This window comes from Henriciella barbarensis (assembly GCF_003576345.1).
Lineage (GTDB): Bacteria > Pseudomonadota > Alphaproteobacteria > Caulobacterales > Hyphomonadaceae > Henriciella > Henriciella barbarensis.
This window is the reverse complement of record NZ_QWGB01000007.1, coordinates 222,542-278,025: the sequence shown is the minus strand read 5'-3', so window position 1 is coordinate 278,025 and position 55,484 is coordinate 222,542. Positions and strand designations below refer to the sequence as shown.

The 55,484-nt window shown below is 60.1% G+C and carries 56 protein-coding genes (2 of these 56 running past the window's edge); 34 read left to right on the top strand and 22 right to left on the bottom strand.

Annotation, left to right across the window (positions count from 1 at the left end; translation table 11 throughout):
- On the top strand, window positions 1–341 hold the 3' end of the coding sequence (locus tag D1224_RS12275; RefSeq protein ID WP_119380244.1) for a cystathionine gamma-synthase family protein. 949 nt of this gene lie to the left of the window's left edge; 341 of the gene's 1,290 nt are visible here — the last part of the coding sequence; its start codon lies beyond the left edge, outside the window; it ends in the stop codon at window positions 339–341.
- Between the two features lie 6 nt (window positions 342–347).
- Here the strand turns inward: D1224_RS12275 and D1224_RS12270 are convergent, their stop codons facing one another.
- Window positions 348–1,097: a DUF481 domain-containing protein gene (locus D1224_RS12270; RefSeq protein WP_119380243.1), complete on the bottom strand. Its 750-nt coding sequence runs from the start codon at window positions 1,095–1,097 to the stop codon at window positions 348–350.
- A 144-nt stretch (window positions 1,098–1,241) separates the two neighbouring features.
- Between D1224_RS12270 and D1224_RS12265 the strand changes: the two genes are divergently transcribed.
- From D1224_RS12265 to astD, 3 genes are read left to right on the top strand one after another with little or no spacing between them, the layout of a single operon-like run.
- On the top strand, window positions 1,242–2,498 hold the full coding sequence (locus D1224_RS12265; protein ID WP_119380242.1) for a hydrolase: 1,257 nt from the start codon (window positions 1,242–1,244) through the stop codon (window positions 2,496–2,498).
- Complete coding sequence (locus D1224_RS12260) at window positions 2,495–3,517, top strand: arginine N-succinyltransferase (protein ID WP_119380241.1); 1,023 nt, start codon at window positions 2,495–2,497, stop codon at window positions 3,515–3,517. Before D1224_RS12265 ends, D1224_RS12260 begins: the two co-directional genes overlap by 4 nt.
- 9 nt (window positions 3,518–3,526) lie before the next feature.
- A complete protein-coding gene (gene astD, locus D1224_RS12255; protein ID WP_119380240.1) occupies window positions 3,527–4,981 on the top strand; it encodes a succinylglutamate-semialdehyde dehydrogenase in 1,455 nt (484 codons plus the stop codon).
- Window positions 4,982–4,984: 3 nt separating this feature from the next.
- Here the strand turns inward: astD and D1224_RS12250 are convergent, their stop codons facing one another.
- Window positions 4,985–5,521 (bottom strand): DsrE family protein, encoded by a 537-nt coding sequence (locus D1224_RS12250; protein WP_182482279.1) that lies wholly within the window; start codon window positions 5,519–5,521, stop codon window positions 4,985–4,987.
- A gap of 107 nt (window positions 5,522–5,628) precedes the next feature.
- On the opposite strand from D1224_RS12250, the gene astB reads away from it, so the two are divergent.
- Entirely contained in the window at window positions 5,629–6,951 is a 1,323-nt protein-coding gene (astB, locus tag D1224_RS12245; RefSeq protein ID WP_119380238.1) for an N-succinylarginine dihydrolase, read from the top strand.
- Here the strand turns inward: astB and D1224_RS12240 are convergent.
- Both D1224_RS12240 and phhA read right to left on the bottom strand, forming a co-directional pair.
- On the bottom strand, window positions 6,948–7,214 hold the full coding sequence (locus D1224_RS12240) for a hypothetical protein (protein ID WP_407647464.1): 267 nt from the start codon (window positions 7,212–7,214) through the stop codon (window positions 6,948–6,950). The two genes, astB and D1224_RS12240, sit on opposite strands and share 4 nt — an antisense overlap.
- Window positions 7,215–7,264: 50 nt before the next feature.
- Window positions 7,265–8,146: a phenylalanine 4-monooxygenase gene (phhA, locus tag D1224_RS12235; protein ID WP_119380236.1), complete on the bottom strand. Its 882-nt coding sequence runs from the start codon at window positions 8,144–8,146 to the stop codon at window positions 7,265–7,267.
- 89 nt (window positions 8,147–8,235) lie between these two features.
- Here phhA and D1224_RS12230 point away from each other — a divergent pair, with 89 nt between their 5' ends.
- Window positions 8,236–9,243: a fumarylacetoacetate hydrolase family protein gene (locus D1224_RS12230; protein ID WP_119380235.1), complete on the top strand. Its 1,008-nt coding sequence runs from the start codon at window positions 8,236–8,238 to the stop codon at window positions 9,241–9,243.
- Window positions 9,240–9,887: a maleylacetoacetate isomerase gene (maiA, locus tag D1224_RS12225; protein ID WP_119380234.1), complete on the top strand. Its 648-nt coding sequence runs from the start codon at window positions 9,240–9,242 to the stop codon at window positions 9,885–9,887. The genes D1224_RS12230 and maiA overlap by 4 nt, the downstream gene beginning before the upstream one ends.
- A gap of 12 nt (window positions 9,888–9,899) precedes the next feature.
- On the opposite strand, the gene hspQ is transcribed toward maiA, so the two are convergent.
- The gene (gene hspQ / locus D1224_RS12220) at window positions 9,900–10,286 is read right to left on the bottom strand and encodes a heat shock protein HspQ (protein ID WP_119380233.1); all 387 of its coding nucleotides are present in this window, start codon (window positions 10,284–10,286) and stop codon (window positions 9,900–9,902) included.
- 153 nt (window positions 10,287–10,439) lie between these two features.
- On the opposite strand from hspQ, the gene D1224_RS12215 reads away from it, so the two are divergent.
- The 5 genes from D1224_RS12215 to D1224_RS12195 are packed head-to-tail and all read left to right on the top strand — an operon-like array spanning window position 10,440 to window position 13,965.
- Window positions 10,440–11,564, top strand: a complete 1,125-nt coding sequence (locus tag D1224_RS12215) for a Ppx/GppA phosphatase family protein (RefSeq protein WP_119380232.1) — start codon at window positions 10,440–10,442, stop codon at window positions 11,562–11,564.
- Window positions 11,561–12,274 carry an RlmE family RNA methyltransferase gene (locus tag D1224_RS12210; protein ID WP_119380231.1) on the top strand — a complete coding sequence of 238 codons (714 nt, stop codon included), beginning with the start codon at window positions 11,561–11,563 and terminating at the stop codon, window positions 12,272–12,274. Before D1224_RS12215 ends, D1224_RS12210 begins: the two co-directional genes overlap by 4 nt.
- Window positions 12,271–13,326 (top strand): ribonuclease E/G, encoded by a 1,056-nt coding sequence (locus D1224_RS12205; protein ID WP_119380230.1) that lies wholly within the window; start codon window positions 12,271–12,273, stop codon window positions 13,324–13,326. Before D1224_RS12210 ends, D1224_RS12205 begins: the two co-directional genes overlap by 4 nt.
- The gene (locus D1224_RS12200; RefSeq protein ID WP_119380229.1) at window positions 13,323–13,508 is read left to right on the top strand and encodes a DNA gyrase inhibitor YacG; all 186 of its coding nucleotides are present in this window, start codon (window positions 13,323–13,325) and stop codon (window positions 13,506–13,508) included. Before D1224_RS12205 ends, D1224_RS12200 begins: the two co-directional genes overlap by 4 nt.
- A gap of 58 nt (window positions 13,509–13,566) precedes the next feature.
- Window positions 13,567–13,965 carry a hypothetical protein gene (locus D1224_RS12195; protein WP_119380228.1) on the top strand — a complete coding sequence of 133 codons (399 nt, stop codon included), beginning with the start codon at window positions 13,567–13,569 and terminating at the stop codon, window positions 13,963–13,965.
- Between the two features lie 5 nt (window positions 13,966–13,970).
- On the opposite strand, the gene D1224_RS12190 is transcribed toward D1224_RS12195, so the two are convergent.
- The 5 genes from D1224_RS12190 to D1224_RS12170 form a co-directional block, all read right to left on the bottom strand.
- Window positions 13,971–15,647 carry a diguanylate cyclase domain-containing protein gene (locus tag D1224_RS12190; RefSeq protein ID WP_119380227.1) on the bottom strand — a complete coding sequence of 559 codons (1,677 nt, stop codon included), beginning with the start codon at window positions 15,645–15,647 and terminating at the stop codon, window positions 13,971–13,973.
- Window positions 15,648–15,846: 199 nt separating this feature from the next.
- Window positions 15,847–17,706, bottom strand: a complete 1,860-nt coding sequence (locus D1224_RS12185) for a putative bifunctional diguanylate cyclase/phosphodiesterase (RefSeq protein WP_119380226.1) — start codon at window positions 17,704–17,706, stop codon at window positions 15,847–15,849.
- 97 nt (window positions 17,707–17,803) lie between these two features.
- Entirely contained in the window at window positions 17,804–18,463 is a 660-nt protein-coding gene (locus D1224_RS12180) for a hypothetical protein (protein WP_182482277.1), read from the bottom strand.
- 109 nt (window positions 18,464–18,572) lie between these two features.
- Window positions 18,573–18,776, bottom strand: coding sequence for a hypothetical protein (locus tag D1224_RS16505; protein ID WP_119380224.1), 204 nt, complete (start codon window positions 18,774–18,776; stop codon window positions 18,573–18,575).
- A 120-nt stretch (window positions 18,777–18,896) separates the two neighbouring features.
- Complete coding sequence (locus tag D1224_RS12170; RefSeq protein WP_119380223.1) at window positions 18,897–21,764, bottom strand: class I SAM-dependent DNA methyltransferase; 2,868 nt, start codon at window positions 21,762–21,764, stop codon at window positions 18,897–18,899.
- A 609-nt stretch (window positions 21,765–22,373) separates the two neighbouring features.
- Between D1224_RS12170 and D1224_RS12165 the strand changes: the two genes are divergently transcribed.
- The 7 genes from D1224_RS12165 to D1224_RS12135 all read left to right on the top strand — a co-directional run bounded on the left by D1224_RS12165 (window position 22,374) and on the right by D1224_RS12135 (window position 28,325).
- On the top strand, window positions 22,374–22,874 hold the full coding sequence (locus tag D1224_RS12165) for a DUF892 family protein (RefSeq protein ID WP_119380222.1): 501 nt from the start codon (window positions 22,374–22,376) through the stop codon (window positions 22,872–22,874).
- Entirely contained in the window at window positions 22,871–23,908 is a 1,038-nt protein-coding gene (locus D1224_RS12160; protein ID WP_119380221.1) for a glycosyltransferase, read from the top strand. The genes D1224_RS12165 and D1224_RS12160 overlap by 4 nt, the downstream gene beginning before the upstream one ends.
- Entirely contained in the window at window positions 23,905–24,933 is a 1,029-nt protein-coding gene (locus tag D1224_RS12155) for an acyl-CoA dehydrogenase (protein ID WP_119380220.1), read from the top strand. Before D1224_RS12160 ends, D1224_RS12155 begins: the two co-directional genes overlap by 4 nt.
- 5 nt (window positions 24,934–24,938) lie before the next feature.
- Window positions 24,939–25,580, top strand: a complete 642-nt coding sequence (locus D1224_RS12150) for a PIG-L deacetylase family protein (RefSeq protein WP_182482276.1) — start codon at window positions 24,939–24,941, stop codon at window positions 25,578–25,580.
- Window positions 25,577–26,164 carry a class I SAM-dependent methyltransferase gene (locus tag D1224_RS12145; RefSeq protein ID WP_119380218.1) on the top strand — a complete coding sequence of 196 codons (588 nt, stop codon included), beginning with the start codon at window positions 25,577–25,579 and terminating at the stop codon, window positions 26,162–26,164. The genes D1224_RS12150 and D1224_RS12145 overlap by 4 nt, the downstream gene beginning before the upstream one ends.
- A gap of 161 nt (window positions 26,165–26,325) precedes the next feature.
- Window positions 26,326–27,759, top strand: coding sequence for an amidase (locus D1224_RS12140; protein ID WP_119380278.1), 1,434 nt, complete (start codon window positions 26,326–26,328; stop codon window positions 27,757–27,759).
- A 107-nt stretch (window positions 27,760–27,866) separates the two neighbouring features.
- Window positions 27,867–28,325, top strand: a complete 459-nt coding sequence (locus tag D1224_RS12135) for a response regulator (protein WP_119380217.1) — start codon at window positions 27,867–27,869, stop codon at window positions 28,323–28,325.
- On the opposite strand, the gene D1224_RS12130 is transcribed toward D1224_RS12135, so the two are convergent.
- Entirely contained in the window at window positions 28,318–28,734 is a 417-nt protein-coding gene (locus D1224_RS12130) for a response regulator (protein ID WP_119380216.1), read from the bottom strand. The two genes, D1224_RS12135 and D1224_RS12130, sit on opposite strands and share 8 nt — an antisense overlap.
- On the bottom strand, window positions 28,724–30,310 hold the full coding sequence (locus D1224_RS12125; RefSeq protein ID WP_119380215.1) for a PAS domain-containing sensor histidine kinase: 1,587 nt from the start codon (window positions 30,308–30,310) through the stop codon (window positions 28,724–28,726). Before D1224_RS12125 ends, D1224_RS12130 begins: the two co-directional genes overlap by 11 nt.
- A 147-nt stretch (window positions 30,311–30,457) precedes the next feature.
- Here D1224_RS12125 and D1224_RS12120 point away from each other — a divergent pair, with 147 nt between their 5' ends.
- Complete coding sequence (locus D1224_RS12120) at window positions 30,458–30,745, top strand: hypothetical protein (protein WP_119380214.1); 288 nt, start codon at window positions 30,458–30,460, stop codon at window positions 30,743–30,745.
- Between the two features lie 126 nt (window positions 30,746–30,871).
- Entirely contained in the window at window positions 30,872–32,974 is a 2,103-nt protein-coding gene (locus D1224_RS12115; RefSeq protein WP_119380213.1) for an ATP-binding protein, read from the top strand.
- A gap of 25 nt (window positions 32,975–32,999) precedes the next feature.
- Here D1224_RS12115 and D1224_RS12110 read toward each other — a convergent pair whose 3' ends face one another.
- Both D1224_RS12110 and D1224_RS12105 read right to left on the bottom strand, forming a co-directional pair.
- Complete coding sequence (locus D1224_RS12110) at window positions 33,000–34,196, bottom strand: PrnB family protein (RefSeq protein WP_119380212.1); 1,197 nt, start codon at window positions 34,194–34,196, stop codon at window positions 33,000–33,002.
- A gap of 102 nt (window positions 34,197–34,298) precedes the next feature.
- Window positions 34,299–36,005 (bottom strand): M20/M25/M40 family metallo-hydrolase, encoded by a 1,707-nt coding sequence (locus tag D1224_RS12105; protein WP_233350531.1) that lies wholly within the window; start codon window positions 36,003–36,005, stop codon window positions 34,299–34,301.
- Between the two features lie 202 nt (window positions 36,006–36,207).
- Here D1224_RS12105 and guaB point away from each other — a divergent pair, with 202 nt between their 5' ends.
- Entirely contained in the window at window positions 36,208–37,662 is a 1,455-nt protein-coding gene (gene guaB / locus D1224_RS12100) for an IMP dehydrogenase (RefSeq protein WP_119380210.1), read from the top strand.
- Window positions 37,663–37,665: 3 nt separating this feature from the next.
- On the opposite strand, the gene D1224_RS12095 is transcribed toward guaB, so the two are convergent.
- A complete protein-coding gene (locus D1224_RS12095) occupies window positions 37,666–38,091 on the bottom strand; it encodes an ABA4-like family protein (protein ID WP_119380209.1) in 426 nt (141 codons plus the stop codon).
- A 91-nt stretch (window positions 38,092–38,182) separates the two neighbouring features.
- Between D1224_RS12095 and D1224_RS12090 the strand changes: the two genes are divergently transcribed.
- The gene (locus tag D1224_RS12090) at window positions 38,183–38,629 is read left to right on the top strand and encodes a MarR family winged helix-turn-helix transcriptional regulator (protein WP_119380208.1); all 447 of its coding nucleotides are present in this window, start codon (window positions 38,183–38,185) and stop codon (window positions 38,627–38,629) included.
- A gap of 89 nt (window positions 38,630–38,718) precedes the next feature.
- Here D1224_RS12090 and D1224_RS12085 read toward each other — a convergent pair whose 3' ends face one another.
- Together D1224_RS12085 and D1224_RS12080 are read right to left on the bottom strand one after the other, a co-directional pair.
- On the bottom strand, window positions 38,719–39,327 hold the full coding sequence (locus D1224_RS12085) for a GNAT family N-acetyltransferase (RefSeq protein WP_119380207.1): 609 nt from the start codon (window positions 39,325–39,327) through the stop codon (window positions 38,719–38,721).
- A 141-nt stretch (window positions 39,328–39,468) separates the two neighbouring features.
- Entirely contained in the window at window positions 39,469–39,690 is a 222-nt protein-coding gene (locus tag D1224_RS12080) for a DUF1330 domain-containing protein (RefSeq protein ID WP_119380206.1), read from the bottom strand.
- A gap of 118 nt (window positions 39,691–39,808) precedes the next feature.
- Between D1224_RS12080 and D1224_RS12075 the strand changes: the two genes are divergently transcribed.
- From D1224_RS12075 to D1224_RS12065, 3 genes are read left to right on the top strand one after another with little or no spacing between them, the layout of a single operon-like run.
- On the top strand, window positions 39,809–41,116 hold the full coding sequence (locus tag D1224_RS12075; protein WP_119380205.1) for an RsmB/NOP family class I SAM-dependent RNA methyltransferase: 1,308 nt from the start codon (window positions 39,809–39,811) through the stop codon (window positions 41,114–41,116).
- Window positions 41,117–41,151: 35 nt separating this feature from the next.
- Window positions 41,152–41,670, top strand: a complete 519-nt coding sequence (locus tag D1224_RS12070; RefSeq protein WP_119380204.1) for a hypothetical protein — start codon at window positions 41,152–41,154, stop codon at window positions 41,668–41,670.
- Window positions 41,670–42,107: a hypothetical protein gene (locus D1224_RS12065; protein WP_119380203.1), complete on the top strand. Its 438-nt coding sequence runs from the start codon at window positions 41,670–41,672 to the stop codon at window positions 42,105–42,107. Before D1224_RS12070 ends, D1224_RS12065 begins: the two co-directional genes overlap by 1 nt.
- Here the strand turns inward: D1224_RS12065 and D1224_RS12060 are convergent.
- Both D1224_RS12060 and D1224_RS12055 read right to left on the bottom strand, forming a co-directional pair.
- Window positions 42,104–43,102, bottom strand: coding sequence for a hypothetical protein (locus D1224_RS12060; protein ID WP_119380202.1), 999 nt, complete (start codon window positions 43,100–43,102; stop codon window positions 42,104–42,106). The two genes, D1224_RS12065 and D1224_RS12060, sit on opposite strands and share 4 nt — an antisense overlap.
- A gap of 135 nt (window positions 43,103–43,237) precedes the next feature.
- Window positions 43,238–44,428: an aspartyl/asparaginyl beta-hydroxylase domain-containing protein gene (locus tag D1224_RS12055; RefSeq protein ID WP_119380201.1), complete on the bottom strand. Its 1,191-nt coding sequence runs from the start codon at window positions 44,426–44,428 to the stop codon at window positions 43,238–43,240.
- Between the two features lie 77 nt (window positions 44,429–44,505).
- Here D1224_RS12055 and guaA point away from each other — a divergent pair, with 77 nt between their 5' ends.
- The gene (gene guaA / locus D1224_RS12050; RefSeq protein ID WP_119380200.1) at window positions 44,506–46,089 is read left to right on the top strand and encodes a glutamine-hydrolyzing GMP synthase; all 1,584 of its coding nucleotides are present in this window, start codon (window positions 44,506–44,508) and stop codon (window positions 46,087–46,089) included.
- A gap of 52 nt (window positions 46,090–46,141) precedes the next feature.
- Window positions 46,142–47,032 carry a formyltransferase family protein gene (locus D1224_RS12045; RefSeq protein WP_119380199.1) on the top strand — a complete coding sequence of 297 codons (891 nt, stop codon included), beginning with the start codon at window positions 46,142–46,144 and terminating at the stop codon, window positions 47,030–47,032.
- Window positions 47,033–47,110: 78 nt separating this feature from the next.
- Here D1224_RS12045 and D1224_RS12040 read toward each other — a convergent pair whose 3' ends face one another.
- Window positions 47,111–47,350 carry a hypothetical protein gene (locus D1224_RS12040; RefSeq protein WP_119380198.1) on the bottom strand — a complete coding sequence of 80 codons (240 nt, stop codon included), beginning with the start codon at window positions 47,348–47,350 and terminating at the stop codon, window positions 47,111–47,113.
- A gap of 217 nt (window positions 47,351–47,567) precedes the next feature.
- Between D1224_RS12040 and D1224_RS12035 the strand changes: the two genes are divergently transcribed.
- Entirely contained in the window at window positions 47,568–49,628 is a 2,061-nt protein-coding gene (locus D1224_RS12035) for a catalase (RefSeq protein ID WP_119380197.1), read from the top strand.
- A gap of 60 nt (window positions 49,629–49,688) precedes the next feature.
- On the opposite strand, the gene D1224_RS12030 is transcribed toward D1224_RS12035, so the two are convergent.
- Window positions 49,689–50,255 (bottom strand): prepilin peptidase, encoded by a 567-nt coding sequence (locus D1224_RS12030; protein ID WP_182482275.1) that lies wholly within the window; start codon window positions 50,253–50,255, stop codon window positions 49,689–49,691.
- A gap of 123 nt (window positions 50,256–50,378) precedes the next feature.
- Between D1224_RS12030 and D1224_RS12025 the strand changes: the two genes are divergently transcribed.
- The gene (locus tag D1224_RS12025; protein ID WP_119380195.1) at window positions 50,379–51,377 is read left to right on the top strand and encodes an NADPH:quinone oxidoreductase family protein; all 999 of its coding nucleotides are present in this window, start codon (window positions 50,379–50,381) and stop codon (window positions 51,375–51,377) included.
- On the opposite strand, the gene D1224_RS12020 is transcribed toward D1224_RS12025, so the two are convergent.
- Window positions 51,358–52,560: an FAD-dependent monooxygenase gene (locus D1224_RS12020; protein WP_119380194.1), complete on the bottom strand. Its 1,203-nt coding sequence runs from the start codon at window positions 52,558–52,560 to the stop codon at window positions 51,358–51,360. The two genes, D1224_RS12025 and D1224_RS12020, sit on opposite strands and share 20 nt — an antisense overlap.
- 132 nt (window positions 52,561–52,692) lie before the next feature.
- Between D1224_RS12020 and D1224_RS12015 the strand changes: the two genes are divergently transcribed.
- The 4 genes from D1224_RS12015 to D1224_RS12000 form a co-directional block, all read left to right on the top strand.
- The gene (locus tag D1224_RS12015; RefSeq protein WP_119380277.1) at window positions 52,693–53,280 is read left to right on the top strand and encodes an NnrU family protein; all 588 of its coding nucleotides are present in this window, start codon (window positions 52,693–52,695) and stop codon (window positions 53,278–53,280) included.
- Between the two features lie 109 nt (window positions 53,281–53,389).
- Window positions 53,390–54,235 carry a 3-methyl-2-oxobutanoate hydroxymethyltransferase gene (panB, locus tag D1224_RS12010; RefSeq protein WP_119380193.1) on the top strand — a complete coding sequence of 282 codons (846 nt, stop codon included), beginning with the start codon at window positions 53,390–53,392 and terminating at the stop codon, window positions 54,233–54,235.
- An 89-nt stretch (window positions 54,236–54,324) separates the two neighbouring features.
- Window positions 54,325–55,080 (top strand): tetratricopeptide repeat protein, encoded by a 756-nt coding sequence (locus tag D1224_RS12005; protein ID WP_119380192.1) that lies wholly within the window; start codon window positions 54,325–54,327, stop codon window positions 55,078–55,080.
- Window positions 55,077–55,484 carry the 5' portion of an outer membrane protein assembly factor BamB family protein gene (locus D1224_RS12000; protein ID WP_119380191.1) on the top strand. Its footprint extends 936 nt past the window's final position, so only the first 408 of its 1,344 coding nucleotides appear in the window; it begins with the start codon at window positions 55,077–55,079; its stop codon lies beyond the right edge, outside the window. The genes D1224_RS12005 and D1224_RS12000 overlap by 4 nt, the downstream gene beginning before the upstream one ends.

The window sequence follows — 55,484 nt, the reverse complement described above, 5'->3', positions numbered from 1 at the left end:
GCAAGGTCATGTACCCGGCTTTTCTTGAAGAAGGCGACCCGCAACGCAAGGTTTTTGACGAACAGTGCGAGGCCGCGGGTTCAACCTTTTCGTTTGATGTTAAAGGCGGCAAGGAAGCGGCGTTCCGGCTGCTCGACAATCTCCAGCTGGTTAAGTTGGCTGTCAGCCTTGGGGGTACCGAAAGCCTGATGTGTCATCCAGGTTCGACGACCCACTCAGGTGTGGATGAAGAGATCCGTAAACGGATTGGCTTCACCGATGGCCTTGTGCGTTTCTCGGTGGGCGTCGAGGCGCCAGAAGATCTTCTGGTCGACCTCGAACAGGCCCTGGAAAAGGTCTAGGCGACCCTATCCACCGAAAGCGTAAACCAGCGATGCGCGCGTGACCGTATCCGTCGCCTCAAAACCGGGCGGCGGGTTCGTGTCATGTCGCACATCGAAGGAAAAGCGCGCCGAGAACGTATCAGTCAGCGCCGCTGTCAGCGCAGTGACATTCACGAACTGCGTCGACTCGCTCGCATAAATGACATCGGTGTTGTTCGAGAGGCTCACCGCATCGTTGAACTTCTGAGAGAACTCCGAACGTCCGACGACGGAGGCTGATTGTTCAGTCGAAGCCGGGACGACGACAGGCACGCCGTTGCGGATCGTTGTGGTCGCCTGGACTTCGTCAATCTTTATGCCGGGGCCGCCCTGAACGTCCCAGTTCGTCGAGTCGGTCTCGATGAGCTGATAGCCAAGACCGCCGCCCACGAAGAGACGGGAGTCAAAGCCGGAGAACTCGTCCTTCTCATAGGACGTTCGGCCGAAGGCAAAGAGCTTGTCGCCGAGTTGCCGGTCGACCTGCCCGGAAAGGAAGATGCGGTTACGCGTTTCCACAGCGTCGGTCTCGCCATATTCGACGTTCGCTTCGCCGCTATAGGTCCAGAGGCCAATCTCGCGGTTCAATTTTACGCCGAGACCGAGATCGGCCGTTTCCGTGTTGCCGGTGGTGTAGCCCGCCGAAAAGGAACCTTCTCCTGTCCAACCTTCGTCTGCCGCAGCCGCTGGGGTAAAACCAAGTCCCGCAAGGGCGGCGAATACAAAAAATCGTCTCACAGTCTAGCCTCCTGAGCTTCGCAAGCGGTCCTCCTAGAGCGTGCGGCCCTCATTGTTAACCGTCAGCACCACCTCGCGCCGAATAGCCGCAAAAGCTGCCAGAGACGGGCTTGCAGTTCGTCACGTCCCATGAAACCAAGAAGCATGACTGATCTAGGCAAGAAAAATTCAGAAGACGAAGCCGTCTGCGAACGAATTGCGGCGGCCGAAGATAAAATGGCGTCTCGCATGCTCGACTGGGCTTCGATCAATACCGGGAGCTGGAATGCTAACGGGTTGAAAACGCTGGCGCCCAAGCTGGCAGACGCGTTCTCAGCGCTCGAAGCTGATGTGAGGCTGGATACATCCCAGCCCTTTGAAAAGATCGACGAAAAGGGAGAAGCCGTCGATTTCGAGACCGGCCCAATCCTCCGCATCAAATCTCGCCCCGACGCACCCGTGCAGGTGGTGATGAGCGGTCACTATGACACCGTCTTCCCGCCGGGCACTTTCACCGAAATCAAGGACCTTGGCGAAGGGCGCAAGAACGGCCCCGGTCTCGCCGATATGAAGGGCGGGCTCTCTGTCATGCTGGGCGCACTGCAAGCGTTTGAGGCAGGCCCGCTTAAAGAGAAGCTGGGCTATCAGATCGTGATCTCTCCGGATGAGGAAATCGGCAATTTCGCAAGCGCAGGCGCGCTGAAAGAAGCCGCGTCTTCAGGCGCACTTGTCGGCATGACCTATGAACCATGCATGGAGACAGGCGCCATGTCGGGCGGTCGCAAGGGGTCTGCCGTATTCGACATTGTTCTGCACGGGCGCTCGGCGCATGCTGGCCGGTCCAAGGAAGACGGACGCAGCGCGCTCGAAGCGGCGGCGCATGCCGTGGTCGATCTCGAAGCGCTCAATGGGCGACGTGAAGGCGTGTCGTTCAATGTCGGCGCGATCGATGGCGGCGGCGCCGTCAATATCGTGCCAGACCTTGCCATCATCCGCTTTGGCGCGCGTGCGCCGGATGCTGATGCCGCTCAGTGGGCGACCTGGGAAGTCGAGCGTATCTTCCGCGAAGCGACAGCACGTGACGGCATTACCGGGCACCTGCATGGCGGTTTCTACCGACCTCCAAAGCCGCGTAATGATGCCCAGCAGGCCCTGTTCGACGCTGTGGCGCAAACCGGCTCTGCGCTTGGGCTGGAGCTGACCTTTGAGGACACTGGCGGTGTCTGTGAAGGAAACAACATCTTCGCGGCGGGCGTGCCAAATGTCGATACGCTCGGTGTCATGGGCGGGCGTATCCATTCCAGCGAGGAATATGTCGTTATGTCTAGCCTGGTCGAGCGGGCGCAACTCTCGGCGCTTCTCCTCAACAGGTTTGCTGACGGCCGCATCGATGCGGCGAAGATAAAGGCGCTGATGGAATGACGGCCCCCTATGTCATGCGGCCAGCGCGGCGGGATGATTTTGACGCGCTGATGACGCTGGCGGAAGAATCAGGCCCCGGCTTTACCAGCCTGCCTGTGCATGAAGGCATCATCCGCGAACGGCTGGAAAAGTCCGAAAAGTCTTTCGCGGGCGATCTCGATCAGCCGCAATATGGCAAATACCTCATGATGATGGTCAATCATGAGACGGGCGAGATCGGCGGCTGCAGCGCGGTTAAGGCGGGCACCGGTATCGACCAGCCTTTCTTCAACTATCGCGTCATCACGCTCGCTCAGGCGAGCCAGGCGGCTGACCGTCGTCACAATATGGATGCGCTGATCCTGACCAATGAGTTTGTTGGCTTTACCGAAGTCGGCACGCTCTTCCTTCGGTCTGCCCATCGCGGCGGTGGGGCGGGGCGTCTTGCGGCGCAGTCCCGTTACCTCCTCATGGCCTCTTATCCCGAACGGTTTGGCGACATGGTTCTCGCAGAACTTCGCGGCGTGGTCGACGCTGAAGGGGAGACCCCGTTCTGGGATGCGATCGGCCAGCACTTCTTCCGGATGAGTTTCAAGGAGGCGGACATCCTGTCTGCCGTCTCCGACAACCAGTTCATTCTCGATTTGATGCCGAAATACCCGATCTATGTGGATCTGCTGCCGCCGGAAGCACGCGAAGTGATCGGTCGCTGCCATGCTGACGGTGTGGGCGCGCTAAAGCTGCTTGAATGGGAAGGATTCCGGTTTGAGCGAACGGTCGACATTTTCGACGGCGGGCCGCTGGTCGCCGCGCCGCGTAAACTGATCCGCACGATCCGCGAGAGCCGCACCGTGACGCTCATCGAAGGTGAAGCTAGCGGTGAGACCGGTATTGTATCCAACGATCACTTCAACGATATCCGGATCAGCCTCATCGAAGGGGAAAGTCGCGGCGAGAACGAGTTCGTGACATCTAAGGCGGTTCTGGACCGCCTGAAGCTGCAATCAGGCAGCACAGCAAGACTTTGGCTAAGGAGCTAGGCAAGCGCTATGGCGAAAGGCACTTATATTAACGGCAAGTGGCACACTGGCGAAGGTGACTGGTTCGAAAAGACCTCTCCGGCGACAGGTCAAACAAGCTGGGACGGCCAAGCGGCCAGTGCGGCGCAGGTCAATGACGCGGTAGAGGCTGCGCATGCCGCAGGACGCGAATGGCGTCATGTGCCGCAGGACACGCGCACGCGCATCCTTGAAGCCTATGCGGCTGAAATCGAGAAGCGTACAGAAGATATCTCCAAAGCCATCAGCGAAGATATGGGCAAGGCGCGCTGGGAATCAGTTGCAGAAGCCGGCGCCATGAAGGGCAAGATAGCTGTTTCGATCCAAGCGCAGGTTGAGCGCGCCGGTGGACGCAGCCAGGACACCGCCTTTGGCGGCGCGCATCTGACCCACCGTCCTCATGGCGTGATGGCGGTGTTCGGACCGTTCAATTTCCCGGGTCACCTGCCGAACGGCCACATTGTCCCTGCGCTGCTCGCAGGAAATACCTGCGTGTTCAAACCATCTGAACTTGCCCCTTCCGTTGCGAAGATCATGATCGACTGCTTCGAAGCAGCAGGCCTGCCCAAAGGTGTGGTGAATGTCGTGAATGGTGGCCGGGACACCGGCGCCGCGCTTCTGGATGCTGACATCAACGGCGTGCTTTTCACCGGCTCTGCCAGGACCGGCACCGCCTTTCATCGCCACTTCGCTGGCCGGCCAGATATCATTCTGGCGCTGGAAATGGGCGGCAATAATCCGCTCATCGTCTGGGATCCCGCAGATGCAGAAGCGGCTGGCGACATTGCGGCCCAGTCCGCTTTCCTGACCACAGGCCAGCGCTGCACTTGCGCGCGCCGAGTCTATGTGCCGGACAATGCGTTCGGCAAATCGGTGATCGATGCCATCGTTGAGCGCGCGCGCGGTCTCAAGATCGGAGCATGGGACGAAGACGACATCTTCATGGGGCCGCTGGTTTCCGAAGACGCTGCGCAGGCTGCAGTCGACTTCCAGACCATGCTGTCCAAGGCGGGTGGCAAGCCACTGCGCCGTCTGAAGCGAATGGACCGCGGCGGCGGTTTCGTGACAGCTGGCGTGATCGACGTGACCGATGCCAGCAATGTGCCCGATGAAGAGCTTTTCGGCCCTCTCATTCAGATCCACCGTGTGAAGGACTTTGACGCTGCCATCGCTCATGCGAACGATACGCGCTTTGGCCTCTCTGGTGGCCTCGTCAGCAACGACGACGCGCTCTGGCTGCGTGCCCATAATGAGATGCGCGCAGGCATTCTGAACCGTAACCGGCCGACCGCGGGCGCGTCAGGCAATATGCCATTCGGTGGCCCCGGCCTGTCGGGCAACTTCCGCCCTGGTGCCTATTACGCGGCTGACTATTGCGCGTGGCCGCAGGCAAGCCAGACTGCCGACCAGGCCGCCCGCCTCAAGGCGCAGGGTTTTCCGGGTTAAGCCTCAAAAGGGATTGAGCGAATAGCCATCCAGCGCGAGCTGCGCATGTGCGGTCATAGCCGATAGCGAAAGTTCGACACCGGGGATGAGGTCATCCTTGGTGAGGCCCCGCGCGGCCGCCGTCTGTCCGCACAGATAGATTGGCACGTCAGCCTGAAGCAGGGCGAAGACAAGGCGGAAGGTGTCGGTCGCGTCTTCGGTTGGGCCTGGCTGAACGAGGTACTGCGCTGCGCCGCCATGAACCACGATGGCGGGCTTGATCGCGTCTCTGTCTACGCCGGCGCGCGCATGCATGTTGAGAAAGCGGGCGACTGTCTCGAACTGGCGGTTCACCCCGCCGCGCTCTTCGGTATCGGCAATATCGAAAGCGACCTTCAGTTCGATGTCTTCGGCAAGCGGGATCATGCCCTCTACCTGTGCGGAGGGTCCAAACTCCTCGATCACCGGACCGGGTGTGAAAGCTTCAGGCAGCGTTTGCGCATGGGCGATCACGCCAGGAGCAAATAGGGCAGCGGCGGCGAGCATCGGGTTGAGTTTCATGATGGCGGTTCCTCTTGAGGGATAGAAGTCCGCGATAATGAGCTTGGCAGGGACGGTGTGTCCATGAGCGGCTTCCATCATACCGCCGGGCAGTGTATCCGGCCCTTATGAGCACAGCATACGAAGTCAATTTCGACGGTCTGATCGGGCCGAGCCACAATTATGGCGGCATGTCGGAGGGCAATCTCGCAAGCGCGCGCAATGAAGGCGATGTCTCTAACCCACGCGAAGCGGCGATCCAGGGGCTGGAGAAGATGCGCCTTCTGGTGCAGGCAGGCCTCAAGCAGGGTGTGCTGCCTCCGCTGCCGCGTCCGAACTTCGACCTGCTTGTCTCGGCTGGCTTCACAGGAAGCGACGCCGACATCATTGAGGCAGCAGCCCGTAGCCACCCAAAGCTCCTCAAGGCTGCATACAGCGCGTCGTCCATGTGGGCGGCGAATGCGGCGACTGTGTCGCCTTCAGCAGACGCCAGCGACGGACGCCTTCATCTTACCAGCGCGAACCTGTCCACGATGCTCCACCGCTCGATCGAGCATCCCGATACGACGGCGACGCTGATCTCCATCTTCGGTGACACGGACAGGTTTGGCATTCACGCTGCGCTACCGGCCCATGCAGACTTTGCCGACGAAGGCGCGGCCAATCATATCCGCCTTTGCGCTGACCATGGCGCACCGGGCGTCGAGGTGTTCGTCTATGGCCGCAAGGCAGGCGAGAGTACGATTGGTTTCCCTGCGCGTCAGACAAGGCTCGCCAGCGAAAGCATCGCCCGCGCCCACACGATGCCGCCAGAACGCAGCATCTTCGCCCGCCAGGCCCGCGCCGCCATCGATGCAGGCGCTTTCCACAATGACGTTGTGTGTGTCGGCTCGCTCGATACGCTGTTCTATCATGAACATGCCTTTGAAGAGACGGACGCCGTCCTCCAGGCCGTCCGTAAAGCAGGCGAGGGCCTGTTCGAGTTGAAGACCGTCATGGTGCCCGAGGCCGAAGTCCCCATCAGCGACGCCATCACCTCCTATCTCTTCAACTCGCAGCTTCTGAAATGGCCGGGCGAAGACCGTCTTGTCCTCCTTGCCCCGCTCGAGACGCAGGAGACCGAATCCACGCGCGCCTTCTGCGAGAAGATGGTTGAGGGGAACGGCCCGATCGGACGGGTCCAGTATGTCGATGTGCGCCAGTCCATGCGCAATGGTGGCGGGCCCGCATGCCTGCGGCTGCGTGTTGTGATGACCGACGAGGAACTTTCGGCTTGCAATCAGGGTGTGCTGTTAGACGAGGAAAAGATCGACCAGCTGCAGGACATCGTTGCCAAGACGTACCGCGATAAACTGGTTGCGGCAGACCTTGCTGACCCTGCATTCGCTGTAGAGTGTCAGACGGCGCGCGAAGCGCTGCTCGACTGTCTTGGGCTGTCAGAGCTCGCCTAGGGGACGCCCGGAAACGAGGTCACCATTTCAATCTCGATGTCGGGAAAGCTCTCGACATACTGGATGGTGAAGTCGGGAAAACTGTCGACCATCTGCCACTCGCCGCAATCGTCTGGAAAGCTCTCGACGAGCTTGACTTTCAGGTCCGGGAAGCTGTCGACAATCTTGACCTTGATGTCCGGAAAGCTGGTCACGACCTGAACCTTGCCCTTCAGTCGTGTGCCCTCGAAATGGCAGTCGGCGCCAACGGTAACGTCGGCCACAGCAGCAAAGGCGCCAAAGGCCGCAAGGACCAAAAGCGCCAGTACGCGCTTCACTTGCCGCCATCCACCGAGGCGAGTCGCCCGCTGGCCTTTGCATAGGCCTGGCTGCCACGCGTAATCACAGCGTCATCGGCGACCACGTCTTCAGGCTTCAGCGCGAATTTTCCCTGCATCCGGTCATAGATGGGCGCGAAATCTGTCTTCACCGTGGCATCGAAAAGCTGCTCATAGCTGTCGATGACGAAATAGGTCTGCTGGAAGTCGTCGATCCGGTAGTCGGTCTTCATCAGGCGCTCGAGGTCAAACCCGATCCGGTTAGGCGAGGGGTCTTCCAGGGCGAAGATGCTCTCAGTCTTCGATGACACGATACCCGCGCCATAGATGCGCAGGCCTTCATCAGTCTGGATCAGACCGAACTCCACAGTGTACCAGTAGAGCGCTGCGAGGTTCTTCAGGGCCGCAAAATCGAGACTGCGCAGGCCGCCCTTGCCATAGGCTTCCATATAGTCGGCGAAGACGGGATTGGTCAGCATCGGAACGTGGCCAAACACATCGTGGAAGACATCCGGCTCCTGAAGGTAATCAAGCTCATTGCGTTTGCGGATGAACTGGCCTGCCGGAAAACGGCGGTTGGCGAGATGGTCGAAGAAAACCTCATCCGGCACGAGACCTGGCACAGCCACCACGCGCCACCCTGTCAGGGCTTCTAGCTCATCTGACATGGCTTCGAATTCAGGGATACCGCCTTTGCCAAGGTCCAGCGCCTTCAACCCGTCCAGAAATTCAGGCGCCGCCCGGCCTGGCAGCACATCCATCTGCCTCTTGTAGAGGAGATCCCAGACGGCATGTTCGTCGGCTGTATAATCCGACCAGCCCTGATCGATGGTCCAGTCGTCTCTTGCGTTCGCGGGTTTCTCGGAATGGTTGCTCATGCAACTATTATAGCGCACTAAACGCTGAATGAAATGGAAAGCTGGTCTTCGCACTGGCACAACGACCGCAGAGGAAAGGAACGCCGCATATGAAACTTGCCAGCCTCAAACAGGGACGCGACGGCCAGCTGGTCGTCGTTTCAAAAGATCTCACTCGCTATGCCGAGGCCACCCATATTGCGCCAACCATGCAGGCCGCGCTCGACGATTGGGATGTTGTAGCGCCGAAACTGGCTGCCCTTGCGAACGATGTAGAAGTCGGCTCTGTCCCGACCAAGCGCTTCCATGAGCATGATTGCGATTCGCCGCTGCCACGCGCCTATCAGTGGGCTGACGGCTCGGCCTATATCAACCATGTGGAGCTGGTTAGGAAAGCGCGCGGCGCAGAAGTGCCGGAAAGCTTTTATTCCGACCCACTCATGTATCAGGGCGGTTCCGACAGCTTCCTCGGACCACGCGAGAATATTCCGCTCGGCGACATGGCCTGGGGTCTCGATTTTGAGGCGGAGGTTTGCGTCGTGACAGGCGACGTGCCCATGGGCATTGATGCGAAGTCTGCGCTCGATCAGGTCAAACTTATCATGATCTGCAATGATGTCAGCCTGCGTGGCCTTATCCCCAATGAGCTTGGCAAGGGTTTCGGCTTCTTTCAGTCGAAACCGTCGAGCGCGTTCTCTCCGGTTGCCGTCACGCCTGATGAGCTTGGTGACGCCTGGAAAGGTGGCAAGCTACACCTGCCCATGCTGTCGACCTATAATGGCAAGCCTTTCGGCAAGCCTGAATGCGATGTCGACATGACGTTTGACTTCGGCACGCTGGTTGCGCACGCAGCGAAGACGCGGCCGCTCTGCGCCGGCACGATCATTGGGTCGGGCACGATCTCCAACCGTGACCCGGATGGCGGCGCTGGCAAGCCCGTCGCCGATGGCGGCCTTGGCTATTCGTGTATCGCCGAGATCCGCATGATTGAGACGATCCGTGACGGTAAGCCTTCGACAAGCTTCATGGATGTTGGCGACAACATCCGGATCGAAGTGAAGGACACGGCCGGCCACACCGTTTTCGGCGCGATCGAACAGGATGTGGTGAAGGCATGAGTGAGCTGAAACTCTATGACTACTGGCGCTCATCCGCAGCGTATCGGCTGCGGATCGCGCTGAACCTTAAAGGGCTCGATTACACGTCCGAGGCGGTGAACATCGCGCCGGGGGCGGATGAGCATTTGCAGGAGGGCTACCGCGCACTCAATCCTCAAATGCGCGTGCCGACGCTGGAAGTCGATGGCCGTCGCTCGGGCCAGTCCATGGCGATTCTGGAGTGGCTTGACGAGACCTATCCCGACCCACCTTTCTTCCCGGCTGATAGCTGGGCCCGCCTTCAGGTGCGGGCCTTTGCGGACATCATCGCCTGCGACATCCACCCGATCAATAATCTGTCAGTGCTGATAAAGCTCCGCAAAGAGCTGGGACAGGACGATGCGGGCGTTGGTGAGTGGTACCGCGACTGGATCATCCGGGGCTTCACAGCGCTGGAGGAAATGGCTGAACCCCATAAGGGCTATGCATTCCTCTTCAGCAATGAGCCGTCGCTCGCCGATATCTGTCTTGTGCCACAAATGGCGAATGCGCGCCGGTACGATACCGACCTCAGTCAGTTTCCGCGCCTCGTCGAAGTCGACGCAGCCTGTCAGAAGGTCGAGGCCTTCGCGAAAGCGGCCCCTGATATGGTGAAGCCGAAGTAGGGGGCAGAAGTCCTAGTTCGCCTGCTCACGCTTCAGGGCATAACCGTCAGCCGTGCGGTCCAGAACGAATGGAATATCTGGGTGGCTGACTGGTGTGTCGCTGTCATCGATAAGCAGATTACCCTCTGAGACATAGGCGACGTAGTGCGTCTTATCGTTCTCTGCGAAGAGGTGGTAATAGGGCTGGTCCTTTGACGGGCGCAGATGCTCCGGAATGGCTTCATACCATTCGTCGGAATTGGCGAAGACCGGATCGACGTCAAAGATCACGCCGCGAAACTCGAACAGGCGATGTTTAACGACCTGTCCGATCTGGAATTTGGCGTGCCTGCGGTCGATAGCGAAATGCGGGTATCCGTCTTCGCCATAGGTTTCATCTGGCTGTGATGTTTCAGTCATTGGATCCACATGTGCGACCTGCGCTTCGTATTCCGCCTCAACTGGCTTACGAGCGCTAAACAATGCGGCAAGGCGCGAGAATATGCTGGGTCGTTGGCTCATTGTTGTTCAATGTGATATTGCCGCTCTTAACCGACAAGATTTGGGCCTCACATGGCTGATAAAAAATCGCGCGGCGGGCAGAGGCGAAACCGCCGGCCCGCGCGCACTGACCGGCGACCACCGCTTTATGCGGCGGTGGACCTCGGCACGAACAATTGCAGGCTGCTCGTCGCTGCGCCAACGCGCAAAGGCTTCAACGTGGTCGATTCCCACTCACAGATCGCTCGTCTTGGCGAGGGGTTGGAGCAATCAGGCCGTCTATCTGACGTTGCGATGGACCGCGCCTTTGATGCCCTCAGCGCCATCTCGAAAAAGCTGAAGGCAAAGCGTGTCGGTCATGTTCGGTGCATCGCCACCGAGGCCTGCCGAAAAGCAGAGAATGGCGCGGAGTTCATCACGCAGATCCGAGAACGTACGGGCCTGACCTTCAAGATCATCGGCCCGCAGGAGGAAGCGCGCCTTGCTCTGATCGGGTGTCACAACCTCATAGATGATGACGCGAAATCAGTCCTTGTTCTCGATATCGGGGGCGGGTCGACTGAGCTATCGCTGGTAGACGCCGCCGTTGCGCGCGATAGCGGGCTCGACGGCATGCTCAAGAAACCACCGATCAAGGCCTGGACCAGCGTACCGCTTGGCGTGGTGACGCTGACGGAAGCCTTCGATCATCTCGGCTCGGAAGAGGAGGCCTATCCCGCCATGCTGGAACGGGCAAAGTCCTATGTCGAGAAATGGGCCGAAAAACACGACATCCGCCGTATGCTCGCCGATGAGACGTCGCATATCATCGGCACGTCGGGTACCGTCACCTGTGTGGCGGGGGTTCATTTCGGGCTGGAGAAATACCGCCGTGATCTCGTCGATGGGCAATGGATGGATCATGATGGCTGCTATTCCACCATGGATGCACTCATCACAGCCGGTCCTGAAGGCCGGGCGAAGTTTCCGACCATCGGTCATGATCGGGCCGGGCTCATGCTGGCTGGCTGCGCGCTGATGGACGCTGTCTGGTCGCTGGCTCCTCATGCGCGTATGCGGGTCGCTGACAGAGGGCTTCGCGAAGGGCTTTTGCTGTCCATGATGAAGGGGCCGAAACGCAAACGTTCCCGGGGTGGACGCAAACGGAAATTGCAACAGAATGGCAGCGACAAAGCTGCTGCGGAGGCGAAGTCATGAGCGATGACGAAAAGCGGCGCTGGAAAGGCCCGCCAAAGGAAAAGCAACAGACATCTGGCCGCCGCATGGGTGAGCGCAAGATCATCGCTCACAACGCCAAGGATGAAAGTTCAAAGCGCTGGATCGAGCGTCAGCTCTCTGACCCCTACGTGCAACGGGCGAAGAAGGACAATTACCGTGCCCGCGCGGCCTACAAGCTGCTCGAGATCGACGAGAAGGCAAACCTCCTCAAGGGTGCCAAACGTGTCGTTGATCTTGGCTGCGCACCGGGTGGGTGGATACAGGTCTGCCTTCGCAGCGGTGTCAAAGAGATCGTCGGCATCGACCTTCTTGCCGTCGACCCAATCCCGGGCGCCCATATTGTCCAGGGCGATATCAATGAGCCTGAAGACATCGAGAACATGATGGAGGGGCTATCTGGCCCGCCGGATCTCATCCTGTCCGACATGGCAGCCAACACAACCGGTCACAAACAGACAGACAGTCTGCGCACAGCTGCCCTCGCCGAGATGGCATTGTGGTTTGCTGGCGAGCACCTCACACTCGGCGGCAACTTCTGCAGCAAGGTCTTCCAGGGCGGTGCGACCCCCGACATGCTGAATGACCTCAAGCGCATGTTCAAAACCGTGAAGCACATCAAGCCGCCCGCCAGCCGCGCTGGTTCGCCGGAACTGTTCGTCGTCGCACTCGGGTTTCGCGGACGATCATGAGCCAGCCGCCGCGGATCCTCGTGCACCGCACGCCGGGAGAGGTCCGCGCTGCGGCGTTCGATAGCGAAGGCAAGCCGTTCCGTCTCTTTGTTGAGCGCTGGGGCGGCGGGGCAGGCGGCCTGCGGCTTGGCGATGTCGCCGAGGCCCGCCTTCGCCGCCGCGCACCCGAGCAGGGCGGGGCGTTCTTCGAAGCTGCCTCTGGCGAAGAAATCTTCGTGCGCACGAACGATACCGGCAAGCTGACCGAAGGCGCGAGCGCACCCATTGAGATCGTCATGGAAGCCCGGCGCGACAAGCTCGCCCGCGGCAAGCTCAGAAAGTCGCTCCCCGCCGAAACCGTCCCTGCGATCGATCGCTGGCGGAAATCCATCTCGGAAGCGGTGACGCTCGAAGACGCTGAGACCGCCACCGAATATGATCAGATTGACAGTGCCTTCGATGAAGCGCTTGCCAGCTGGTGTCCTCTGCCGGGCGGTGGCAATCTCGGAATAGAGCGCACGCGCGCGCTGACCGCCATCGACATCGACACCGCAGGTCGCATCTCAAAAGGCAGCGCAGGCGCCCGGGCTTTCAGCGTCAACCGCGAGGCCGTGCAAATAGCGGCGCGCCAGCTTTCCCTGCGCAATCTTGGCGGCCTCGTCGTTTTGGACTGTGTGGGCCCCGTCACCGCCTCTACGTCGGACAAGCTGCGCGCTGGATTGCAGGAAAGCTTTGCATCCTGCTCGACCCGCCAGATCGAAGTGCTGAGGCCGTCGCCATTCGGCCTGCTGCAGGCGCAGCTCGCCTGGGCGCACGCCCCGGTGGAGGACCGCTTGCTGGATGCCCAGGGTCGGCAGACGCCTGAGACAGAGCTGCTCGCCCTCTTCAGGGCAGCCGCGCGCGAAACGGCGGCCAATCGCACTGGCTTCTACAGGCTCACCCTGTCGGCGCACGCCCTTCAGGCCTATATAGCGCGTCGAAAGCAATGCGATGACTTGCTGCGAGAGGCCTTTTCAGGCCGCGTGAAGATCGCTAGCGGCAAGGGCGAAAAATCGGTGGTGAGAAAAGAATGAGCAAATCGATCTGTCCGATCTGTGAAAGCCGGTCAGCCGATCCGAAATTCCGGCCCTTCTGTTCCAAACGTTGCGCCGATGTGGACCTGTCGCGCTGGCTGAAGGGTGGTTATGCCATTCCGGGCCGCCCCTCCGATCAGGCCGAGGAAACACCCAGCTATAAGGAAGAGCGCGACGAGTAGCGGGCGAACGCTTTTGATGGCAGGATAGCGCCTGCCTCAAAACGAAAGTGGCCAAGCCATGCGCTCATATCTTCTTTCCGCCAGCTTCATCCTCCTTGCAGCCTGTGCTGTTCCGGGCGAGACCGCGCCCGGTGACGGAAATCCTGCCGCCCCTTATGAGCGCATCACCTTCAAAGGTGAGATCGCCACACCCGCCGAACGCGCACGCTGCGAGGCGGCGGGTGGCACGGTTCAGCGCGCCGGTATGCTCGGCTGGGAGAATTGCATCCAGACCTTCGCAGATGGCGGAAAAACCTGCTCCGACAGTTCCGATTGTACGGGCGAATGCCGCAGCGCGGGTGAGTTTGTCGACGCCGGCGCCGCGGCAACGGGGCAGTGCACGGCGAATGACAATATCTTCGGATGCTACCAGACGATTGAAAATGGGCGTGCCGGCGGCGCGCTTTGTGTTGACTGAGGCGCTTAGGTTGGCCGCGTCCGCACTGCGCCTGGCCTTTTCTCGTGAACGAGAGTCTCTGCACTCGACCATGGTTCGATCAGAATATCGGGCGCATCAGGAAGCTTGGCCATGTACGCCAGCTTGTCTGCCGCCGCCATCAAGCTTGAAAAGCTGACATCGTCCGGCATCGGTCCTGCGATAGCGCCGATATTGGCCTCCACAGAAAAGCTTTTACCTGCATAGCTGACCGGCTGGCTCACGATCTTGCTGATGGCTGAAAGCAGCTTGTCGACCTCGCCCCGGCTGATGCCAGCGCGGACAAGGATGATAAATTCATCTCCGCCAATCCGAAAGAAATCGGACTGCTTTGGCAGGACGGCAGAGATACGGCGGCTGATCTCGATCAGAAGATGGTCGCCTGCTGCATGTCCGTAAGTGTCATTTACAACCTTGAACTTGCGAAGGTCCATCAGGGCGAGCGCGCTCAGAACAAGATGCCCACTATCAAAGCGCTTCGCGCTTTCGGTCATCGCTCGCCGGTTGGGCAGGCCAGTCAGAATATCGGTTCGGGCCGCGCGAGCCTCCCCGCGATATTTGAAGGCGAGTACGGCATTGAATCTGAGCGCGGTCAGGAAGCGGCCGATGGCAACCAGGTGATGGTTAATTGATAGGTAGGGGGTAAGGCCGATGAGGCGGCCATAGATCCAGACGGTAGCGAGGATCGTCGGACACCAGCCAATCAGGAGCCCTGTCGCTTGCCCCTGGCGTTGATAGGCAAGAGCGGCCAGCAAGCCAAGAATGATGAGCGGGGCAGCAATAAACGCAAAGAGGAAAGCCAGCGAAGCGAAAGCATCGCCTAGGAACGGCGCTAACAGTGTTGGCAGAGCGGCATATTGTAGAATGCGAAATGTGCTACTGATCCTTGGCGTTGCAACCGGCTTTATATTCGCACGCAGGAAAACGACGGCATTCCAGAGCAGGACCGCTTGCGACGTGAGGAGTAGATGCCGGGTATCGAATACGACGTCGCGGAAGAGACTCCCAAGCAATCCGCTGGAAATTAGAACATAGAAAGCCGCGCTGAGTGCAAAGCCTATGAAAGCGGCTGTGTCTGATCGGTCCAGTACTCTGCCGAGCGCGGCTGTCTGGAATGCAAGCGCGAGAAACAGTACGATCAGGGAAACGCTGATGACGCCGAACACTGCCGCTTCACCGACGATCTGCCCGGGACTCCCGATTTCATACGGAAGGATCAGGAAGTCTGGATGGGAAATACGGATATAGTAGTCACTGACTGGCGCATCGCGAGACGGCGGTAGCGCCCAGACTGGATACTGCAGGGGTAGGGGCGCGATAGTCGTGACGGCAGCGCGCCCAGCTGAATTTTGCGCAACTGCGTGTAGTTCTACGTCCTTGAGATATGGATATTTGAGCTGGAGCCATTGCGGCGTCTCGCAAATAGTGCGGGCCGAATGGTGCAATCGCAGCCACATAACCCCTGTCGAGCTTCGGCCTTCGAACAGGCCGCTTTCCGGGGCTTTGAGCGGTACAAAGCTGTTGGCTCGTTCTGCAATATCTGAAATGTTAAGAGCAGGCTGCGCGTCGTTGAACACGGTCGCCTCGTAGTCACAACTTTGCGCGCTAGCCGCAGCGAAGTTTGCAGACACGATCAGCATAAGAATGAAAATAACTGAGCGCATCACACCGTTCCTCAGCCATAGAAGTATCAATTCTACGTTGCGGCACCGTTAAGAGAACACGGGAATTGCGAAGCTCAGTTCTGATTCCAAGTTTTGGCGGCGAAGGCCGACCGCAATCTTGTTGTCGCGGCTGCGGGACCGGGGTTCTAACGTCTGCGGTGGTCATCTTCCGCAAATGCCGAAAATCGGGCTCTAGTCTCTAAGAAGCGAGCTTTACTTTCGCAGGGCGCGGCGTGACGAGTGTTGGGCGACCGACCCAGAACCCTTGTATCTGGTCAGCGCCGAAAACCTTCATCTGGAGTGCCATCTCCTCCGAGCTTACGCCTTCGACGCAGGATATCAGCCCAAGCTCATGTGAGAGCCTCAGCGCGCCGCGCAGAATGGCCGTTTGCGTTGACGCGCCGTCGCGGCTCGCGGCATGGACAAGGCTCTGGTCGATCTTGATCATGTCGAGCGGCAAGCGGCTCAACAGCGAAAGGGATGAATAGCCTGTCCCGAAATCGTCCAGCGCGATCTTCATGCCAGCGCGCCTTGCCTGCTCAAGGGCTTCGGCATTCGCCGAAACGTTTCGAAGCGCAACGTTCTCAGTGATTTCCAGCGTCAGATCGCCCGGCGCAAAACCATGCCTATCAATGATACGCCGAAGCTTTGGGACGAAGTTCCGCGTTTGCAGCTGGCCCGGTGAGATATTGACGGAAACCGCGCGGGTATCAGATGGCCAATGCTTTAACGCTTGGTCCAGCGTGTTCCAGAGCAGCTCATTCATCAGGCCAAGGTTTTCGGCGACAGGAATGAACTCACGAGGCGTAGGTTGGCGGCCGCCGGATGATGAGGTCCAGCGGGCCAGAAGCTCATGGCAGACGATCTCCCTGAAGCGCGCATCAGCGATCGGCTGAAGGGCGGGGCGGATCTGACCGGCCGCCAGTGCAGGGGGAAACGACACCGCGAGCCGGGAGGTTGAGATACCTTCCGCGTCGGTGGCCGCTGTATAGCGACCGAAACCGCCGCCCGCCGCCTTGACCCGCCGCATCGCCGTATCGGCGCGGCTGAGGCAGGCCTGCGTGTCGCTGTCCGTCCCGCTCGTCGTTGCGTAGCCGAGGGAAACGCCGACATGGATGAGGCGGTCCTGCCAGCTTACATCGTGGATCAGCGAGGCGTGGATGGCGGCAATCGCCTTGTCGGTCTCAGCGGTAGAAAGGCCGGGATCGATAATTGCGGCGAATTCATCGCCGCCGGGCCGGGCCGCTGAAATGACGGCGTCGTGATGTTCGAGCCGGGCAGCGATCGCTTTCAGGACCGCATCGCCGGCGGCATGGCCAAACTGATCGTTGAGAGGTTTGAAGCCGTTGAGGTCTATAAAGGCGAGGGTGAGGTCAGGATACTGGCCAGCAGAACGATCCAGCGCCTCCAGGAAAGCCCGCCGGTTGAGGAGCCCGGTCAGCGGATCGGTTGTCGCGAGCCGGTTTTTCTCAATGATAACAGCGACCAGCCGCTCATCAGTCTTCTGACGGGAGATCTGAACGAGAGCCAGAAGCACGATAAGAAGCGCACAGAAACAGGCCATCGTGGCCGTCAGTATCTGCTGCTGAAGCAGTGTTTCCGCGCCGAAGGGGACGACTTCGATATAGAGCGGCGTCACCAGCCAGATCATCACGCCGTGCAGGGGCGCGAGGGAAAACTGGAGGCGGTAGTCGAGGCCGATGGCGATGAAGACCGGAATGAAGATCGGATAGAGCAGCGTATCGACCGCGATATCGCCCATCCGAAACTCGGTATAGGTAAAGGCCCAATAGGCGAGGAAGAGGAAGGTCAGCCCGACATTCAGGACGAGGCGTGTCTTGTAATCGCGGTGCGCCGAGAGCGCAATCGCCGACAGGATGACGGCATAAACCCCTGCTTCCATGTAGGATTCTGCATTGACGCCGCCCGTAATCACCGACACGAAAAACGCCGCGCCGACGAGGATCAGGCCCACCAGACCCACGCGCAGCGCGATCCGGCGGAAGCGCTCATGCAGCTCCGCCAGGCCCGGCACGTGTTCGGGGCGTTTCCTTTCCATCCGCCATTCATGGCATGAAGCGGTAAACTATCTGTAATCAGAGAGGATATTCTGGCGGCGCGCCAATGGGGGTTCGTTACGCGGGCCGCCTTCGCTGTTAACCCGTATCGTACCAGGTCGAGAGCGCGCGGGAGACGCGTTCAGGCAGCGTCGCCGCGATAAGAGAGATTTCTTCGCCCACCCGTTTCAGATTGACCGGCGTCAGGCAGAGCGGGCGGGCCGCCCCCTCGGCCCGCAGGCGGGCGAGCCGGTACGCCATGCGCCGGGCGGCGCGTTCGGGGTGCCGGAGTACACCCATGATGGTGCAGTAGCGGTGTACCAGCGGTGTTTTTGAGCGGAAGGCGGCCTGCGGCCCCGAATGCTCGGTCTTGAGGAGGGCAATCACGTCCGGGTCTGCCGGGATGCGCTCTCTCAAGCGGGGGAGGAGGGGGAAGCCTCGCCTGCGGGGGGCTTCGGATTGTGAGGTCGTGGCGGTGGGCTGAAAGGGAGCGGTTTCGTTGCACGAGGACCCGGATAGCGGCGTCGCCGCTTCCGGGATGACGGGCATTTTGATTGAAACCTCAATCGACGCCGCCATCAGGACGAGGAGGCGGCGCAGCAATGTCTCGATCAGGATGAGGCGGGCGCGCAGCTGCGCATAGAGCCGCCGGCCCAGCCCGCCCTCACCAGAGGAGAGACCGGCCATAAAGTCGAGATCAGCCATCTCTTCTCGCAAAGCCCGAAGGCCCGCCGCCACAAAGCTGGATGTATCCTGCATGGCAGGGAGAATAGGGCGGGGCAATATACGGTGGGAAAGTGCACGCAAGCGCTCGGCTTCGGCACAGGCGAGTAAACAAGGGCAACCAATATCCACGTCACTGACTTCGTCATTTTGGAATTATCAGACAGCCCTGCTCGTTGAAGCGGAGGGTCACACCTTTCGCCCGCAATTTATCGGCAAATTCCTTGCGATCGGGGAAAGACATAACAATACCATCGGGGCGATTGCCGCCGAAGCAGTATTGGCAAAGATAGACTTCCCAGATGGGAATCCACTCTGCGTAGTAACGTCCATGTCCGAAGTGTTCCATTCGGCCACAGAGCGCGCATTGTTCTTTGTGTTCGCAAGTTTCCATAGCCGAGGCTTACACTGAGTCCTATCGAAACGCCGATGCTGGATGCGCTGCGAGGACCGTCCGGAAACACCTATGCTACTGGCCGACGGCGCGGGCTTGGTTGAGTTCGAATAGGCGTTTCAGGATTTCCTCGTCGCTGAGCGTGCCCGCGCGGAAATCATCGCCCCAACCGTAGGCTTCCGCAACCGCCTCATCAAGGGCGCGGTGGGCATGACCCAGCCAGGCCGGGCGCTCATTGTAAAGATTGGTGAGGGTGCGCTTTTTGAGGATTTTCTCCGCCGCCTCATCGACCGGCAGGATGCGGTCTGGATAGCCCTCGACTACTTCCGGCACGCGTTTGATGAGATCGGGTGGGTTCAGCCAGTTCTCGCGCAAATCGTTGAGGCGCGCAGCGGCCGCCGCAATGGTCTTTGCGCGAGGATCGTCGGCATAGACTTCGGCTGGAATGTCAGGGGTGAGTCCTTTGGGGAACGGGAAGGTTTCGAAACAAGTGGTAGGTGTGTAGCGGGGATCGTTGCCCTTTCCGAGAAAGGTACACGTGCGGAGCGACCAGAGTTCATGAAACTTGCTGTGCAGGATACCGAAGCTGGTGTCGTCATGGCGGGCGATCGCGAAATTCGGAGCAGCTAGAGCCACCTGAGTGGGGAGCCAGCAGAAGATTCTAAATTTAGAGACTTGGGGAGTCACAATAAGACGCTCGAGACCAAACATTGCTGATCGAAGGTTTTCACCGGTTCGCCCAAATTGCCACCAGCGCTCTCGGCGATTTGCATCGCGGACTCCGTCACGATATGGCTTCACGTGCTTTAAGGCGTGGGAAAACGGTTGTTCAAAGTACGCGGCTTCCCCCATTTCGAACCCATGGAAATCGATTATCCAAGTGTCACTTGGGCGCCTTACAATATCCTGTCCGTTAACTGTCGGCTTCAGTACGAGTTGGTTCGACAAGCCGTTCACATTTAAAGGCGCTCGCAGCCATTCTCTGGCAACATGACCGCTTATGTCCAAAGGCCCGTACTTTCGAAACCCTTCAAAACACGCCCCAACATTCTCGACGATCTTTCGAGCTAGGGTCAAATCAACGGTCGACCCTCCACTGGAAAGGTCAGAGTAAATCGAAGGAACCGAAATGCCGTCCAAACGAACCAATTCTGGATTATGATTTTGACCGTCAAAACAAACTAAAGAAACCCTTACGCTTGTACCCTCCACGACCCAAGGCTCGTCTCTCCAAGCATCTACAACGCGTCCAGAATGCACTATTCGACGGAGAATTTCTCTGTTCGCCCCTCCAGTGATCGAGTTTGTAGCAACAAACCCAACCCTTTTTGTTGTTCCTGCCTGTATTTGCTCCCAGGCTTTACCAAACCAGTAGCAAACGAGATCTATCTTGTCGGGTAGATCGGTCCAAGACGTTCTGAGAGCCTCGCTGTAAGATTCTCCGAGTGCTTCAATCATCATGCGGGACCCCAGAAACGGCGGGTTCCCAACAACTACATCCGCATCCGGCCACTCCGCCCGCGTGCCGTCAGCGTTTAGGATCGCATCCCGGCACTCGATTGTGTTGAGCGGCTTCAGGATCGGATTGTCCGCGACTGAAAAGCCGTTCTCTCGCATCCACTGGATTTCACCGATCCAGATGGAAACCCGGGCAAGTTCGGCGGCATATGGATTGAGCTCAATGCCTTTCACCGCTTCTGGGCCGACACGCGGGAAGCCGCGCGGCAGGCCGAGGGCTTCAGCCTCCACATTGGCCTTGTGCTCAATATCCTTCAGCGCCTTGAGCGAGAGATAGAGGAAGTTCCCGGAGCCGCAGGCCGGGTCCAGCACGCGGAAATTGGCGAGTTTTTCGATAAAGTCGGAATGGGCTTTCACGGCGCGATTATAGGCCTGAGTCTGCGCCCCTGAAGATTTTGCTGTGCGGGATTTTTCCATCTCTTCAAAGATTTGCGCCTTCACCGTGTCCCACTCTGCCGTCAGCGGCTCCACGATGACCGGGTTCACGATCATCATGATCTTTTCCCGGTCTGTGTAATGTGCGCCAAGTTGTGAGCGCTTGGACGGGTCGAGGCCGCGTTCGAACAGGGTGCCGAGAATGGAGGGGTCGATGTCGCCCCAGTATAGCTTTGCCGCCTTAAGGGCGAGGTCGACATCGTCCCGGTCCATCGGCAAGGCATCGGCGCTGTCGAACAGGCCGCCATTGAACCAGGGAATGTCTTCGAGGCCGAACTCTCCGCCATTCTGCATGGCGGCGAAGAGGTTGATGAGGTGTCCCTGCGCGCGCTCAGGTTCGCGCTGGGAGCGCTCCATTGCCTTCTGGAAGAGCTTGTTCGGCAGAAGGCTCACATCTTCAGCGAACATGCAGAAGACGAGGCGGTTGACGAAATGGGCAACGATCTCAGGCGCATGGCCGCGGTCGCGCAGGCGCTGGGCCAGTTTGGAGAAATCGTCTGCGGCTTCGCGGGTGAGGTCGTCGCGGGTCCGCTTGGGTTTCAGCGCCCCCGGATTGGTAAAGCAGTTACGCAGCAGGTCGCGCCACTTCTGATCCAAAAGGTCGGTGAGCGCGATGTCGTGCTTCTCGCTGACCGTATTGGTCCAGTTCGTATAGATTACGATACGCTTGGTGTCGGACACGATCAGGAGCGGCGGGCTTTCGAGCGCGACGGCATAACGTTGAAGCTGTGCGTAGGCGGCATCTAGATTGGCCTTCGGGCCTTTATATTCCCAGCCGAAGCAACCTTTCTTCCAGACATCGGCAAAGCCCTGACCGCCGGTCGACTTCGTCGCGCCCTTCTCGAAGCAATAGCTGTCGCCGGAATGGTCCATCTCGGCGGGTTTGGCGACGTCGAGAAGCTCACAGAGATCAAGAAAGTGCTGCTGAGCGGACGCACTCTCCTTCAGTTCCGAGCGTTCCCATTTGCGGATGAAGTCTGATGGCGTCATGGGTGCTTTCCGGACATATTCGCGAACACCGATTTCCACTTTTAGAAACCAGAAGTGGACATATCCGGTGTTCGATCTGGACTCGCCCGTCAAGGGTGAAATCCTTCGGACGCGCAGCGCCCTTGACGGGCGGGTCCAGATCGAAAGAGGCTGGCTATGGCCGAATGGCAGGGTCTGCCATTCGGCCTGAATAGCGCTTTGTGCGGACTGGTCGGGGTCATCGCTGCGCGCGTCGTGGTTGGTGAGATGGGTCGCCCCCTCACCCCTGGCCCCTCTCCCGCGGGAGAGGGGAAAATCACTCTTCCGCCCGCGCGAACCCCTCACTTGTGACATAAACACTGGCGATATGGGTCGCGTGAGACGACGGCGTCGAACCATTTGCTCCGGCGCATCGGCAGGCGATGCGTCCGCCTTCGCCCCTCTCCCGCGCGAGAAGGGATCACGGGTGCCCTTTCCGTCTGCCTGCCACCTTCCGAGCCTCTCCCCAGATTTTAACCGAAGCTAACACCGTGTCGGCTTGGCGGGTTTGGGGCGTTTTTGGCGGGAACGGGACGTATGCGCGGGGGTTGATCTGGACCGTTCACCAATCAACCAGATGAGGTAGCCACGATGTCTTCCCCCCAAAACCTGAAAGACCTTTACCTTGAAGAGCTCCAGGATCTCTGGTCAGCGAACGACCAGATGGTCAAGGTGGTCAGAGAGATGGCCGATGCGGTTGGCGATGAGAAACTGTCCTCGAGGCTGCGCGGCTCCGTCGGCGGGATCGAGAAGCATGCCGGCATCCTGCAGGACCTGATCAGCGATGCGGGCGGCGAGATGAAGAAAGAGCACTGCAAGGGCATGGAAGGCCTTGTGAAAGAGGCGCGCAAGCATGCCGTCGAGATGGAGGCTGATACCGACGTGAAAGATGTCGCGGCGATCGCGCAATTCCAGCGCATGAGCCATTATGGCATTGCCGGGTTCGGCACGGCGGCGGCGTTTGCAGAGGCACTTGGCCTCGACGATGCGGCCAGCAAGCTGAACAAGGCGACGTCTGAGATTTATAGCTCTGACGAGTACATGACCGAGCTCGCGGAGCGCAGCCAGAACCTAGAGGCAAAGGGCAAATGATCTGCCGGTCTGAAGATCTGCCTGTCGCGGTCGGTATTCCCGTCCGCGACGAGGCAGACCGGTTGCCGCGCCTGCTCGATGCGCTCTGCGAACAGAGTGCGGGGGCGGGCGCGTTCACGGTCTGCTTCCTGCTCGATGGCTGCAGCGATGATAGTGAGGCCCTGCTGCGCGCGGCGGCCCCTGGACTGCCCTTCGATGTGAAGTTATCGAGCCTGCCGCGGGCAGAGCCAAATGCCGGACGCGCACGCCATGGGGCGATGGAAATGTGCCTTGAAGTGATCGGGCCGCAGCGCGGGATCGTCCTGACCACCGATGGCGACTCGCTGCCGGAACCAGACTGGATTGAAACGACGCGACGGGCGCTGCACGACGTTGACGTCGTGGCCGGTCATATCGAGCGGAATATCCGTCTGACGGGCTGCTGGCGCACGCGCCTCGAAGATTATCTCAATGCCCTGCATTCAATGCGCCGGGAGGTGGACCCGATTGCCTGGGATGCGGCGCCGAGCCACCCGTCGCTAGGTGGGGCAAAACTTGGCTTTCGCGCCGATGTGTACCGCGCGCTAGGCGGCTTTCCAGCTTATGTCCACGGAGAGGATACAGCACTGATTAGCAAGGCGAGACGGGAGGGTTACCGCGTGCGCCACGATCCTGCAGTGCGCGTGCTTACGTCCAACAGGACGGCAGGGCGGGCGCCTGGCGGTCTTGCCGATGAGTTGCGGGTCCAGCTGCATAGCGATTTGCCGCCGCTGGTCGCCGACCCGGCCGTGTGCCTCAGGCATTACAGACTGCAGGCGGCTTTGCGGCGGGCGCATGAAGCTGGGCCGGCGGCAGTCGTCGCAGCGGCGCGCCGGTTCGGCTATTGCGAGATGCATTTGACGGATGTTGCGAGAGAGGTGCGCACCAGCGATGCCTTTGTTGAGATCATTGCGCCCGCAGACTGTGTGGGCCGGTCGGACGTCCTGCGTCTGCCGGCCGCAGAAGAGGCGTTGAGAGAGCTGCAGACACCGCAGCCGGAAACGGCAGTCGCATGAGCGGGCAGGCGCGATCGAAGCCGGCGGGCGACGGCGTCACGGGGGCGCGGGCCCTCTCGAAGCGTGTGCATGAGGCAACGCGGGGCCTTATCCTGCCCGCCTGGCAGAGCGAAACGAACATGCTGAGCCTCTTGCAGTGTATCTATGGAGCCGGGCGTGAAGACCTCGCCTTTGCGCGGCTGGTAGAAGGGCATATCGATGCCGTACAGACGGTGCTGGTGCGCGGCGATGACGTGCAGGCTGCGCGGCTTCAGGAGATACTGAACCGGGGCGGGGTGCTGGGCGTCTGGAATGCCGACCTGAAAGATGCACCCTTGTCGCTGCAAGCCGGTCGGCTCATGGGCGGCAAGGCGTTTGCGAGCGGGGCCGGGCTTCTCACCCATGCTTTGGTCACGCTGAATGCGGGTGACAAGGCCCGCGTGCAACTGGTTCTGCTGGACCTTGCCGAGACACCACCAGAGATTGACCGGTCATGGTGGAATGTCGCCGGGATGCAGGCGTCTGAGACCCATCTTGTCCGCTGGCAGGGGGCAGCGTTCGACGACGCATGGATGGTGGGTGAGCCGGGCGATTATGAGCGCGAGCCCTGCTTCAGCGGCGGGGCATTGCGCTTTGTTGCGGCGCATGCCGGCGGGGTGGCCGGGCTGTTCGACAAGGTGCGCGATCATCTGCTGAAGACCGGGCGCGCAAATAACGAGCAGCAGACAGAGCGGCTGGCCCGGCTCTATCGTTGCGCGGATCTGTCTGCGTGTGCCGTAAGGGCCGCCAAGACGTCCTGGTTCAGGCAGTCGACCGAAGAAAAGCTCGCCTCTGTCGCGCATGCTCGCATGACGGTTTGTGAGCTCGCGGAAGAGGCCTTGATGCTGGCGCAGCGCAGTGTCGGTGTGGGTTCGCTGTTTCATGACCACCCGCTCTGCAAGCAGATGATGGACCTCACCGTCTATCTCAAACAACCCGCCCCGGACGCGAGGGTTCAGGAAGTCGGCCGGGCGGCCGCGAATGGATTGCTGGTGCCGGACCTGTGAGGGCGTTGCCAACTTTCGAGGGCAAGCGGGTGCTCGTCGTTTCGCCGCATCCTGACGATGAGACGATCGCGGCGTTCGGTGTCATTCACCGCGCGGCGCGTGAGGCGGCGGACGTACACGTCATCGTGGTGACTGACGGCGCCGCCTCGCATGACAGTGCCCGGTGGCCGCCGCAGCGCCTGGCCGCGCAGCGCGAATGCGAAACGCTCGCGGCGATGCGCCGGGCGGGGCTTGGCCGGAATGACGTGACCTTTCTGCGTCATGCAGACAGTGGTCTGGCGCGCCTGAACGAGACAGGCAAGCGGCAGCTGTTGAAGGGGCTTCGGCGCCAGCCGATGCCCGACTATGTCTTTCGGCCCTCGCATCACGACTACCACGCAGACCACAAGGTTGTCGCGCGGGCTTGCGAAACAGCCTGGCCTGCAGGCGTTCGCCAGTTTGCTTATCTGGTCTGGCCGGAAAAAGGCGGCGATTTCAGGCCACGCCATGCGCTGACGCTTGGGCCGGTGAAGACTATGAAACTTGCCGCGATCAGGGATTATCGCAGCCAGACTGGCATGATCGAAGACGATCCCGACGGGTTCTCAATGGACAGAAGGATGATTTCCAGCTTCTGCCCGCCCACAGAGGTTTTTGCCGAACAATGAGACGCGGTGCCATCTCTCTGGAAGGCTTCGAGCAGAAATTCGAGGCCGATGCCGACCCCTGGCAAACCTGGAACAGCAAATATGAAGCCGTCAAGCGCGCTTCTCTCGCAAAAGCGATAGGGCCGAGGCCTTATGGGCGGGGGCTGGAGATCGCGGCTGGAAATGGCTCCAACACGCTGATGATCGCCAACAAGACGCGCCGCCTCATCGCGACAGAAGGCGCGCCGGCAGGCGCAGCGCTTGTCCGCAAAGCTTCGCAAGGCGAACCGCACATACGTGTGGTCATTCACGACGTTGCTGACAGGCTTCCAGCTGATGCGTTCGACCTGATTGTCATTTCTGAATTGCTCTATTACCTGGGTAGTGAGCCGTTCGAAATGCTGGCGCGTGAAGTCTCCCGCACATTGCAACCGGGCGGACGTCTCGTCCTTCTGCACCATGTCGAGAATTTCTCAGACCGGGCCCGGCCTGCCGATCACGTCCATGGTGAATTCACGGCGTTGCTTCGCTGTCCTCTCATCAAGAGTCAGAAGATTACTGCCCGTCGATGGCGGGCGGAGAGCTGGGATCGCGCGCGGAACTGACGGTCTTCGGCCGTTCACAGACCAGCGCGCCGCGCCGGAAACGGGCATGGAAGACGCCGTCAGACCTATCCTGCTCTTGCCGCCGCTGCCCGCTTCCGCCAAGCTTCCTTTCAAAACAGCGCCTGCCCATGAAGGTCGGCGCGCGAAAAGGAGGAAAGCCAATGACCATCGAGAATTATGCAGAGCTTGATGCCACGGCGCTGGCGGGGATGGTGCGCTCTGGTGAGGTGAGTGCGCTGGAGGTGCTGGAAGAGGCGTTTGCCCGCGCGGAAGCGTATAATCCGAAGCTCAATGCCATCACCTACAAGGCGTATGACGAGGCGCGGGCGGCGGCGTCTGGCGGCCAGCTGGCGGATGGCCCGTTTCGGGGTGTGCCTTTCCTGATCAAGGATATTGCGAGCCCGGTGAAGGGCTGGCCGCAGACGAGCGGGTCCCGCTTTCTAGGCGATGATATCGCGCCTGAGGATGGCGCGCTGACCAAGCGTTTCAGGCAGGCGGGGCTGAACCTGTTCGGCAAGACCAATACGCCGGAATTTGGCATTACCGGTACGACGGAGGGCGCGTTTCACGGGCCCTGCCGCAACCCGTGGAACACTGACTATATCACGGGCGGATCGTCCGGCGGGGCGGCGGCGAGCGTGGCGGCGGGCGTCTTGCCCATGGCGCATGCAAGTGACGGGCTCGGCTCTATCCGTATTCCGGCGGCGTGCTGCGGCCTCTTTGGCATGAAGACGACGCGCGATCGCAACCCGAACTCTTCCTATGATGATGCCGCAGCGATTGGCATGACGGTGGAGCATGTCGTCTCTCGCAGCGTGCGAGATAGCGCGGCGCTGCTCGATGCGACGGGGTATCCGGAGCCGGGGGCGCCCTTTGCCTATCCGGGCAAGGAAAGGCCGTATGCAGAGGAAGTGGGCGCGCCTGTCGGGCGGCTGCGGGTGGCGTTCCACTCCGAGACGCCGAGCGGGCGACCTGTAGCGCCTGAGATCCGCGCGGCGCTGGAGGAAACGGCAAAGCTGCTCGAGGCGCTCGGCCATGATGTCGAGGAGCGCGGGCTGGGCGTTGATTACCGGCGGCTTTATCTGGCACAGCGGGCTGTGTCCGGCAGCAATTTTGCGGCGACGGTGGACGGGCTGATCGAGGCGAAGGGGCGGGAGCCGGAGGCCGATGAGATGGAGGCGCTGACCTGGCGCAACTATCGCGGCTCAAAAGGCCTGACCGGGTCGCAGGCGATGGCAGGCTGGGCGACGCTGCGCAAAATGAGCCGGGAGATCCTGTCGCTGCATGAGACGTATGATGTGATCCTGTCGCCTGTGCTGGCAGAGGGGGTGCCGAAGATTGGCGAGGTTGACCCGGTGAACATGGCGCCGCGCGATGTCGACAAGCGCCAGGCCGAGGTGTTCCCGTTCACGCCGCCGCAGAACTTTACCGGTCAGCCGGCCATGTCAGTGCCCATGGGGCTCGATGGCAATGGCCTGCCGGTGGGGATGATGTTTGCCGGGCGGTACGGCGATGAAGGCACGCTGTTCCGGTTGGCGGGCCAGCTGGAAGAGGCGCGGCCGTGGCAGGCGGTGCGTCCGCCGCTCTGGGGGTAGGGCGCTCTGGGGGCAGGGGCGGCCTCACTGGGAGGCGGGGCGGAAAATGCCTGTGGACGCGGTGGTTAGAATCGTTCTGGCCTTTGCGGCATCACGGGGAGGCCTTGATGAGCGATTTCAGAAGTTTCGAGTCCGGTCTCGACGACAATCTCTTCACGCCGAATGCGCAGCTGAAGGTTGCCGTTATAGAAGATGACCCGGTTGATGCGTTCCTGATGAAAATTCTGGTCAAGGAGATTGGCGGCTGGCTGGGTGAGGTGGAGTGCTTCGCCAGCGTCGATGCGCTTCTGGCGGTCGAGGCGCCGGCATTTGATGTCATCGTGCTGGACCGGATGCTGGGCGATGGCAGCCTCTCGGAGGGACGGATCAGGGAGCTGCGCGCGGCATGTCCGCAGGCGGGGCTCGTCATGCATACCAGCGCGCTGACGCCGTCACTTCGGGCTTGCGCTATCCAGGAAGGCGCGTTTGCCGTCATGGAAAAGGGGTCGCTGGAGCCTGAAGAAGTGTGGCTACTGTTGCAATCTGCGGCGGTGCTGGGCCCGAAGCTGGCAAGGCCGCTTAGCTGAGGCGTGGAAGCTCTGCCGTCTTTGTCCAGAAATCGATGATGGCGCGGCCTATTTCGAGATAATTTGCCTGTGAAGATGGCTTCACGATGTACGCATTGGCGCCTTCCATATAGGCGCTGCGAACATCCTGCTCATCCATGGAGGTTGAGTAAGCGACAATCGGCACGCAGCAGTATTTTGGGGTGCCGCGAATGAGGTCGACAAGCTGGTGTCCATCTATGCCGGGCATCTTGATGTCCGTGACGACAAGGTCCGGCAAGCCATCCTTGGAAAAGGAGTCGAGCGCCTCCAGGCCGCCCTCCGCGATCCGGATATTGATGGAGTCGCTGAACTTGCGCAGGGCCGAGCTGATCAGCCGCTGATCGATCGGGTCATCATCTACCACAAGTACACTCAGCTCACGAGCCATGGGTCAATACTCCTGCCACGGGAAACTCCAGGATGAATCTAGTGCCCGATTTGAAGGAAGAATCAATAGACACGTCGCCGCCATGTGCAGCCATGATCCGCGATACGATCGCGAGACCGAGGCCAGTCCCTTCGCCAGACTTGCCAGCTTCGAGGCGCGCAAAGGGCTCGAATATGCGTTTGTGCTGACCCTCAGGCACGCCGATGCCATTGTCGCTGAAGTAGATTTTCTGGCGTTGCCTGGGGACGTCCAGCTGAGCTTGAACGTGGATATTCACGCTATCGCCCTTGCGGAAATTGCAGGCGTTTCGAAGGAGGTTCGACAGGACGTACTCGACAAGCCGCTCCGAACCGATGATCTGCGGTATCTGGTCGACGGTGATGCTGGCATTCGCCTGAACGATCAGCTCCTCATGCGCCCGCTGGACGCGGTCCATCACGATGTTGATGTCGACGGGAAGGCGCTCCACCGAGCGGCTTTCAAGTTTGGAGAGCATGTGCAGGTCGGAGACCATCTTCTCCATCTTTTTCAGGCTGGTAGTGATGTGCTCCAGCGCAAAGGTGCCGTCGTCTGAAAGCTCGACGCCTGCATCGCGCACTTCCATTAGCAGCATGTCCATGAGGGCGCGCGTCTGGCGCAGGGGGCTTCGAAGGTCATGGGCTGCGATGGAGGCGAACTGGCTTGAAGCTTCAGACAGTTTTTCGAGCCTGGAAGACTGCTCCTTGAGTTCGGTGATGTCCGCTGCAACGACGAGAAGCGTCCGGCTGCCGTCCTCGAAACTCATCGGGATCTTGTCTGTCTTAACCCAGCCCGTCGGTCTGTCTTTTGGGGCGTAGGCTTCGACAATGCCAAGCTCTGGTACACCGCTGTCGATGACCTTGAGGTCGTCCTCGTGATACTTGGCGGCCATGTCGGGAAAGAGATCGTAAGTATCAGCGCCCTTCAAGTCTTCGGCCTTCATTCCGAGGCTGTCAGCCGCCAGCTTGTTGGCGCGCAGAATGATGTTCTTGTCGTCCTTGTAGAAGACCTGGAGGGGCATGGCGTCGAAGATGAATTGGAGCTCTTCTTCGGAGGTCTGTTTGTCCTTCAAGGCCTGTTCAAGTTGCGTCCGGCTGGCGCGCTCGGATGCTTCCAGCGAGACCTGTTCACTGACATCGCTGTTGAGAACGAGTAGTCGGGAGGGCAGCCCCGCGGCATCGAGAATGATCAAACCGCGAGTACGGATGTGCAGCCAGTCCCCATTCGTTATGCGGTAGCGGACGATCTCATCAATCCCGACGTCCGGGTTCTGGCACGCTTTTTCGATCGCCTCGTAGAAATTCTGGCGGTCTTCGGAATGAACCCGATTATGCCAGTCCCTGGCCTCCTTCGAGCCGGCGTCGACGCCGAGCATCTCCCAGAATTTCGGGCCGACGAACTGGCGCGCGAAGTCTTTCAGATCCCAGTAAAACACGCCGTCGAAGCAGTGTTGCAACACGAGGTCGACGGCGCGTGAGTCGTTCGCGAGCAACTGGAACAGCTCTGTGCGCAATTCTTCCGGACCCGTGAATTGTGGCACCAGCGCTTCATTCTGCATTGCGGTCTCCCGGAATTATCTCATCGCACTAGCGAAATTCGCCTCATTCGCAAATGTTGCGTCTGCGCCCCGGATTTCTCTCACTTGTGATCGCTGGCTGACGGGCTATTCCTTTCGCGCGCCTAGCACCCATGCTATCTCCCTCTCATGTCCTATGACGTGAATGATGGCGATCTGGTACTGTGCGTGAACGCGTCACCGAACCATGTGACGGGTGAGCCAGTGCCGCTGGTCGAAGGCGAGACCTATCGTATCTGGGGCGTTTGGGAGTTCATGTGCCCATGCGGGCGATCTGACGCGCTCATCGATGTGGGCGTCGGCTTTGCCTGGTGCCAGTCGCGCTTTCGCCTGCTGCCCAAACCAAAACTCCGCAAGAAGGTCGAACGCAAGGCGAACGCGCCAAAAGAACTGGAGCCGGTAGACCGGAGCGGCTGAGCTTCGCGCCCAAGTCCGCCACGGAAGCATTGCTTCCTGGCGCAGTTGTATTAAGCGCTTGTTTTACATCTGGAGATTGTGGGTGAATGGTGACGCGTCCAAATGCTGTAGGCTACGAGATCGCCTATGAAGGAAAGTAATGCCCGGTGGCTGGTCGGCGACGGCGAGATGTCCGAGCGTATACGCGCCTATGATTGGGGATCGCACCCATTCGGGCCGCTGGATCAGTGGCCGGATGCATTGCGGATCGTTCTAAGTCTTGCGCTCAACTCGAACATGCCAACCGCAATCTATTGGGGCCGCGACCTTCGTCTGCTCTACAATGATGAATGGTCTGGGGTGCCGCGAGACCGCCATCCTAAAGCGCTTGGGCAAAAAGCCAGCGAGGTCTGGACCGATATCTGGGGCGTCGTTGGCCCGCAATTCGACGCCGTGTTGAATCACGCCGAGTCCGTTACTTCGTTTGACCAGCTGCTTGAGATCGAGCGCGGGGGCATCGCAGAGGAAACCTACTGGAACTATTCACTGAGCCCCATTCTGGGGGCCGACGGCGAAGTGCTAGGCGTTTTCAATCAAGGCCATGAGGTCACGGACAAGGTTCTGGCTGCACGCGAGAGAGCGGCTGAGATTGACAGGATGCGCGATCTATTTGCGCAGGCGCCGGGGGCAATCGCCGTTCTCAAAGGGCCTGAGCATGTTTTCGAGATCGCCAACAGCGCCTATCTCGATCTGATCGGGCAACGCGACAGCGTTCTTGGCCAAGCCGTATCTAACGTTTTGCCGGAAGTTGTTTCGCAAGGCTTTGTCGACCTGCTCGGTGAAGTTTACCGGACCGCAAAACCCTATGTCGGCTCGGAAATGCCAATCGAGCTCGTGCGTGATGGGCAAGCCGAGACGCGCGTCGTCGATTTTGTCTATCAGCCGACGCGGGATGCGGCCGGCCAGGTGGACGGCATCTTCGTGGAAGCGTGGGACGTTACTGACCGGAGCCAAATTCTGGATGAATTGCGCCAGCTAACGACAAACCTTGAAGAACGCGTCCAGGAAGAAGTCGCCAAAAAGCTGGAGGCCGAGGAAAAGTTGAACAGGGTGCAGCGGCTTGAGGCGATAGGGCAGCTGACAGGCGGAATTGCTCATGATTTCAACAATATGCTGGCGGTCATCATAAGTGCCCTCAACATCCTTCGCCGGCGCCTTGGGAGTGAAAGCGCAGATCATGTCCGTCTGATCGAAGCGGCTGAGGATGGCGCGCACCGGGCTGCGAAACTGACCCAGCAATTGCTGGCCTTTGCGAGGAAGCAGTCTCTGGCGCCGAGCCGCCTCAATCCGTGTGAGCTTGTCTCTTCGATGGAAGAGTTGATCTCACGGGCCATAGGCGAGCAGATCATCATCGACGTCGAGGCAGAGCCTGACGTCTGTGACATCCTCGCCGATGCCACGCAGCTTGAGAACGCGCTTCTGAACCTTGCGATCAATGCGCGGGATGCCATGCCGGATGGTGGTAACCTCCGACTTAGCGTGAACAAGCAGACCATCGGCGAAGCCCGCGCGGCTGAGCTGGAAGTTGAGCCGGGAGAATTTGCCTGCATTTCGGTAGAGGATACCGGCGTTGGCATGCCCCCAGAGATTGCCAGAAAGGTGTTCGATCCATTCTTCACGACCAAGGAAGTCGGGAAGGGCACCGGTCTGGGCCTCAGCCAGGTTATCGGCTTCATCCAGCAGTCGAAGGGACAAATTGTTCTCGATACCGAGGAGGGCCGAGGCACGAAGTTCAGCCTGTATCTGCCACGCTGTAAGGAAGGGGCGATCAGCGCTGAAGCGGCTGTATATCTCGATGGCGCTGAAGCTGGTCGTGGTGAGCGCATCCTAGTGGTCGAAGATGATGAGCGGCTGCGAGAATTTACCGGCGAAGCGCTGCGCGAACTAGGCTATTCGGTCGAATTGGCGCCATCAGGCGATGAGGCGCTTCGCCTGATTGCTGCAGGATACAAGCCTGATCTTGTGCTGACCGACATCATCATGCGTGCCATGACCGGCCACGAGCTTGCGCGGAAGCTCAAAGCGCTCAATGCCAGCTCTACCGTCGTTTTCATGAGCGGCTATGCGCACGATGTCACCTCGGGCGACGATGATCTGAGCGATGACCCCCTGATCAAGAAGCCTTTCACCATCGAAACGCTGGCGTCGACCATTTCGGTTGCCCTTCGGCGGAAGAGCAATCGCGACTGATGCGAGCGATCAGAAAAAAGGGACTTTAGATCACACCTTCCTTTTCCACGTCGAGCAAGTGGGCTTCGGCTTCATCGCGGTGCTTCTTCAGGTATTTCATGAAGGGCGTGCCGCCTGTGCCAACATCGGTGTCGTTGCCGGGCGAGTTGCCGGCCTGCTTGTTGATATAGGTCGCCGCATATTCGAGGTGGCGGGTGCGGAAGCGGGCAAGCTTCATCACATTGTCATTGTAGAGTTGCCGGGTGGCCGCGTCGCCATGCTGACTGACCCAGTCCCGCAGGGTGGATGCGGCGCGCACATCTTCGATGAAGGCACGGTGGCCGGTCGGGCGATAGGCGTGCAGCTCTTCGAGGTAGTGGCGCAGCGGGTCGTCGGCGTGACTGATGGAGAGGAAGGCGTCCATGGTGGGCACGATGGAGGATTGCGAGCCGGTCTGGCCGCGGAAGGCCTGCGGCTTGTTTTCACCAGCCGGGACGCCCTCATAGATGAGGCCATCGCCAAGGGCGGGATTGTCCTTCCAGCCATGGATGTAGGGGCGCACGCGGTTGAAATAGATGTATGGGTCGCAGCGCTCCGGCATGCGGTCGAAGATGGCGTTGACGGCATCCCAGCCCTCCGACATGCGCTTGAGGCCCGCGGCAACGGCGGTTGCGTTATTGGCGTCGCAGGCATCGATCACTTCAGGAATGGTCGCGAGCATGTCGCCTGCGCGCGCCTCAATGGCCACGTGGACAAGCACAAACCACGCCTCATCTCCGCCAGAGAGGAAGGGCTGGGTCATGTAGACGTTCGACAGGTCGACCGGACCGTCCGCATCCACCTTGGCCCAGTTGTCGAGCACATAGGTGGCATAGGTCAGCAGCGGCTTGGAATCGAGGGTGTCGGCCAGCTGCCAGGCGGGCTTTGCAAGACATTCAGGCAAGGAGGTTGGCACTTCGCGCTCACCCCAGACCCAGGACTGGATCATGAAGGTGTAATGGACGAAAGCCTTTCGGATCTGCTCGTCTGTAGCGGTCTTGCAGAGCCGGGTGAGGTCAATGACAGGCAGACGGGCAAGGATTTCCCGCACGCGGCCGGTCACGATGGAGTGTGGCAGGGCCATGGCCGCGTCCACGGCAGGCTGCAGCTCTGCCGGAAGTGTGACGGCGCCGGCATCATAGCGGCAGAGAAAGCCGCGATCACGAGAGATGTCGTACTGGTCGAGTGGTTTGAGCTTCGGCATGATTTCCCCCTTGATAGTTTCGTTTGAAACTATCTCACACCGAACGGACGTTACGTAAAGCCCCAGCTTTTAAGCCGAGGCTTCATGGGAAAGGCTCGTTCGCTAGTCGCGGGCGGCGGCGCTTTCAGCGCGGATGTCGACGAACTCTGACGTCTCCTTGATCGCGGGCCAATTCGTGCTGTTGGCGAGGGTGAGGGTCATGTCGAGGATGAGCTCAACATCCTGCGCGGCGCCGCGAAGGTCCCAGTCAGGGTCCCAGGCGTCGTTCTGGTTGTGGTAGCGGTTGGCGATATAGCCAGCGACCCATTCTGCGCCAGCTTCGCGCCCGCCTTCGACAAGGTCCGGGCCACCTGCGATCCCCATAATGAGGATGACCGGCACACCGCGGCGGGCGAGGGAGAAATGGTCTGCGCGGTAGAAGAGCCCGTTCTGCGGCAGACCTTCGGGGGAGACATAGCGGCCTTGCGTGTCAGCGGCTTCGGCCATCATCTCTTCAAGCTCACTCTGGCCTTCGCCGACCTGGATGACATCCTTTGCGGGACCGGCCGTGTTGAGAATGTCGAGGGTGAAATTGGCGACTGTGGTCTCAAGCGGATAGATCGGGTCCTGTGCATAGGCTTCCGAGCCGAGAAGGCCGCTTTCTTCAGCGGTCCAAGCAGCGACGACGACCGTGCGCTCCAGCGGTTCACCGGCTTTCAGTATGCGGGCGATTTCCATGATGCCAGCCATGCCGAGCGCGTCGTCGTTTGCACCGGGCATGACGGTGCGGCCCTGCGCGTCAGCGATGCCCTTGCCATAGGCGTCCCAGTGGCCAGACAGCATGATGGTCTCATCCGGGCGCTCTGTGCCGGTGATCTTGCCGAGGACGTTCTGGCTCTCGATGCGTTCGACCTCCAGGCCGAGGTCGGCATTGAAGCTGAGGCCGTCAAGCGTGAAGGCTTCGAAATCCTCGCTGCGGGCGGCTATGCGCAGGGCGTCGAGGTCCTGACCGGCCGCTTCCATCCATTGCTGCGCCATGTCGAGGTGGAGCCAGCCCTGAAGGTCGACCGAAGGCTTGCCCGACCCGTCGCTTGCGACGGCGTAATTGTCGCCCGGGCCGGAGGCGGCGACATTCCAGCCATAACCTGCGGCTTCAGTTTCATGGATGACAAGGGCGGCAGCGGCGCCGCGGCGGGCGGCCTCCTCGAACTTGTAGGCCCAGCGGCCATAATAAGTCATCCGATTGCCGCCGAAACGGCCTGCGACCGGGTCGTCTTCGGCGACGCCGAAATCGGGGTCATTGACGAGGAAGAGAGCGACCTTTCCGGTGAGGTCTATGTCGCCATAATCGTCCCAGTCGCGCTCGGGTGCGCTGGCGCCGAAGCCGACAAAGACGATGGGTGCGTTTTCAATCGTGATCGTCTCGCGCGGATTGGATGAGCTGATCTCAATGTCGCGGCCCTGGCGCATGTCAAGCGTCGTGTCGCGGGCCTGCACGTTGAGGGCACGAAGGTCGACGACGCGGGAATGAACGAGGGTCACAGGGTCGGTCCAGCCGCCATCGCGCCCGCCCGGCTCCAGGCCGATCTCCTCGAACTTGTCGATGAGGTAATCGACCGTCTTCGTTTCGCCAACTGTGCCCGGGGCGCGGCCCTCGAACTCGTCAGAAGCAAGGGTTTTCACAATGTCGGAGAGGTTTTCGATGCTGATCGACGTAGTTTCGGTCGCTTCGTCTTGCTCTGACGTGGCGGCGGGGGCCTCTACGTCAGAGGGCTGCGAGCAGGCGGCGATGAAGGCAGCCATGCCTATTGTGCTAAGTGTCCTGATCATCGATGAAGCCTCCGCTATGTGCCAGTCTGGCCGGGTCTAACCAAGAGGGTGTATCGGGTTTTTCGGCGAGACCAAAGAAGCGGCTGCGTTTCGGGTGGCGCGGGTGGCTGGACGGGGCCATTGTCGGTTTCAGTTTTCCTTGCAAAAGGGGGTTCCAGAAAGCCCGCGACTCCCTTACTAGGCCGAAAAGGGAGCTCCCCACATGAAAATCCGACAAGCCATTACTTTCGATGACGTGCTTCTGCAGCCCGGTCCGAGCGAAGTCATGCCCGCCAATGTGGACACGTCGACCTGGCTGACCAAAGCCATTCCCCTCAACATTCCGCTATTGTCCGCTGCCATGGATACGGTGACCGAAGCGCGCCTCGCCATCGCCATGGCGCAGTCCGGCGGTATCGGTGTCGTGCACCGGAATCTGACCGTCGATGAGCAGGCCGGTCAGGTCACGCAGGTGAAGAAGTATGAGAGCGGCGTGGTGATGAACCCCATCACCATCGCCCCGACGGCCAGCCTTAAAGAGCTGAACGACATCAAGGCACGCACCGGTTTCTCCGGCGTGCCGGTGGTCGAGGCAGACGGCACCGTCGTCGGCATTATCACCAATCGCGATACGCGCTTTGTCGATGATCCGAATGGGAAAGTCGCCGAGTTCATGACCCGCAATGTCGTGTCTGTCACGATGGACGAGCCGATCGAGGCAGCCCGCCAGCTCCTCCACAAGCACCGAATTGAACGGCTGGTCATTACCGATGAGGCCGGCAAATGCGTCGGCCTGCTGACGGTCAAGGACATGGAGAAGGCGCAGCTGAACCCGAACGCGGCCAAGGATGCGCAGGGGCGCCTGCGCGTCGCGGCGGCCTCTACGGTGGGCGATGCGGGCTTCGAGCGCACGCAGGCGCTGATCGATGCGGGCGTCGATGCCGTCGTGATCGATACCGCGCACGGCCATAGCCAGTCTGTGCTGGATGCGGTTGCACGGGTGAAGAAGCTGTCGAACTCGGTCCAGATCATCGCGGGCAATGTCGCGACCGCGGCAGCCACGAAAGCGCTGATCGATGTCGGGGCCGATGCGATCAAGGTCGGCATCGGGCCGGGCTCCATCTGCACAACGCGGATCGTGGCAGGCGTCGGCGTGCCGCAGCTCACCGCGATTGAGGATTGCGCGGAGGCCGCGCAGGCGTCGAACACGCCGATTATTGCCGATGGCGGGATCAAATTCTCTGGCGATTTTGCGAAAGCCATGGCGGCAGGGGCTTCGACGGCGATGATGGGCTCTGCCTTTGCCGGTACCGAAGAGGCACCGGGCGAGGTCTTCCTGTTCCAGGGGCGCAGCTACAAGGCCTATCGCGGCATGGGCTCGCTCGGCGCGATGTCACGCGGTTCGGCTGACCGGTATTTCCAGAAGGAAGTGTCCGGCGACAAGCTGGTGCCGGAAGGCATTGAAGGTCAGGTCCCGTTCAAGGGGCCGATCGGGAATATCCTGCACCAGATGGTCGGCGGCCTTCGCGCAGCCATGGGCTATGTCGGCGCAAAGACGATCACCGAGCTTCATGAGAAAGCCGAGTTCGTCCAGATCACCGGCGCGGGCCTGTCTGAAAGCCACGTCCACGATGTGACGATGACGCGGGAAGCGCCGAACTATTCGATCGGGCGGTAGCGATCAGTCTGTCTGGCGTTTCAGGCCGACCAGCACGCGCACAGCGCTGAAGGCAAGGAATCCAGCCGGGCCGAACATGAACGTCAGCGGCAAGGTGGGGACAACCCACCAGAAGCGTATGTTCTCGCGGCGCGCGGTTCGACAGACCCATGCGCCGATCAGAAGATCAAACGCGAGGAAGTGGATCCAGCCCGCCATCAGCGCCGTACGGTCGGTGAAAAGCTGGCCGACCTCTTCGAGGCTGCCAAACCCGCCACCATTTTCATTCGGCAGGAAGGCGAGCGCCACATAGGTCGCCGACAGCACGGCCGGGATGATTAGGCCTGCGATCCGGTCCGACCACACCGGGATGAGCGGCGAAGCCAGCAGCGTCGCCCAGCCTGCCATGGCGAGCAGTCCTGTAAGTGAGAATATGAGTTCAAGGTCCATTTGGTATTCCCCCACTGACCCTATTCGATGATCCTTGCTGTATAATTGCAATAAGCTTGCGAACGCAAGTATATTTACCTAGAGAGACCGCATGAGTGAATTGAACATGATCAGTGCATTCCGGCTGTTGCAGGCCGCTGACGACTTCAAAGCGCGCCTCTCGGGCACTTTCGCTGCGGTTCACGGGATCTCGGTCAACGAGTATTTCCTGCTGCTTCATCTCAAGCAGGCAGAGAAGAACCGGTTGCCGCGGGTCGAACTTGCGAGGCGGCTGCACGTGAGCGCATCCACGATCACGCGCATGGTGGCGCCAATGGAAAAAATCGGTCTTGTCGATCGCGGTACCGGCGAGCGGGATGCGCGGATGGCGCTTGTCGTGTTGACAGACACGGGGGCAGAAAAGCTGAGTGAGGCCCAGGCGACTTTCGAGGACCACGCTTGCTATCTCTTTGAGGACCGTTGGAGTGAGAGCGAGATCGACCAGCTATCGACGCTGTTGGGACGCCTCGTCTCTGGGGCGCCGGGCAACCTGACCTAATGGGAAGCGGCAAGATTGAACGGAAGGGGGCACGCCAATTGACGGGGTTGGCTGGGCCTGCTTTCGCAGGTGTCTGCCGGAATTGAGGTTCAAGTTTGGGCGCGAGGCTCTCTCCACATCGGGGCCATGGGTGGGCTCTCATTGAGGACGCTGAATTCGCCGATCTTTTCGAAGCCGAACGAGGTGTAGAAGCCGTGATTGGCTGGGTTGGAGTTTTCCAGATAGACGGGCAGACGTTCCCGGTCGGCGGCGGCGAGGACGGGGGCTAGCATGGCCTTGCCGAGGCCTTTGCCGCGCGCGGCTTTCCTTGTCCCGATGGTGAAAAGATAGATGTGCGGCGCGTGCGGGTGGTGCTTTTCCAGCGCTTCGCCTGCAGCCATGCCGCGCTTCATCGCGCCTTTCTTTCCGTGGATCATCTGGGCCGCCATGAGCTGGAACAGCGAAAGCGGCGGGAAGCGCAGATTGGACTCGTGGGTGGCCCACATGGTGGCGGCCTCATCGCCGTGCAGGTGGCAGAAGCCTTCCTTCAGGTAGACGTCGCGCGCCATGATCCGGAAGAGGGGGCGCAGCGCACGCCCGCCGCCGAACAGCCAGAGATTGAAGGGGTCTTCCGAGAAGGCTTCAGCCGTGATGTCGCCGATCTGGCGCCAGTCGCGGCGGGTGGCTGGTCGTATGGTGGTGGGGAGAATGATGTTCATGGTAGTCTCCAGACCGCGTGCGCTCGTGCTTCGACTTCGCTCAGCAAGAGCTCGGGATGGGCGGGGGGGTCAAGTCGGCAAGCCGCTTAGAAGAGCGATTTCGCCGGTCGAGGCGGCGACGCGGTGCTGCATCAGTTTTTGCTAGGCCTCACTATTGTACCAGGAGAGCGCAGCCTCCTTGTCCGGAAATTCGGCGAGGATCGTGCGGGTGCATGTCCATTCGCCTTCAAGCACAGTCGGGGCCTCATCGACGGACAGGAGCTTGCCGCCATGGGCGGTAAAGATCTCCATGAATCCGGCTTCGTATTCGGCGTAGGCATTGCGGTCAGCGATGCTGATCCGGGCGGCGATATAGGCTGGCATTCGGTGGTCTCCCTCTTGGTCTCCAGTTTAGGATTGCACCCCTCACGGTGTCTATTGGTTTCAATAAAGACCAAGCGCGGGTAAATCGCTCGCAGGAATAGAAGAACAGGCGACCCTTATGCGCGACGGCGGAAGAATAGCAGCGGCAATTGATGTCCTCACCGATGTCCTCAACCGGCACCAGCCGGTCAAATCGGCGGCGCGCGACTGGGGCAAGCGGGCGCGGTATGCCGGCTCGAAGGACCGGGCCTTTGTGTCGGGTCTGGTGCTGGACGCGTTGCGCAAGAAGAACTCGATCGCGCATGCGATGGGCTCAGATGAGCCGCGGGCGCTGATACTTGGCGCGCTGGCCCATGCGTGGAGCTGGGACATCATGCGTATCGATGGGGCGATGGATGAAGAGCACGCGCCGTCCAAGCTGACGCTGGAAGAGCGCGAGCGGCTTGTGCTGGCGCCTGATGTGACGGCGGCCCCGCATGTGTCTGGCGACTATCCTGATTGGATGGAGCCGATGATGGAGCGGGTCTTCGGCGAGGAGAAAGTCGTCGAGGCGCAGGCCATGTCGGTGCGCGCCGATGTCGATATCCGCGTCAACACGCTGAAAGTGAGCGCGGAAAAGGCAGGCGGGCCCATGCGGTCTGCGCACGCGGTGGAGTCGCCGCTGTTGAAGAACGCCTATCACATCCCGGCGCGTGACCCGTCTGAGCGCGAAGCCTCGCTTGAGAGTATTCCGGCCTATTCCAAGGGCTGGGTCGAGGTGCAGGATGCGGGCTCACAGATCGCGGCGGCGGCCTCGAATGCCAAGCCGGGCGACCAGGTGCTGGACTATTGCGCAGGCGGCGGCGGCAAGACGCTGGCCATGGCCGCGATGATGGGCGGGAAGGGGCAGATCCACGCCTACGACATTGACGGGCGAAGGCTCTCTGCGTTGATCCCGCGTCTCAAACGATCCGGTGCGCACAATGTGCAGCTGGCGCATCCAAGTGAGCCGGACGCCGTCGAGGCGCTGAAAGGCCAGATGGATATCGTTTTTGTCGATGCCCCATGCACCGGCACGGGCACGTGGCGGCGCCGGCCGGATGCGAAATGGCGGCTGAAAGACAAGCAGCTGGCGAAGCGGATGGAGGAGCAGACCGAAATCCTGGAGGCGGCGAGCCAGTTTGTGAAGTCGGGCGGGCGGCTGGTCTATGCGACGTGTTCCTTCCTGATCGAGGAAGATGAGGACCGGGTTGCGGCCTTCCTTGCCGAGCATCCGGACTTCGCCGAAGAGAGCGCTGCGGATGCGGCAATTGCTTCAGGTCTGTTGACTGATGAGGGCGCGGCAAAAGTCAAAGCGGGCGCGAAAGGCGGCAAGTCGGTCAGGCTGACACCGCGCACGGCGGGTACGGACGGGTTTTTCTTTGCGGTGATGCGCAAGACGCGCTGATAGCGCGCGCGCTGGAATCAGTGCGATATAGGCGCATGTTGAAACCGCTTCCAGAAACTGTTCATCTTCGCGCCACGAACCGGCAATATCTGGTTTTGGCAAGCGCGAGCGCGCTTCTTGCGGCTATGCTCGCCTTCTCCAACTGGACGGGCACCGGCCCCACCGAAGAGATCAGCGTCTGGCTGACGGTGTTCTTTTCAATGACAACGCTGGTCGGGGTGTGTGCGGCGCTGTTCAGGCATGGCTGGCTGACGCTGGATCGCGACGGGTTTGAATCGAGCGAGTTCAAGTCTCTTGGCAAGATCGGCTGGTCTGAAGTTTCGGAGTTCAGTCTGCATTATTCCGGCGGGAAGGGTATGCCTGCCTCAAGGCAGGTGGCGTTCAAGCTGACCGAGGAGAAGCGCAAGGCGCTGCCGCGCCTGTCGGGCATCCTGATGTATGGCCGGGTGCGCCTGACGGAGCCTTACAAGGTGCGCGGGTCTCAACTAGCGACGCTGATGAACCGGTTTCGTGAGCGGGCACTGGCATCACCTGCGGCGAACGAAGCGGCATAATGGTCTGGCTGATTGTCCTCGCCTTCCCGATTTTCTTTGGGGCAATGTGGGTGGGGATTGTATCCTTTCTGTCCTGGGCGAGCGGTTGGCGCACACTGGCGCGGGTCTATCAGGCCGAATTACCGGAAACATTTGCGGGCAAGCGGCTGATGCTGGTCACGTTGGGGCGGGGACGTTTCCCGCGGGTGCATTATCGCGGGATGCTATGGGCAGAGTTCGGTGAGGATACGCTCTGGCTGAAGCCGCATATCCTCTTTCGCTGGGCCCATCCGGCGCTGGCCATCCCGCGCAACGTGATCACGCTGGACGAGCGCAAGGGCTTCTTACGGCGGTATGTCGAACTGACGACACGCGCAGACGAGAAGATCAGCTTTCACCTGCATCCTAAACAGGTCAGCTGGATCCATCCTGGCAGCGGGCCTGGGGCGGCGAGCTAGGCGGTTGCGAGACCGTTGGGAGAGTTCGCGGCAGCTGCTTGCCGGCGAGTGTTGAAGCAGAGCGCAGAGATCTGATCATCCGTAAGCGGACGAGACAGGCGAACCCCAGCATAGCAGTCATTCGTCCAGACCACAGTTCCGCGCAGCCAGACATTGCCGAGTTCGAAGGCAATCGAGCGTTTGCGTGATATCCGGCCATCATGCTTCATGCGAAAGCCGCCGAGATTGAAATCGACGATCGTCAACTCGTGGACGTCGCGACCGATGCGGACTGGCACGCTGCGATAGCAGACATGCCGCTCTGCCCGTTTTTTCCAGCGGCGAATGCGCGGGCGGAACCAAAAGGCTGCGCCAGCCAGCAGCCCAAACGTGAGCAATAGAGGAAAGCCAAGTGATGCGAGAGGCTTGCCGCGTTTGTCGCCGATCGAGTTTTCATTGCGGGGCGCGCGCCGCCTTGCTGGGCTATTGTAGGCACGGTTGGCGCTCTCACTTTCAAAATGCAGACTATCGGACGCACGCGCGGGATCACCAATGCTTCCAAGCTTCTCTGCATGAGGGCGAAGCGTCGGCTCTACATTCAGGATATCGCTGACCGAGCAGGAGAGTTCTGTCTGAAGGCGCGCCAGTTCAGTTCTCACAAGACGGGGCACGCCGCGCTCAATACGCTGAAGCGCCGCTTCTCCTTCGCTGCCATATAGCTGCTTCAAGGCTATACTCAGCTCACCCATGAAAAGGATCATGGCGGTCTGCCCGACATCAAGCTCCTCGGCACTGATGTCGCCGTAGAGATCAATCAGTGAAACGTCGCTCAGCGCGGCTTCAAGTTCGCCGAGAAATGGCATCTGGGCGCGCTGCGACGGTTCGTGAGCGATTTCGTAGACGGCATCGACCGTGCGCAGCAAAGGGGTCAGCGAACCACAGGTAGGGTCGGCATGGGCTGCATCTGCACCTGCAATCACGAGCAGGACGGCGTTTATCAGGCGTCTTGCGAACACATTTTCTATATACTGAAAAACAGTTTATGAACTGTTGTGCGAAAACAGGGCAGAAGAAGCGCAAGATTTAAGTTTTGAAACTTTGTGGGGTTAACGGTCTTGAACTATTTTACGCACGCCTGGGTTTGATTGTCGCTACCCAGACGAAGCCACCTGGCTCTGTCCAAGCCTGAAAAACTCGGAGATCAGGTGACGCTGGCGCTCTGACAGGTCCGGATGCCATATCTCGAAGATGAGGACGTAGCGCGCCTTGTCGCTATGGTTCCAGGCTTCGTGCTCGATGGTATCATCGAAGACAAACACCTCGCCGTCGTTCCATTCACGTGTTTCATTACCGACCCGAAAGCCGCAATCGCCGGGCAGAATGATCGGCAGATGGCAGATGAGCCTCGTATTGATCTGGCCGTGATGGGGCGGAATGGCGGCGCCGGGCTCCAGCCTGGAAAACAGGACGGAAGGGGCCGGGGCCGGATTTACGGCCTCGCCGATCGCTTCGATGGCGGCCCAAGTCTTTGGACAACGGGCGATGTTCTCCTCGATGCGCTGACCCTGTTTGATCAGGTAGAAAGCGCTCCAGTCGGGATTGTCGAGCAAGGGGTGGGAGACACCAGCACCTTCGCGGCCGGCAGATTCGACGTAAGGCGTGAACCCGGCCTCGGCGGCGGCTTTCTCGCTGAGCAAGGCTTCAAGCTCACCGCGGATTGTGTCGGTCTTCGCGGCGAGGGCATCTGTCCAGCTGAAACCCTCCAATGGATAGAATTGGCGGTTGGGTAGGCCGGGATAGAAGTAGCGTGTAGGCTGGGAGGGGTAGAAGGTCGCCTTGCCCGTCAGGAAATCGAGGCTCTGGCGGAATAGGTCGTCGTCGGGCGCCGAACCAAGCTCAACGTCCTCTGCGAATTGATCGAGCGCCGCAGACAGTTGGTCGGCCGGAGAGGCCGCCGGCTCGCCCGGGCCGGCAAGGAAGGTTTCTGCTGCCGTAATCAGCTGATGGATTTCCTGCGTCCGGACGAGGTGAGGCGTGATGTCTGCAAGCCCTCTGCGGAACGCCGCCTCGGCATCCTTCGGCCGACCTGAGCCGACGAGCGCCTGACCATAATGGAGCCGGGCGCGCACGCTGGACGGGTCAACCTGTATAGCCTTTTCAAGCGAGGCGACGCGTCCGGCCATGTCGCCCTGCAGGGACTTGGCAAAAGAGAGCGCGACCCAGATGTCGGGACCCGGCCAGCCAAGATCGATTGCCTGTTGCAGTGCACCTTCAGCAGCGGGGCCGTTCTGCTGCTGTAGCGCCTGCATTCCTTGTGCGGCGAAGTCTCTGGCTTGTGTCATGCGGCATGTCCTCCCGGTGGCATTGGCCTGGTCGCATTGGCCCTTCCAGCTCCCGCCATTAGCGGTTAGGAGGCTGCATGGCCAGTTCACCCGATTCCGTTGCAGACAAGCACGAGCACGTCCTGATTGTCGATTTCGGCTCGCAGGTTACCCAGCTGATTGCGCGGCGCCTGCGCGAAAGCGGCGTCTATTGCGAAATCCACCCCTTCAACAAGGTGGACGACGCGTTCCTGGACAGCTTTGACCCCAAGGCGATCATCCTGTCTGGCGGCCCTGCGAGTGTCACATGGAATGACAGTCCGCGCGCGGACCAGGCCGTCTTTGAGCGCGGCGTTCCGGTGCTTGGAATCTGCTATGGCCAGCAGGTCATGATGCAACAGCTGGGCGGGCGCGTGGAAAGCGGCACGAGCCGTGAGTTTGGCCGCGCCTTTATTGAGAAGGTGACAGACAGCGAACTGCTGGAAGGCTTGTTCGGCGGCGAAGACGGCAAGGAAGAAGTCTGGATGAGCCATGGCGACCATGTCGCCGAGCTTGCGCCGGGCTACGGCATAATCGCGAAATCGCCCGGCGCACCGCTCGCCATTATCGCGGACCTTGAGCGCCGCTTCTATGGCACGCAGTTCCACCCGGAAGTCGTGCACACGGTGCATGGCCGGGACATGCTGCGCAATTTTACGCACAAGATTGCCGGGCTTTCCGGTGACTGGACGATGGCGGCCTATCGCGAGGAAGCAATCGAAAAGATCCGCAAGCAGGTTGGCGATGGCAAGGTGATCTGCGGTCTTTCCGGCGGCGTCGATTCGTCAGTGGCTGCTGTGCTGATCCATGAGGCGATCGGTGACCAGCTGACTTGCGTCTATGTCGACCATGGCCTGATGCGCCTTAATGAGAGCGAGGAAGTCGTCGGCCTCTTCCGCGATCATTACAACATCCCACTCGTTCATGTGGATGCGAGCGAGACCTTCCTCGGCGCGCTGGAAGGGATTTCGGACCCGGAGAAGAAGCGCAAGACGATTGGCGGGCTCTTCATCGACGTGTTCGAGGAAGAGGCGAAGAAAATCGGCGGCGCTGATTTCCTGGCGCAGGGCACGCTTTATCCAGACGTAATCGAAAGCGTTTCGGCGATTGGCGGTCCGTCGGTCACGATCAAGTCGCACCACAATGTTGGCGGCCTGCCTGAGCGCATGAACATGAAGCTGGTCGAGCCGCTGCGTGAGCTCTTCAAGGATGAGGTCCGCGCACTTGGCCGTGAGCTTGGCCTGCCACAGAGCTTTATCGGCCGTCATCCGTTTCCAGGGCCGGGCCTTGCGATCCGTATTCCGGGCGAGATCACGCGGGAGAAGGCCGACACGCTCCGCAAGGCCGACGCCATCTATATCGAAGAGATCAAGAATGCCGGCCTATATGATGAGATCTGGCAGGCCTTCTCTGTGCTGCTGCCGGTGAACACGGTTGGTGTCATGGGCGATGAGCGCACCTATGAGGCCGTGCTGGCATTGCGGGCCGTGACCTCAACAGATGGCATGACGGCGGACTACTACCCCTATGATCACGCTTTCCTTGGCCGTGTTGCGACCCGTATCATCAATGAGGTGAAGGGCGTGAACCGCGTCGTTTATGACGTGACCAGCAAGCCGCCCGGCACGATTGAGTGGGAATAGGGCCAGCCGGATCAGGAGGGGTAGACTTGCTGATTGACTGGAGGGGAACAGGATGAGCAGCGCCGTACTCTACATCATGACGCAGAAGGGCTTTGAGGTCCTCCGCCGTCTGACCGCGACCTATCCATCTGTGCTCGAACGCGTTGTGATCGGCAAGGACTCAAACATCGAGAATGACTACAGCGGAGAGATCGCTCAGCACTGTCGTTCGGCTGGTGTCGCCTTTGATTTCAGGGGGACGGAACCGGCGCTGAGGGGCGAGCAATATGTCTTCGCGATCTCATGGCGGTGGCTCATCAAACATCCGGTAGAGCGGCTGATCGTCTTTCACGACTCGCCGTTGCCGCGTTATCGGGGCTTTGCGCCGCTGGTGAATATGTTGATCAATGGCGAAAGCGAGATTGGCGTGACGGCCCTGTTCGGTGCAAGCGAGTATGATCGCGGACATATCATCGCGCAGCAGACGAGCGCGGTCACCTATCCGCTGAAGATTGCCGATGCGATCGAGCTGAATAATCAAAACTATTGCGATCTAGCCGAAAGTATTGCCGCCAGGATTGCGGATGGTGAGGAGATCGTGGGGGTTCCCCAGAAAGAGGGTAACGCAACCTATTCGATCTGGCGGGACGACAATGACTACGCCATCGACTGGTCAAAGAGCGCTAAAGAGATCCAGCGCCTCGTCGATGCGGTCGGTTCGCCCTATCTCGGCGCGCGCTGCAGGACGTCGAAAGGGCAGGAACTCATCATTGGTAATGTTGAGGTCGTAGAGGATGTGCGTTGCGAGATCCGCGATGTCGGCAAGGTCATCTTCGTCAGGGAAGGGCGGCCCACCGTAATCTGTGGTGAGGGTCTGCTCGAGATCACGAAGGCGTGGTTGCTGACAGACGAGGGGCGCGAGCCATTCCTTCCGATGAAGTCATTCCGCGTCAGGTTCGGTTAGCGCGGCACCAGCGCCAAGGCACATGTCGCTATTGTTCTGCATGCTGTGCGGCGCCGGCTGATCTTGCTGGGATGGTGCCTAGTCCTGGTCTGGTTTCTCACGCCTGTTGATCGGCTTGGCTTTTAGCCTGTCCCAGCTTTCGCGTTCGACGGATTGTTCGACATCGTCGTCTTTGGGCGCGGTCTTTGGCGGGAAGTCGCCTGTCCGGCGCTCGGCTTTCTTCTGCTCATTCTGCGCCTCGGTATCGGGTGTCGTGCGAGGTTTGGCGCTCTCATCGAGCGTGTGCCTGTTCGTGTGAGCATCTTTGCGATCTTCCATGACGGTACCTCTTGTTCAAACGAGCTTCTGAAGAAACAGGCTGTGATGGAATTGCGTTCCGCAAGGGGCCCAGGACTTTGTCGTCGCAACCAGGAAAAGATGATCTCAGTTAAGTCTGCGTCGTAATTAAGAGGCATTGCGCGGCGCGAATGTGCGCACGTTGGAACTACGCGACCTGCGAGCTCTTCTTTCAATTCGAATTCACGGAGACAATCGCATGACGACGAAGAACGATCTGCCTATCGACGATAACGGCGTGACCCACCAAACAACCGAACACGGGTATGACACGCTGACCACGCAGCAAGGCGTGCCGGTGTCGGATGACCAGAACCATCTAAAAGCTGGTGAACGCGGCCCGATGCTGATGGACGATTTTCATTTCCGTGAGAAAATCTTCCACTTCGACCATGAGCGCATTCCAGAACGCGTCGTACATGCGCGCGGCTTTGCGGCGCACGGGTTTTTTGAATGTTTCGAAGATCTGTCGGACCTGACCCGCGCGGCCGTTTTCAAAAAGGGCGAAAAGACACCGGTTTTTACACGCTTTTCAACGGTGGCAGGCAATAAAGGGTCGCCGGATGTCGCGCGCGACGTGCGTGGTTTCGCGACGAAATTCTACACCAAGGAAGGCAATTGGGACCTTGTGGGCAACAATATCCCCGTCTTCTTCATCCAGGATGCGATCAAGTTTCCAGACCTGGTCCACGCCGCGAAACCGGCCCCGGACCGGGGCTTTCCGCAGGCGCAGACAGCTCACGACAATTTCTGGGACTTTATCTCACTGTCCCCAGAGTCGATGAATATGGTGATGTGGATCATGTCTGATCGCACCATTCCGCGTTCCTTCCGTTTCATGGAAGGGTTTGGCGTACACACGTTCCGGCTCATCAATGAGGAGGGCAAATCAACCTTCGTCAAGTTTCACTGGAAGCCCAAACAGGGCCTTCAATCTGTGGTCTGGAATGAGGCACTGAAGATCAACGGTGCTGACCCGGATTTTCACCGCCGCGATCTGTGGGATGCCATCCAGACGGGTGATTACCCTGAGTGGGAACTTGGTTTGCAGGTTTTCGATCAGGAATTCGCCGAGAAATTTGACTTTGATGTGCTCGACGCGACCAAGATCATCCCGGAGGAGGATGTGCCGGTCCGGATTGTGGGGCGGATGGTGCTCGACAAGGTGGTCGACAATTTCTTCACTGAAACAGAGCAGGTCGCCTTCTGCACAAACAATGTCGTGCCGGGTATCGGCTTCTCGAACGATCCGCTTCTTCAGGGCCGCAATTTTTCCTATCTCGATACGCAGATCAAGCGCCTGGGCGGACCGAACTTTACCCACATTCCAATCAATGCGCCGCAGTGCCCGATGCGCAATTTCCAGCAGGACGGCCACATGGCGATGCGTAACCCCAAGGGGCGCGCAAACTATGAGCCGAACAGCTGGGGCACCGAAGAAGGTGGCCCGCGCGAAGATCCAGCGAAGGGCTACCGCCACTATCCAGAGGACGTAAGCGGACAGAAGGTCGCCACGCGATCGGAAACCTTTGCTGACCATTACAGCCAGGCACGCCAGTTCTATCTTAGCCAGACAGATATTGAGCAGACCCACATCGCCAATGCGCTGACCTTTGAACTATCGAAATGCCAGGAAATGCGCGTGCGGAAGCGGATGCTTTCTCACCTTCGTAATATCCATGAAGACTTGGCAGAGGCCGTGGCAGACGGACTTGGGCTCCAGCTGCCAGAACCTGCGAAGGCGGCACGCGAGACAAAGACCGATCTGAAAGTGTCCGACGCCCTCAGCATTATCAAGAATGGTCCAAAGAACTTCAAAGGCCGCAAGCTGGGCATCTTGGTCGCGGATGGCAGTGATGCCGGTACGGTGAAGGCGTTGCAGGATGCAATGGAAGAGGCTGGCGCACTGACGGTGGTTGTTGCGCCCAAGGTTGGCGGTGCCAAGCTAAGCGATGGGAGCCATATCGACGCTGGCGAGAAGATCGATGGCGGGCCGTCCATACTCTATGACGCTGTCGCACTGGTTCTGTCCGAAGAGGGTGCGAATACGCTTGCTGACCTCCCCCCTGCGCGTGATTTCGTCACTGACGCGATGGCGCATGGCAAGTTCATCGGCCTGACGGAAGGCGCAGGACCGCTGCTCAAGGAGGCCGGTGTCGAAGGCAAACTGGATGATGGCTGCTTCCGCCTCGATGACGGAGAGATGGGAGAGTTTCTGAATGCGCTTCCCACACTCCGCAAGTGGGACAGGGACGCCTGATCAGGTGTTCTTCCGCAAAATAAAAAATCCCGGCCGCGCGGCCGGGATTTTTTATGGCTTTCAGACTGGCGCGACTAGCCAGCATATCCAGCCTGACAGGGCCATCCATGGACCGAAGGGGATGGGTGTATCGGCCCCGATTGTACGGCGAAAAAGTCCCGAATAGATGAGGACCGCGATCAGCCCTGACCCTGCTGCGAGCAGGAAGAGGAGCGGCACGATCTGCCAGCCTAGCCACAGGCCGAGGGCGCCAGCAAGCTTGGCGTCGCCGCGGCCTAGAGCGTCGATGCCTCGAACGTGGCGATAGAAGAGCTCAAGGCATAGCAAAGCGAGATAGGCGGCAGCACCGCCAATGACATGGTCTAGCCAGTCCGCGCGTGCATGCTGCCAGATCATGAATATTCCGAGCAGGGCGAGAAGAGCGTTGAGCGGATCCGGCAGGATGAAGGTGCGCCAGTCGATGCTGGCGAGGGCCAGAAGAACCGCGCCCATGGCGAGCGTGAGAAGGAGCATCCCGGCCGGCGCGTAAAACCAGGCGGAAATCGCGACGCCAAGGGCGAGTAAGCCATGTATCAGAAGGGGCAGGGCACGGGTCACGCGCTGTGCCTTATCGAGTTTTCGGGGCAATGGCGACCATCGTTGCAACTGGTGAGATGGAAGGTCCTGTCGAGGTGGCCGTGGGGTCAGCATGGCCGCCTCGACGGGGACCCTCTAGATAAGTATCGAACGCGAAGAAGTGTGAGGAAGCCAATGAGCGTGCCGCAGAAGATGAGAGCCCTTCAGGTCGAGGAACTTGGCGAGAACTATAAGGGTGTCCGGCTCAACCAGACTGATGTTCCTGCGCCCGGACCAGGTGAAATTCTTTTGAAGATTCGCGCAGGAAGTCTTGGTTTTCCGGACCTTTTGATGACGCAGGGTGGATACCAGCACAAGCCGGACCTGCCTTTCATTCCGGGCGGGGATGTATCCGGTGAGGTTGCGGCGCTGGGGGAAGGCGTCAGCGAATTCGTAGTTGGTGACCGTGTTGTGACGAGCCGTCTGGGCGGTGCGTTTGCCGAATATAACACCTATAGCGCAAAGTCCGTCCGGAAGATACCGGATCATCTTGATTTCGCGGCGGCGGCGTCTGTTGGCTCAGCCTATCTGACAGCTTATGTTTCACTCGTGCGGCGCGCCAATATCCAGCCCGGCGAGTGGCTGCTGGTGCATGGGGCCGCAGGCGGCGTGGGCCTCGCTGCGGTCGATCTCGGCAAACATCTCGGTGCGAAAGTCATCGCGGCAGCCTCACGGGACGACAAGCTGCAAGTCATCAAGGATAAGTACGCGCCCGACGCCGTGATCAATTATACGGGCGGCTTCCGCGAGAAGGTGAAGGAAATCACCAATGGCGGTGCCGACATTATCTACGACCCGGTCGGCGGCGATGTGTTTGCTGAGAGCGTGCGCTGTATCGCGTTTGACGGTCGGCTTCTGGTGGTCGGGTTCGCGTCAGGCCGCATTCCTGAAGTCAAAGTGAACATGCCGCTGATCAAGGGCTTTTCGGTCGTAGGCGTGCGAGCGGGCGAGTATGGGCGCCAGTTCCCCGAGAAAGGCCGCGAAAATATGGAAGCGGTATGGAAGATGATCGAGGACAAGTCAGTGACGCCGCACGCTCACGCGGTCTATAGCCTCGATGACTGGCGCAAGGCCTTCGCGGAAATGGAAGAACGCCGCGTCGTCGGCCGGGTGATTATAGACCCATCTCTGTAACGTCGTGGCCATAGATCCAGTCGAGACGGGATCGGACAACGCCCGGCAGGAACTGGCCCGCGATCCACATCGGACCGTAGGTTGCAGCTTGGCCGGGAAGTGACCCTTTGTGGAAGGTCTTCATATTGGAGCGGGACGCCGCCTGGATTCGCGAAGCGCGCGGCTTGCGCGCCGCTTCATACCTGCGAAGGGCTACAGAGATATCGCTGCCTGCTTCTACTTTGCTGGCGAGCACATAGGCGTCTTCGATCGCCTGCGCGGCGCCTTGCGCCTGGAAGGGCAGCATGGGGTGACAGGCGTCGCCGAGCAGCGTGACCGGACCATCGCACCAGGTCTCTAGCGGGGGTCGGTCAAACAGGGCCCAGCGAAAATGGGCGTCCGCCGCGTCGATGAGGCCGGTCACGGTGTCATCCCAGCCCTCAAAGTCATTGAGCGCATCGGCTTTCGCACCTTGCTCGGTCCAGCTTTCGCCCTGCCAGTCGCGTCGCTCAACGATGCCGACGAAATTGGCGAGTTTGCCACCACGAAGACGGTAGGTGACAGCGTGGCGACCGGGGCCAGCCCAGACACAGGCGGTTGGTGGTGGCGGTGAAACCAGATCAGCCAGCGGTACGGTGAAACGCCAGGCGAGATTGCCGGTAAAACGAGCAGGAACGTCGCCTAGCATCTGTTCGCGGATCGTAGAATGGAGGCCGTCGGCGCCAAGGAGCAGCTGCCCAATCCTTTTGCTGCCGTCCCCAAGAATCAGGCGGGCAGACCGGTCTTCGGTTTCATATCCTGACGTCTTCGTTCCCAGATTGATTTCGATGGCCGGGTTAACACGCGCGGCGTCTGCCAGAATGTCCAGCAGGTCAGCGCGGTGAATATGGATATAGGGCGCGCCCCATGCCGGATCCGCGCCCTGATTGACCGGAACGGAAAAGACGCGGCGCCCTGACCGGCCGAGCCGCAGCTCCAGCGCTTCTGGTGAGAAGCCCCGCGCGGCGATGTCGTCAGAGAGGCCCAGCCGGTCGAAGACCTTCATTGCGTTCGGGCTGAGCTGAAGTCCAGCGCCCATCTCTTTAAGCGCGCTAGCGGCTTCGAACACCTCAACCGACCAGCCGGCACGGGCAAGGCAAAGTGCAGCGGTGAGGCCGCCTATGCCGCCTCCAGAGATCAGTGCGTGGGTGTCCGACCTTGTCATCGCCGCCAGTCTTGGCGCTGCCCGGTGCGGGGAGCAAGCTCTGGGCGCAAGCCAATTGCCGCATGGGACACAAACTTGCTGGTTGGGCGCTTTCGCGCCATTCTGCCACTACAGAAAAAGGGGGAAGCAGGCATGGTGTATCTGCTGGCGGGGCTCGCGCTATTCTTTGGCGCGCATATCTACTCTGCGCTGCGCACGCGAGCGCCGGAGCGCAGGATCGAAGCAAGGATAGGGGCAGGCCCGTTTAAAGGGCTCTACACGCTCGTGGCGATCGCTGGTCTTGTATTGATCGTCTGGGGATATGGGGCGATGCGTCCGGCTGCGATCATCTGGCAGCCGCCTGTCTGGACTGTTCACCTCAATATACTGATCCAGTTGATTGCAATGCCGATCCTGATCGCGGCCAATCTGCCGCCCGGATACATCAAGAAAACGCTGAAACACCCGATGCTGGTGGCGGTGAAGGTCTGGGCTATCGGGCACCTGCTCGCCAATGGAGAGCTGAACTCGATTCTGCTGTTCGGCAGTTTCCTCGCCTATGCGGTGTTTGACCGGATCATGGTGAAGAAGCGCGGCGAGACCGGCCTTCCGGCTGAAGTCAGGGTCTCGGTCATGAGTGATGTGATTGCCGTTCTGATCGGGCTCATCATCTGGGGTGCAATGATCTTCGGGTTGCATGAGATCCTGTTCGGGCAGCCGGTCATCGCAGGCCTGGGCTGAGGCTCCGTGCGAGCCTTGTGTGTTAAGCTAACCGTTTCGCGCTTGGCGCTGAGGGACGGGCTCTGTTAGGAGACGGTCGTTCAGTTCCATTGATGGAGATAGGCTGCCCGTGTCCGCACAATCCCAAGTCAGACGAAAGACCGTTCGCGATATCATCGCTGCCAAGCAAGGTGAGCCGCTTGTCTGCCTGACCGCCTATGATGCGCCGACGGCCGCGATCATGGATCCCTATTGCGACCTGCTTCTGGTGGGCGATAGCGTGGGAATGGTCGTGCACGGCCTGACGTCGACTGTCGGCGTCACGATGGAGATGATGATCCTGCATGGGCAGGCTGTGATGCGCGGTTCGGACCGGGCTTTCGTGGTCGTCGACATGCCGTTCGGTTCCTATGAGACCAGCGCGGACCAGGCCTTCCTCAACGCCTCTAGAATCATGAAGGAGACTGGCTGCCAGGCGGTGAAGATCGAGAGCGGAACCTATGCCGCCCATCAGATCGAACACCTTGTCGAGCGCGGCGTACCGGTCATGGGCCATGTCGGCCTTCGTCCTCAGGCGATCAATGTCGTTGGCGGCTTCAAGGCGCAGGGTCGCGATGAGGCAGAACGTGAGCGCGTCATGGAAGAGGCACGCGCCGCAGAAGAAGCAGGCGCGTTTGCGATCGTGATTGAAGGCGTCGCTGAAGACCTCGCCGATGAGATCACGAAGACGCTTTCAATTCCGACGATTGGTATTGGTGCCTCAGCTAGCTGCGACGGGCAGATTCTGGTAACGCAGGACATGTTGGGTATCTTCGACTGGACTCCAAAATTCGTCCGGCGGTATGGCGACCTCCAGTCCGAGATCGCCAAATCTGTCGAAGCATATGCCCGTGATGTGCGCGCGCGAACCTTTCCGGCAGAAGCAGAAACCTACAAGCTTTCAGGCAGCGGCAAGGCGAATCTGCCGAAAGGGTAGATGAAACAGTTATCGCGCGTTGCCGCAGGAAGGCACCCCGGTTAGGGTGCGCGCTGATTTGATGCCCATAATCCAGTGGAGTAGGCCAATTGGCTGATATCTTTGAGGAAGTTGAAGAAGGCCTCCGCCAGGAGAAGGCGGCGCGCCTCTGGAAGAAATACGGCGTCTTCGCCTACATCGCTGCTGGCCTGCTGATCGGCGGTGTGGCGTTGAATGAATACCTTCAAAGCCAGCGTTCGCAGAACCTCGAAGCGCAGTCTGCGTCTTTCGAACAGGCAGACCGCGCGCTTGCCGACGAGGACTACCAGGCGGCGACAACCGGCTTCGGCGATCTCGCGCAGTCCGGCGATGAGATTGCGCCCCTCGCCGCGAACTTCCTGGCGCAGGCCCGTCTTGCAGGGAATGCTGACCGCGACGCGGCCATCGCCGCGCTTGAGCTTGCGGCCAACTCTGAGACACCTATCGGCAAGATGTCCTTGATGAAGGCCGCCTATCTGAAGTCGCAGACGGCAAGCCGCGCCGAACTTGAAGCCTACCTTGGCACACTGCCTGAGGAAGAAAGCGAGTTTGGTGCGTTGGCGCTTGAGCTGATCGCGTCGAAAGCGGCGCAAGAGGGTGACACTGAGTATGCCCGCCAGGTTTTCAATGAGTTGCGCTTCCTCGCCAACGTGCCGGAAGGCGTGTCCCAGCGGGCCGTACGTGCGCTCGCGGTGCTGCCGGCGCAGCCTGTATCGAGCGAAGATAGCGAAACAGCGCAGGATACGGCGCCTGTAGAGACAGTTGAGACTGACGATATTCCGGAAGCAGGCGACGCCGCTTCCAGCGACGGAGACCAGCCAGAATGATGAATTTGACCTTTCGGGCAGCCATGCTCGGCACGCTCGCCATGAGTTTGTCAGCTTGCTCCTATCTCAGTAATTTGCGGGCGGAAGAGCAGCGCCTCACTGCTGAAGAGAAAGAGGGGCGCATCGAGATGGTGCTCGGCGACGAGTCCCTCGAGGCCGATCCGGCGCTTGCCACCCAGACAATTACCTTGCCGCAGCCGAGCGCGCTGGCAAGCTGGCCTGAAGCTGGCTCGCGCCCGGTTAAATCAGCAGGCCATGTGGCTGCCGCAGCGGATCTGGAAGTTGCCTGGTCGGTCGATGCCGGCCGGGGGACTGACCGCAATGGCGCACTCACGACACCACCCGTGGCCAGTGAGACAGCGATTTTCGTTGTTGATGCACGCCAAACTGTTCGCGCCTTCAGC

Coding starts and splice junctions, on each gene's coding strand:
- D1224_RS12265 (WP_119380242.1), top strand. CDS start 1,242: ATGACTGATCTAGGCAAGAAAAATTCAGAAGACGAAGCCGTCTGCGAA.
- D1224_RS12260 (WP_119380241.1), top strand. CDS start 2,495: ATGACGGCCCCCTATGTCATGCGGCCAGCGCGGCGGGATGATTTTGAC.
- astD (WP_119380240.1), top strand. CDS start 3,527: ATGGCGAAAGGCACTTATATTAACGGCAAGTGGCACACTGGCGAAGGT.
- D1224_RS12250 (WP_182482279.1), bottom strand. CDS start 5,521: ATGAAACTCAACCCGATGCTCGCCGCCGCTGCCCTATTTGCTCCTGGC.
- astB (WP_119380238.1), top strand. CDS start 5,629: ATGAGCACAGCATACGAAGTCAATTTCGACGGTCTGATCGGGCCGAGC.
- phhA (WP_119380236.1), bottom strand. CDS start 8,146: ATGAGCAACCATTCCGAGAAACCCGCGAACGCAAGAGACGACTGGACC.
- D1224_RS12230 (WP_119380235.1), top strand. CDS start 8,236: ATGAAACTTGCCAGCCTCAAACAGGGACGCGACGGCCAGCTGGTCGTC.
- maiA (WP_119380234.1), top strand. CDS start 9,240: ATGAGTGAGCTGAAACTCTATGACTACTGGCGCTCATCCGCAGCGTAT.
- hspQ (WP_119380233.1), bottom strand. CDS start 10,286: ATGACTGAAACATCACAGCCAGATGAAACCTATGGCGAAGACGGATAC.
- D1224_RS12215 (WP_119380232.1), top strand. CDS start 10,440: ATGGCTGATAAAAAATCGCGCGGCGGGCAGAGGCGAAACCGCCGGCCC.
- D1224_RS12210 (WP_119380231.1), top strand. CDS start 11,561: ATGAGCGATGACGAAAAGCGGCGCTGGAAAGGCCCGCCAAAGGAAAAG.
- D1224_RS12205 (WP_119380230.1), top strand. CDS start 12,271: ATGAGCCAGCCGCCGCGGATCCTCGTGCACCGCACGCCGGGAGAGGTC.
- D1224_RS12200 (WP_119380229.1), top strand. CDS start 13,323: ATGAGCAAATCGATCTGTCCGATCTGTGAAAGCCGGTCAGCCGATCCG.
- D1224_RS12195 (WP_119380228.1), top strand. CDS start 13,567: ATGCGCTCATATCTTCTTTCCGCCAGCTTCATCCTCCTTGCAGCCTGT.
- D1224_RS12190 (WP_119380227.1), bottom strand. CDS start 15,647: ATGCGCTCAGTTATTTTCATTCTTATGCTGATCGTGTCTGCAAACTTC.
- D1224_RS12185 (WP_119380226.1), bottom strand. CDS start 17,706: ATGGAAAGGAAACGCCCCGAACACGTGCCGGGCCTGGCGGAGCTGCAT.
- D1224_RS12180 (WP_182482277.1), bottom strand. CDS start 18,463: ATGCAGGATACATCCAGCTTTGTGGCGGCGGGCCTTCGGGCTTTGCGA.
- D1224_RS16505 (WP_119380224.1), bottom strand. CDS start 18,776: ATGGAACACTTCGGACATGGACGTTACTACGCAGAGTGGATTCCCATC.
- D1224_RS12170 (WP_119380223.1), bottom strand. CDS start 21,764: ATGACGCCATCAGACTTCATCCGCAAATGGGAACGCTCGGAACTGAAG.
- D1224_RS12165 (WP_119380222.1), top strand. CDS start 22,374: ATGTCTTCCCCCCAAAACCTGAAAGACCTTTACCTTGAAGAGCTCCAG.
- D1224_RS12160 (WP_119380221.1), top strand. CDS start 22,871: ATGATCTGCCGGTCTGAAGATCTGCCTGTCGCGGTCGGTATTCCCGTC.
- D1224_RS12155 (WP_119380220.1), top strand. CDS start 23,905: ATGAGCGGGCAGGCGCGATCGAAGCCGGCGGGCGACGGCGTCACGGGG.
- D1224_RS12145 (WP_119380218.1), top strand. CDS start 25,577: ATGAGACGCGGTGCCATCTCTCTGGAAGGCTTCGAGCAGAAATTCGAG.
- D1224_RS12140 (WP_119380278.1), top strand. CDS start 26,326: ATGACCATCGAGAATTATGCAGAGCTTGATGCCACGGCGCTGGCGGGG.
- D1224_RS12135 (WP_119380217.1), top strand. CDS start 27,867: ATGAGCGATTTCAGAAGTTTCGAGTCCGGTCTCGACGACAATCTCTTC.
- D1224_RS12130 (WP_119380216.1), bottom strand. CDS start 28,734: ATGGCTCGTGAGCTGAGTGTACTTGTGGTAGATGATGACCCGATCGAT.
- D1224_RS12125 (WP_119380215.1), bottom strand. CDS start 30,310: ATGCAGAATGAAGCGCTGGTGCCACAATTCACGGGTCCGGAAGAATTG.
- D1224_RS12120 (WP_119380214.1), top strand. CDS start 30,458: ATGTCCTATGACGTGAATGATGGCGATCTGGTACTGTGCGTGAACGCG.
- D1224_RS12115 (WP_119380213.1), top strand. CDS start 30,872: ATGAAGGAAAGTAATGCCCGGTGGCTGGTCGGCGACGGCGAGATGTCC.
- D1224_RS12110 (WP_119380212.1), bottom strand. CDS start 34,196: ATGCCGAAGCTCAAACCACTCGACCAGTACGACATCTCTCGTGATCGC.
- D1224_RS12105 (WP_233350531.1), bottom strand. CDS start 36,005: ATGATCAGGACACTTAGCACAATAGGCATGGCTGCCTTCATCGCCGCC.
- guaB (WP_119380210.1), top strand. CDS start 36,208: ATGAAAATCCGACAAGCCATTACTTTCGATGACGTGCTTCTGCAGCCC.
- D1224_RS12095 (WP_119380209.1), bottom strand. CDS start 38,091: ATGGACCTTGAACTCATATTCTCACTTACAGGACTGCTCGCCATGGCA.
- D1224_RS12090 (WP_119380208.1), top strand. CDS start 38,183: ATGAGTGAATTGAACATGATCAGTGCATTCCGGCTGTTGCAGGCCGCT.
- D1224_RS12085 (WP_119380207.1), bottom strand. CDS start 39,327: ATGAACATCATTCTCCCCACCACCATACGACCAGCCACCCGCCGCGAC.
- D1224_RS12080 (WP_119380206.1), bottom strand. CDS start 39,690: ATGCCAGCCTATATCGCCGCCCGGATCAGCATCGCTGACCGCAATGCC.
- D1224_RS12075 (WP_119380205.1), top strand. CDS start 39,809: ATGCGCGACGGCGGAAGAATAGCAGCGGCAATTGATGTCCTCACCGAT.
- D1224_RS12070 (WP_119380204.1), top strand. CDS start 41,152: ATGTTGAAACCGCTTCCAGAAACTGTTCATCTTCGCGCCACGAACCGG.
- D1224_RS12065 (WP_119380203.1), top strand. CDS start 41,670: ATGGTCTGGCTGATTGTCCTCGCCTTCCCGATTTTCTTTGGGGCAATG.
- D1224_RS12055 (WP_119380201.1), bottom strand. CDS start 44,428: ATGACACAAGCCAGAGACTTCGCCGCACAAGGAATGCAGGCGCTACAG.
- guaA (WP_119380200.1), top strand. CDS start 44,506: ATGGCCAGTTCACCCGATTCCGTTGCAGACAAGCACGAGCACGTCCTG.
- D1224_RS12045 (WP_119380199.1), top strand. CDS start 46,142: ATGAGCAGCGCCGTACTCTACATCATGACGCAGAAGGGCTTTGAGGTC.
- D1224_RS12040 (WP_119380198.1), bottom strand. CDS start 47,350: ATGGAAGATCGCAAAGATGCTCACACGAACAGGCACACGCTCGATGAG.
- D1224_RS12035 (WP_119380197.1), top strand. CDS start 47,568: ATGACGACGAAGAACGATCTGCCTATCGACGATAACGGCGTGACCCAC.
- D1224_RS12025 (WP_119380195.1), top strand. CDS start 50,379: ATGAGCGTGCCGCAGAAGATGAGAGCCCTTCAGGTCGAGGAACTTGGC.
- D1224_RS12020 (WP_119380194.1), bottom strand. CDS start 52,560: ATGACAAGGTCGGACACCCACGCACTGATCTCTGGAGGCGGCATAGGC.
- D1224_RS12015 (WP_119380277.1), top strand. CDS start 52,693: ATGGTGTATCTGCTGGCGGGGCTCGCGCTATTCTTTGGCGCGCATATC.